General features: G+C 61.1%; 48 protein-coding genes, 3 tRNA genes and 3 pseudogenes. 28 read left to right on the top strand and 26 right to left on the bottom strand.

What is annotated here, in order from left to right; genetic code table 11:
• Positions 1-361: 361 nt before the first annotated feature.
• Entirely contained in the window at positions 362-2,110 is a 1,749-nt protein-coding gene (gene ilvD / locus AB0O97_RS12660) for a dihydroxy-acid dehydratase (protein WP_363883070.1), read from the bottom strand.
• A 430-nt stretch (positions 2,111-2,540) separates the two neighbouring features.
• Here ilvD and AB0O97_RS12655 point away from each other — a divergent pair.
• From AB0O97_RS12655 to bcp, 3 genes are all read left to right on the top strand, one after another.
• Positions 2,541-2,613 (top strand) — tRNA-Lys (locus tag AB0O97_RS12655).
• A gap of 68 nt (positions 2,614-2,681) precedes the next feature.
• Positions 2,682-2,754, top strand: a tRNA-Lys gene (locus tag AB0O97_RS12650).
• Positions 2,755-3,327: 573 nt separating this feature from the next.
• On the top strand, positions 3,328-3,804 hold the full coding sequence (gene bcp, locus AB0O97_RS12645; RefSeq protein ID WP_363838882.1) for a thioredoxin-dependent thiol peroxidase: 477 nt from the start codon (positions 3,328-3,330) through the stop codon (positions 3,802-3,804).
• Positions 3,805-3,906: 102 nt separating this feature from the next.
• On the opposite strand, the gene AB0O97_RS12640 is transcribed toward bcp, so the two are convergent.
• A tRNA-Leu gene (locus tag AB0O97_RS12640) sits at positions 3,907-3,988 on the bottom strand.
• A 154-nt stretch (positions 3,989-4,142) separates the two neighbouring features.
• On the opposite strand from AB0O97_RS12640, the gene AB0O97_RS12635 reads away from it, so the two are divergent.
• From AB0O97_RS12635 to AB0O97_RS12625, 3 genes are all read left to right on the top strand, one after another.
• A complete protein-coding gene (locus AB0O97_RS12635; protein WP_363883068.1) occupies positions 4,143-5,831 on the top strand; it encodes an ABC transporter substrate-binding protein in 1,689 nt (562 codons plus the stop codon).
• Between the two features lie 83 nt (positions 5,832-5,914).
• The gene (locus tag AB0O97_RS12630; RefSeq protein ID WP_363883065.1) at positions 5,915-7,402 is read left to right on the top strand and encodes a malate:quinone oxidoreductase; all 1,488 of its coding nucleotides are present in this window, start codon (positions 5,915-5,917) and stop codon (positions 7,400-7,402) included.
• A gap of 96 nt (positions 7,403-7,498) precedes the next feature.
• Positions 7,499-10,804, top strand: a complete 3,306-nt coding sequence (locus tag AB0O97_RS12625) for an efflux RND transporter permease subunit (RefSeq protein ID WP_363883064.1) — start codon at positions 7,499-7,501, stop codon at positions 10,802-10,804.
• A gap of 133 nt (positions 10,805-10,937) precedes the next feature.
• On the opposite strand, the gene AB0O97_RS12620 is transcribed toward AB0O97_RS12625, so the two are convergent.
• Positions 10,938-11,846, bottom strand: a complete 909-nt coding sequence (locus tag AB0O97_RS12620; protein WP_363883061.1) for a hypothetical protein — start codon at positions 11,844-11,846, stop codon at positions 10,938-10,940.
• Between the two features lie 326 nt (positions 11,847-12,172).
• Positions 12,173-13,627, bottom strand: a complete 1,455-nt coding sequence (locus tag AB0O97_RS12615; RefSeq protein WP_363883134.1) for an MFS transporter — start codon at positions 13,625-13,627, stop codon at positions 12,173-12,175.
• Between the two features lie 180 nt (positions 13,628-13,807).
• On the opposite strand from AB0O97_RS12615, the gene AB0O97_RS12610 reads away from it, so the two are divergent.
• Both AB0O97_RS12610 and AB0O97_RS12605 read left to right on the top strand, forming a co-directional pair.
• Positions 13,808-14,929 (top strand): CE1758 family FMN-dependent luciferase-like monooxygenase, encoded by a 1,122-nt coding sequence (locus AB0O97_RS12610; RefSeq protein WP_363883058.1) that lies wholly within the window; start codon positions 13,808-13,810, stop codon positions 14,927-14,929.
• A gap of 1 nt (position 14,930) precedes the next feature.
• Positions 14,931-15,389: a MarR family transcriptional regulator gene (locus tag AB0O97_RS12605; protein WP_363883055.1), complete on the top strand. Its 459-nt coding sequence runs from the start codon at positions 14,931-14,933 to the stop codon at positions 15,387-15,389.
• A 47-nt stretch (positions 15,390-15,436) separates the two neighbouring features.
• On the opposite strand, the gene AB0O97_RS12600 is transcribed toward AB0O97_RS12605, so the two are convergent.
• On the bottom strand, positions 15,437-16,120 hold the full coding sequence (locus AB0O97_RS12600) for a DUF222 domain-containing protein (RefSeq protein WP_363838863.1): 684 nt from the start codon (positions 16,118-16,120) through the stop codon (positions 15,437-15,439).
• A gap of 531 nt (positions 16,121-16,651) precedes the next feature.
• Between AB0O97_RS12600 and AB0O97_RS12595 the strand changes: the two genes are divergently transcribed.
• Positions 16,652-17,743, top strand: coding sequence for an IS110 family transposase (locus AB0O97_RS12595; RefSeq protein WP_363883052.1), 1,092 nt, complete (start codon positions 16,652-16,654; stop codon positions 17,741-17,743).
• A 237-nt stretch (positions 17,744-17,980) separates the two neighbouring features.
• Here the strand turns inward: AB0O97_RS12595 and AB0O97_RS12590 are convergent, their stop codons facing one another.
• Positions 17,981-18,373, bottom strand: coding sequence for a MerR family transcriptional regulator (locus tag AB0O97_RS12590; protein ID WP_218713694.1), 393 nt, complete (start codon positions 18,371-18,373; stop codon positions 17,981-17,983).
• A 190-nt stretch (positions 18,374-18,563) separates the two neighbouring features.
• On the opposite strand from AB0O97_RS12590, the gene AB0O97_RS12585 reads away from it, so the two are divergent.
• Together AB0O97_RS12585 and nhaA are read left to right on the top strand one after the other, a co-directional pair.
• Entirely contained in the window at positions 18,564-20,087 is a 1,524-nt protein-coding gene (locus AB0O97_RS12585) for a SulP family inorganic anion transporter (RefSeq protein ID WP_363883049.1), read from the top strand.
• A gap of 85 nt (positions 20,088-20,172) precedes the next feature.
• Positions 20,173-21,504 (top strand): Na+/H+ antiporter NhaA, encoded by a 1,332-nt coding sequence (gene nhaA / locus AB0O97_RS12580; protein WP_363883046.1) that lies wholly within the window; start codon positions 20,173-20,175, stop codon positions 21,502-21,504.
• Between the two features lie 392 nt (positions 21,505-21,896).
• Here nhaA and AB0O97_RS12575 read toward each other — a convergent pair whose 3' ends face one another.
• Both AB0O97_RS12575 and AB0O97_RS12570 read right to left on the bottom strand, forming a co-directional pair.
• A complete protein-coding gene (locus AB0O97_RS12575) occupies positions 21,897-23,231 on the bottom strand; it encodes a hypothetical protein (RefSeq protein WP_363883043.1) in 1,335 nt (444 codons plus the stop codon).
• Positions 23,232-23,584: 353 nt separating this feature from the next.
• The gene (locus AB0O97_RS12570; protein ID WP_363883145.1) at positions 23,585-23,719 is read right to left on the bottom strand and encodes a hypothetical protein; all 135 of its coding nucleotides are present in this window, start codon (positions 23,717-23,719) and stop codon (positions 23,585-23,587) included.
• Between the two features lie 49 nt (positions 23,720-23,768).
• Between AB0O97_RS12570 and AB0O97_RS12565 the strand changes: the two are divergent.
• Positions 23,769-24,233: pseudogene (locus tag AB0O97_RS12565) on the top strand (DUF6318 family protein); the annotation flags it as partial.
• Positions 24,234-24,277: 44 nt separating this feature from the next.
• Entirely contained in the window at positions 24,278-25,144 is an 867-nt protein-coding gene (locus tag AB0O97_RS12560) for a hypothetical protein (protein WP_363883040.1), read from the top strand.
• On the opposite strand, the gene AB0O97_RS12555 is transcribed toward AB0O97_RS12560, so the two are convergent.
• Positions 25,141-26,640 (bottom strand): M20/M25/M40 family metallo-hydrolase, encoded by a 1,500-nt coding sequence (locus AB0O97_RS12555; RefSeq protein ID WP_363883037.1) that lies wholly within the window; start codon positions 26,638-26,640, stop codon positions 25,141-25,143. The two genes, AB0O97_RS12560 and AB0O97_RS12555, sit on opposite strands and share 4 nt — an antisense overlap.
• 192 nt (positions 26,641-26,832) lie before the next feature.
• Between AB0O97_RS12555 and AB0O97_RS12550 the strand changes: the two genes are divergently transcribed.
• The 9 genes from AB0O97_RS12550 to AB0O97_RS12510 all read left to right on the top strand — a co-directional run bounded on the left by AB0O97_RS12550 (position 26,833) and on the right by AB0O97_RS12510 (position 34,585).
• A complete protein-coding gene (locus AB0O97_RS12550; RefSeq protein WP_363883034.1) occupies positions 26,833-27,597 on the top strand; it encodes a hydrolase in 765 nt (254 codons plus the stop codon).
• Positions 27,594-28,619 carry a phosphate/phosphite/phosphonate ABC transporter substrate-binding protein gene (phnD, locus tag AB0O97_RS12545; protein ID WP_363883031.1) on the top strand — a complete coding sequence of 342 codons (1,026 nt, stop codon included), beginning with the start codon at positions 27,594-27,596 and terminating at the stop codon, positions 28,617-28,619. Before AB0O97_RS12550 ends, phnD begins: the two co-directional genes overlap by 4 nt.
• 111 nt (positions 28,620-28,730) lie before the next feature.
• On the top strand, positions 28,731-29,540 hold the full coding sequence (gene phnC, locus AB0O97_RS12540; RefSeq protein WP_363883028.1) for a phosphonate ABC transporter ATP-binding protein: 810 nt from the start codon (positions 28,731-28,733) through the stop codon (positions 29,538-29,540).
• Positions 29,537-30,355, top strand: a complete 819-nt coding sequence (gene phnE, locus AB0O97_RS12535; RefSeq protein WP_363883025.1) for a phosphonate ABC transporter, permease protein PhnE — start codon at positions 29,537-29,539, stop codon at positions 30,353-30,355. Before phnC ends, phnE (AB0O97_RS12535) begins: the two co-directional genes overlap by 4 nt.
• 79 nt (positions 30,356-30,434) lie before the next feature.
• Positions 30,435-31,211, top strand: a complete 777-nt coding sequence (gene phnE / locus AB0O97_RS12530; protein WP_363883132.1) for a phosphonate ABC transporter, permease protein PhnE — start codon at positions 30,435-30,437, stop codon at positions 31,209-31,211.
• Positions 31,208-32,218, top strand: a complete 1,011-nt coding sequence (locus AB0O97_RS12525; protein ID WP_363883023.1) for a metallophosphoesterase — start codon at positions 31,208-31,210, stop codon at positions 32,216-32,218. The genes phnE (AB0O97_RS12530) and AB0O97_RS12525 overlap by 4 nt, the downstream gene beginning before the upstream one ends.
• 3 nt (positions 32,219-32,221) lie before the next feature.
• Positions 32,222-33,076: a MurR/RpiR family transcriptional regulator gene (locus tag AB0O97_RS12520; protein WP_363883020.1), complete on the top strand. Its 855-nt coding sequence runs from the start codon at positions 32,222-32,224 to the stop codon at positions 33,074-33,076.
• 64 nt (positions 33,077-33,140) lie between these two features.
• Positions 33,141-33,974 (top strand): fumarylacetoacetate hydrolase family protein, encoded by an 834-nt coding sequence (locus AB0O97_RS12515; RefSeq protein WP_363883018.1) that lies wholly within the window; start codon positions 33,141-33,143, stop codon positions 33,972-33,974.
• Positions 33,975-34,069: 95 nt separating this feature from the next.
• Complete coding sequence (locus tag AB0O97_RS12510) at positions 34,070-34,585, top strand: GtrA family protein (RefSeq protein WP_363883016.1); 516 nt, start codon at positions 34,070-34,072, stop codon at positions 34,583-34,585.
• A 42-nt stretch (positions 34,586-34,627) separates the two neighbouring features.
• On the opposite strand, the pseudogene AB0O97_RS12505 reads toward AB0O97_RS12510, so the two are convergent.
• Positions 34,628-34,747: pseudogene (locus tag AB0O97_RS12505) on the bottom strand (DUF1540 domain-containing protein); the annotation flags it as partial.
• 106 nt (positions 34,748-34,853) lie between these two features.
• On the opposite strand from AB0O97_RS12505, the pseudogene AB0O97_RS12500 reads away from it, so the two are divergent.
• Positions 34,854-35,198 (top strand): annotated as a pseudogene (locus tag AB0O97_RS12500) (winged helix-turn-helix domain-containing protein); the annotation flags it as partial.
• 119 nt (positions 35,199-35,317) lie between these two features.
• Here AB0O97_RS12500 and AB0O97_RS12495 read toward each other — a convergent pair.
• The 5 genes from AB0O97_RS12495 to AB0O97_RS12475 all read right to left on the bottom strand — a co-directional run bounded on the left by AB0O97_RS12495 (position 35,318) and on the right by AB0O97_RS12475 (position 41,499).
• Positions 35,318-36,556, bottom strand: a complete 1,239-nt coding sequence (locus tag AB0O97_RS12495) for a cysteine desulfurase family protein (RefSeq protein ID WP_363883013.1) — start codon at positions 36,554-36,556, stop codon at positions 35,318-35,320.
• Entirely contained in the window at positions 36,553-37,452 is a 900-nt protein-coding gene (nadC, locus tag AB0O97_RS12490; protein WP_363883129.1) for a carboxylating nicotinate-nucleotide diphosphorylase, read from the bottom strand. Before nadC ends, AB0O97_RS12495 begins: the two co-directional genes overlap by 4 nt.
• A gap of 71 nt (positions 37,453-37,523) precedes the next feature.
• On the bottom strand, positions 37,524-39,287 hold the full coding sequence (gene nadB, locus AB0O97_RS12485; protein WP_363883011.1) for an L-aspartate oxidase: 1,764 nt from the start codon (positions 39,285-39,287) through the stop codon (positions 37,524-37,526).
• Positions 39,284-40,666 (bottom strand): quinolinate synthase NadA, encoded by a 1,383-nt coding sequence (gene nadA, locus AB0O97_RS12480; protein WP_363883008.1) that lies wholly within the window; start codon positions 40,664-40,666, stop codon positions 39,284-39,286. The genes nadB and nadA overlap by 4 nt, the downstream gene beginning before the upstream one ends.
• An 80-nt stretch (positions 40,667-40,746) precedes the next feature.
• The gene (locus tag AB0O97_RS12475) at positions 40,747-41,499 is read right to left on the bottom strand and encodes an NUDIX domain-containing protein (protein WP_363838791.1); all 753 of its coding nucleotides are present in this window, start codon (positions 41,497-41,499) and stop codon (positions 40,747-40,749) included.
• Positions 41,500-41,827: 328 nt separating this feature from the next.
• Between AB0O97_RS12475 and AB0O97_RS12470 the strand changes: the two genes are divergently transcribed.
• On the top strand, positions 41,828-43,225 hold the full coding sequence (locus AB0O97_RS12470) for an amino acid permease (RefSeq protein WP_363883005.1): 1,398 nt from the start codon (positions 41,828-41,830) through the stop codon (positions 43,223-43,225).
• Between the two features lie 99 nt (positions 43,226-43,324).
• Positions 43,325-44,143, top strand: coding sequence for an alpha/beta fold hydrolase (locus AB0O97_RS12465; RefSeq protein WP_363838786.1), 819 nt, complete (start codon positions 43,325-43,327; stop codon positions 44,141-44,143).
• Between the two features lie 33 nt (positions 44,144-44,176).
• Here AB0O97_RS12465 and AB0O97_RS12460 read toward each other — a convergent pair whose 3' ends face one another.
• From AB0O97_RS12460 to AB0O97_RS12450, 3 genes are all read right to left on the bottom strand, one after another.
• The gene (locus AB0O97_RS12460; protein WP_363883002.1) at positions 44,177-45,487 is read right to left on the bottom strand and encodes an MFS transporter; all 1,311 of its coding nucleotides are present in this window, start codon (positions 45,485-45,487) and stop codon (positions 44,177-44,179) included.
• Between the two features lie 75 nt (positions 45,488-45,562).
• On the bottom strand, positions 45,563-48,685 hold the full coding sequence (locus tag AB0O97_RS12455) for an SMC family ATPase (RefSeq protein WP_363883000.1): 3,123 nt from the start codon (positions 48,683-48,685) through the stop codon (positions 45,563-45,565).
• A complete protein-coding gene (locus tag AB0O97_RS12450) occupies positions 48,682-49,848 on the bottom strand; it encodes an exonuclease SbcCD subunit D C-terminal domain-containing protein (protein WP_363882997.1) in 1,167 nt (388 codons plus the stop codon). The genes AB0O97_RS12455 and AB0O97_RS12450 overlap by 4 nt, the downstream gene beginning before the upstream one ends.
• Between AB0O97_RS12450 and AB0O97_RS12445 the strand changes: the two genes are divergently transcribed.
• Positions 49,847-50,200, top strand: coding sequence for a hypothetical protein (locus tag AB0O97_RS12445; RefSeq protein ID WP_363882994.1), 354 nt, complete (start codon positions 49,847-49,849; stop codon positions 50,198-50,200). The genes AB0O97_RS12450 and AB0O97_RS12445 overlap by 2 nt on opposite strands.
• Positions 50,201-50,240: 40 nt before the next feature.
• On the opposite strand, the gene AB0O97_RS12440 is transcribed toward AB0O97_RS12445, so the two are convergent.
• A complete protein-coding gene (locus AB0O97_RS12440) occupies positions 50,241-50,981 on the bottom strand; it encodes an SDR family oxidoreductase (protein ID WP_363882991.1) in 741 nt (246 codons plus the stop codon).
• 101 nt (positions 50,982-51,082) lie between these two features.
• Here AB0O97_RS12440 and AB0O97_RS12435 point away from each other — a divergent pair, with 101 nt between their 5' ends.
• A complete protein-coding gene (locus tag AB0O97_RS12435; protein WP_363882989.1) occupies positions 51,083-51,556 on the top strand; it encodes a MarR family transcriptional regulator in 474 nt (157 codons plus the stop codon).
• Positions 51,557-51,749: 193 nt separating this feature from the next.
• On the opposite strand, the gene AB0O97_RS12430 is transcribed toward AB0O97_RS12435, so the two are convergent.
• From AB0O97_RS12430 to AB0O97_RS12415, 4 genes are all read right to left on the bottom strand, one after another.
• Positions 51,750-52,112: an SdpI family protein gene (locus AB0O97_RS12430; protein WP_363882986.1), complete on the bottom strand. Its 363-nt coding sequence runs from the start codon at positions 52,110-52,112 to the stop codon at positions 51,750-51,752.
• A 56-nt stretch (positions 52,113-52,168) separates the two neighbouring features.
• A complete protein-coding gene (locus AB0O97_RS12425; protein ID WP_363838772.1) occupies positions 52,169-53,095 on the bottom strand; it encodes an aquaporin in 927 nt (308 codons plus the stop codon).
• A 130-nt stretch (positions 53,096-53,225) separates the two neighbouring features.
• Positions 53,226-53,618: a DUF202 domain-containing protein gene (locus tag AB0O97_RS12420; protein ID WP_363838769.1), complete on the bottom strand. Its 393-nt coding sequence runs from the start codon at positions 53,616-53,618 to the stop codon at positions 53,226-53,228.
• 1 nt (position 53,619) lies between these two features.
• A complete protein-coding gene (locus tag AB0O97_RS12415; protein WP_363838766.1) occupies positions 53,620-53,976 on the bottom strand; it encodes a DUF202 domain-containing protein in 357 nt (118 codons plus the stop codon).
• Between the two features lie 203 nt (positions 53,977-54,179).
• Here AB0O97_RS12415 and AB0O97_RS12410 point away from each other — a divergent pair, with 203 nt between their 5' ends.
• Complete coding sequence (locus tag AB0O97_RS12410; RefSeq protein ID WP_363882984.1) at positions 54,180-55,289, top strand: ADP-ribosylglycohydrolase family protein; 1,110 nt, start codon at positions 54,180-54,182, stop codon at positions 55,287-55,289.
• Between the two features lie 15 nt (positions 55,290-55,304).
• Here AB0O97_RS12410 and AB0O97_RS12405 read toward each other — a convergent pair whose 3' ends face one another.
• The 3 genes from AB0O97_RS12405 to AB0O97_RS12395 all read right to left on the bottom strand — a co-directional run.
• Positions 55,305-55,877 carry a DUF4395 domain-containing protein gene (locus tag AB0O97_RS12405; RefSeq protein WP_363882981.1) on the bottom strand — a complete coding sequence of 191 codons (573 nt, stop codon included), beginning with the start codon at positions 55,875-55,877 and terminating at the stop codon, positions 55,305-55,307.
• A gap of 141 nt (positions 55,878-56,018) precedes the next feature.
• Positions 56,019-56,426 (bottom strand): MmcQ/YjbR family DNA-binding protein, encoded by a 408-nt coding sequence (locus tag AB0O97_RS12400; RefSeq protein WP_363838756.1) that lies wholly within the window; start codon positions 56,424-56,426, stop codon positions 56,019-56,021.
• 34 nt (positions 56,427-56,460) lie between these two features.
• Positions 56,461-57,300 (bottom strand): exonuclease domain-containing protein (locus AB0O97_RS12395; protein ID WP_363882979.1); only part of this gene is annotated, 840 nt, incomplete at its 5' end.

Genomic DNA, 57,300 nt, shown 5'->3' with positions numbered 1-57,300 from the left:
CTGCGTTTGGTGCAGGGTGGATCACGCAGTATTACAAGTTGCCGCTGGTGGTGGAAACAAAAAAACCCCTCTTGCCCATAAGGCGTTCATCGAGGGGTTTGCACGTGTTGTGGCGTTCTTTCATCTAAAGAAAGCCACAAGCCAATAACCATGGGTGTGGTCATTGCGCGTCACGTGCTAGCTAATGACGGCTAGGAGCTCTCGTTGCATGTGTTTAGTCTCCCGTTTATGGCTCTTGAGTGTCAAACGCGCCACACCGGCATCTCACTATTTGGACATGGTGTCCACTCTGTGGTCATGGCGCCGCTCATCCCTGAGATTCCGGGGCTGAAGAGACGATTCTGGGGCTGCAGAGGCAGGGCTAGCTGCAGTAGGCGCCGGTTGAGGCACTGTTGACGAGCTTTGCGTACTTGGCCAGGACACCCGTAGTGAACTTGGCCGGCAGCGGTTCCCAGCCCACCCTGCGCGCTTCGAGTTCCGATTCCTCCACCAGCAGATCAAAGGTACGCGCAGCAATATCCACGCGAATCTTGTCTCCGTCGCGCACAAAGGCGATGGGCCCGCCGTCGACCGCTTCAGGGGCAACGTGGCCAATACATAGCCCGGTAGTACCTCCGGAGAAACGCCCATCGGTCAACAGCAGCACGTCCTTGCCGAGTCCGGCACCCTTGATGGCGCCGGTGATGGCGAGCATCTCGCGCATGCCCGGGCCACCCTTGGGACCCTCATAACGGATCACCACCACGTCTCCTGCGTGGATCTCCCCGCGGTCAAGGGCTTCCAGTGCCCCCTGCTCGCGTTCAAACACTCGCGCAGAACCCTCAAAAACGTCCAGGTCGAAGCCCGCACTCTTCACCACTGCGCCGTCGGGGGCCATGGAGCCGTGCAAGATGGTGATGCCACCGGTCTTGTGGATGGGGTTGTTCATGGCGCGCAGAACCTTGCCGTCAGGATCCGGCGGGTTGATCGCGGCCAAGTTCTCGGCCACTGTTTTGCCGGTGACGGTGAGGCAATCGCCGTGGATGAGTCCGGCGTCGAGCAGTGCTTTCATGATGACGGGGACTCCTCCGATCTTGTCGACGTCGAACATCACGTAGCGGCCAAAGGGCTTCAGATCCCCCAAGTGCGGGACCTTGTCGCCGATGCGGTTGAAGTCGGCCAGAGTCAGATCCACCTGAGCTTCGCGCGCGATTGCCAACAGGTGCAGGACCGCATTGGTGGAACCACCGAACGCCATGGTGACGGCGATGGCGTTCTCAAAGGCCTTCTTCGTCATGATGTCGCGAGCGCGGATGCCTTGCTCCAGCAGATGGACCACAGCTTCGCCTGACTTGCGCGCGTACATGTCACGACGGCGGTCGGCGCTGGGCGGGGCGGCCGAGCCGGGGAGGGACATACCCAGCGCTTCACCAATGCAGGCCATGGTGTTGGCTGTGTACATGCCGCCGCAGGCACCCTCACCCGGACAGATGGCGCGCTCAATGGCGTCCAGATCTTTCATGCTCATCTTGCCAGCGGCACAAGCACCCACAGCTTCGAAGGCGTCGATCAGGGTGACTTCTTTTTCCGTGCCGTCCTCCAATTTGGCGAAGCCGGGCATGATGGAGCCGGCGTAGAGGAACACACTGGCGAGGTTCAGCCGTGCCGCGGCCATGAGCATGCCGGGCAGGGACTTATCGCAACCAGCCAGCAGGACCGAGCCATCGAGCCGCTCAGCCATCATGACCGTTTCCACCGAATCGGCAATGACTTCACGGGAAACCAGGGAGAAGTGCATTCCCTCGTGGCCCATGGAAATGCCGTCAGATACTGAGATGGTGCCGAACTGCATGGGGAACCCGTCGGCCGCGAAGACACCTTCCTTCGCGCCCTGAGCCAAGCGGTTCAGCGAGAGGTTACAAGGAGTGATCTCGTTCCACGAGCTGGCCACACCAATTTGCGGCTTCCTGAAATCGTCATCGCCCATGCCGACTGCGCGGAACATGCCGCGAGCTGGGGCGGCGTGAATGCCGTCCGTAACAACTCGGCTGCGCGGCTTGATGTCCGGCTTGCCATCGGGGGTGCGTACAACAGTGTCTTCCGGTTCAACCGGATTAGTCTCGACGCTCATGAGCGCCAGTCTAGGTCCGAAAAGTGAAGTAAGCCACAGTATCGTCACGCAAGTCGGGCCACTGTTGCTGTTGTGACTGCTCTTACTGCGCGGACCGTGCCGCTGCCGACCCTTACACCTAGCGTGTCCACTGCGTGCCTCTAGCGCGGCGCCTAGCGCGGCGCTAGCGTGCCGCCCAGCGCGTCGCCCAGCCAGAGACTCCCCTTGAAAGCTCACCGCGAGCTCCTGGCTGAACAATTTCCAAATCAAACGTGGGCCGAGATTCCGCGCAATGACGCGCTTTCTGCGGCCCCAAAGTGTGATCCCTGACGCAAAGTGGCCGAAAAGCTATTTCTCGATTTCACACCCGCCCAAAAAAGCCGTATAGTTTCATGTCGTTGCAAAGAACACGACGGAAACAATCTCTCGCGCTTCACCGCAACGAAAAGATGCACCTCTAGCTCAATTGGCAGAGCAATTGACTCTTAATCAATGGGTTTCCGGTTCAAGTCCGGAGGGGTGCACAAAGTAGGGCTGTTCCAACACTGGTAACAACCGGTGTTGGAACAGCTTTTTACTGCAGTAAAAAGATGCACCTCTAGCTCAATTGGCAGAGCAATTGACTCTTAATCAATGGGTTTCCGGTTCAAGTCCGGAGGGGTGCACAAGGGTAAAACCGCTCCAACACTGGCTAGCGCCGGAGTTGGGGCGGTTTTTTGTTGCCCCTTAACCTCTCTAGTTGCCCCTTTGCCCCATTACTCGGGTTAGCGGCCAAAATGTGTGTACAGCCCGGGCGTGTCAGTGGCTTCCACGATCACCATCTTCGAGTCGCCATATCTGGCCCCGAAAATGCGATTAAAAGGGCCATATCTTGGGACTCAGGGTTAGCGGTAAAACGGGGTTAGGGGTTAGCGGCCAAAATGTGTGTACAGCCCGGGCGCGTCAGTGGGTTCTGCTTCGAAACAGCAGATGATGCGCTGAACCAGTTCGAGACTGCAGAATACGCGACAAATCCGCGGTTTTCATCGCATCATCTGCGTTTTCAAATCCGGCCCGTAACCACATGGAGGCCGCCCCGTCCAGCGCAGCCACCGTCCAGCGCAGCCACCAAGCGAGTGCCGCCAATCCCGGGTACCAATTTAGCCCCTGCCGGCAACTCGCCTAGGCTGAATTCAGAGTCCACACCACTTCCCCGACCACGCCTTTGGCGCAGTGACGGGACGAACAAGGAGATCCCCATGACCGAGCGCCTGACCGCCGGAGATCCAGCCCCCACCTTTAGCCTGCCCAACGCTGATGGTGGCACCACCTCATTGGCCGACTTTGCTGGCCGCAAGCTCATTGTTTTCTTCTACCCTGCCGCCATGACACCTGGTTGCACCAAGCAGGCCTGCGATTTCCGCGACAGCCTGGCCTCTTTGCAAGCTGCAGGCTACGAAGTAGTGGGCATTTCACCTGACTCAGTGGCCAAGCTGGAAAAATTCGTGGCCCGCGACGCGCTCAGCTACCCGCTGCTCAGCGACGAAGACCACGCTGTGGCCGAGGCCTATGCTGCCTGGGGCGAGAAGAAAAACTACGGCAAAACCTATGAGGGCCTGATCCGGTCCACCATTGTCATTGACGAAGCTGGCGCAGTGGCCTTGGCCCAGTACAACGTGCGCGCTACCGGTCATGTGGCCAAGCTGCGACGCGATTTGCAGCTCGACGCCGCTTAGCCAGTCACCCCAAAGCGGGGTTAGCGGTTAGGCCCCGGGCTAGCGGCCCAAGAAAAAGCAAACGCCCCGCCGATCTTTTGATCAGCGGGGCCTTTGCAACTGTGCGCAAGAGGGGACTTGAACCCCTACGCCCGAAGGCACAGGTACCTAAAACCTGCGTGTCTACCAATTCCACCACTCGCGCAGGTGCATTGAAGCATGAACCATACTACAGCGTGTGAAGCGTACTTTTAACCACACTTCACACCGCGGACACAGCAATCCACCGGCCGCCCCCAGAATGTCCCACTATGATGAGTGGCTGATGGACAGTCCGTGCTGCAAGGAGAACCCCGAACGTGCCTAGCCCTGCCAGCCCACTGCGCATGGTGATCCAGCGAGCGTTGGCTCTGTCCGCCGTCGTTCTTCTGGGCGTCACGGCCTGCACCGCGGCACCTCCCGTTCTCCCAAGTACGACGCCGGCACCCACCCAGGCGCCTACCCCCACCCTTTTCACGTTCGGTACCGGAACGGACCCGCTGGGTTTTGATCCGGCGCTGGTTTCTGACACGGAGTCGTACCGGGTGACGCGGCAAGTCATGGAGGGTCTGCTGACGGTCAATGCCGTCACGGGCGATCCCGCACCGAGCCTGGCCACGGAATGGACCGAGGGCGATGACGGGCTGAAATACACCTTTACCCTGCGTCCGGGTGTGCTCTTCCACGACGGCACCGCGTTCGACGCCGCTGCAGTGTGTGCCAACTTTGAACGTTGGTACACCATGCCGGTTTCCACGCGCGGCGATGGTTCCTCCTCCATGTTCAAGCAGGTTTTCCGGGCCTTCAGCGATGACTCGGAGAACTCACTGTATGACGGCTGCACCGTTGGCTCTGCACTGCAGGTGACACTCGGCCTGAAAACTCGACTCACCGGGTTCCTTCCCTCCCTGACGTTGCCAGCGTTCGCGATCTCCTCCCCCACCGCGTTGAAGGCCAACACCGCTAATGTGTTGGATCAAACTTTTGCGAGCAACAAGGTCTCCCGTTACGGGCTGCATCCGGTAGGCACCGGGCCATTCACCTTTGCCGAAGCCTCCGCCGGCTCTGTCACGATGAACGCCAATAAGGATTACTGGGGGGAAAAAGGGCAGATCACCACCCTGAAATTCAAGACGTTCGAACAACCGGCAACCCGCCTGGCTGCTTTGGAAGAGGGATCCATTGACGGCTACGACCCCGTCACCCCCGATAACTTGGACAAACTCATCAAGAGCGGCAAACAGGTCCTGCAACGCGATCCCTTCTCCGTCATGTATGTAGGCATCAACCAAAAGATCCCGGTACTCCAAGATGTGAAGGTGCGCGAAGCGATCGCTGCCGCCATTGACAAGTCGTTATTGGCCAGTAACTTCTTCATCGGCGGAACAGCCACTACGGCCCAGTTCATCCCACCCAAGCTCAGCGGTTTCAACAATGCTGTGGAGGGAATTGCTTACGATCCGCAGAAGGCAAAAACCCTCCTCGCCGCCTCCAGCTACAACGGTGAAGAGCTCCCCTTCTACTACCCCACCAATGCCGCACGTACCTATCTACCCACACCGGAAAAGGTCTACGTCCAGATAGCCGTTGAACTCACCAAGGCCGGTTTCAACATCAAGCCCGTGCCCATACCCTGGAATGAGGGCTATCTAACCGCTGTTACCCGCGATGGCAACCACGCCCTGAGCCTCATGGGATGGAATGGCAGCTACGCAGATCCGGATAACTTTGTGGGCCCCCTTTTCGGCTCCCCTGGTGCTGAACTGGGCATGGACGATCCCCAATTGACGTCCAAAATCACCCGTGCCCGCAGCATGCCCAACGGTCCGGACCGCGTTGCCGCCTATGAGTCCATTAGCAAACAAATCGCCACCACGGTGCCGGCCATCCCCATAGTCTTTCCGATCTCCGCCATCGCCTTATCGGACCGGGTGCAAAGCTACCCGCTAAGCCCCGTACTGAACGAAGTCTTCAATCAAGTGAAGCTGGTGACGCCTACCACAGACTAAGGGGAGGCAAGCGCTGATTTATGCATCCGGCGTGTGCCGCGATACGCTTCTAGCGCTAGGAAGAGCCTCTACCGGAGTTGACTGTGACCTTCATTTCGAACACCAAAGACGCTGACGTCGTCCTCATCGGAGGCGGCATCATGAGCGCCACGCTGGGCACCATGCTCAAGCAACTCGAACCAAACTGGAAGATTGTGCTGTTTGAACAGCTCGATACGCCAGGATTGGAATCCTCCAGCCCGTGGAATAACGCCGGTACCGGCCACTCCGCGCTCTGCGAGCTTAACTACTCACCGGCTGCCAAAGACGGCTCCGTAAACCCGGCCAAGGCCATTCACATCAACGAGCAGTTCCAGCTATCGCGCCAGTTCTGGTCGCACCTGGTGGACGAATCGCTGATTGGATCCCCCAAGGGCTTCATCAACACCGTCCCGCACATGAGCTTTGTCATTGGCGAAGCGCACCGCAAATTCCTCAAGTCCCGGCATGAAGCACTGAAGCCGAACCCGGTCTTCGCCTCCATGGAGTACTCCGAAGACCCGGCGACCATTGCCAAGTGGGCTCCGCTGGTTATGAAGGGACGCGACCCCCAGCAATTGGTCTCGGCCACTCGCTCCGCCGAGGGAACCGACGTCGACTTTGGTGCCCTGACCCGGGAACTGATCGGGTACATGGGCAGGAGCGGTGTCGAGATCAACTACGGCACCACCGTCACAGATGTTGCTCGCACCTCCGACGGCGGATGGGACGTTGCGCTCAAGCACCCCAAGTCCGGTGAGTACGGCAAGATCAAGGCCAAGTTTGTCTTCATCGGTTCCGGTGGCGGCGCCCTGCACCTGCTGCAGAAGTCCGGCATCCCCGAGGGCAAGGGCTTTGGCGGGTTCCCCGTCTCAGGCCAGTTCTTCCGTTGCACCGATGAAAAGGTCGCTGCCAAGCACAGCGCCAAGGTTTACGGTCAGGCATCAGTGGGCGCCCCGCCCATGTCTGTGCCTCACTTGGACACCCGCTACGTTGGCGGCAAGCGCTCGTTGTTGTTCGGCCCGTACGGCGGATTCTCCACCAAGTACCTCAAGACCGGCAGCTACATGGACCTGCCCGGTTCCATCCGTCCCAACAACATCATCCCGATGCTGGCAGTGGGCAAGGACAACCTGGATCTGGTCAAGTACTTGGTCTCGGAAGTCACCAAGTCCCGCGCCGGCAAGGTGGATGCGCTCCATGAGTACTTCCCCGAAGCCGATGGCAAGCAGTGGGAACTGATTACCGCTGGCCAGCGTGTGCAGATCATCAAGAAGGATGCCAAGAAGGGCGGCGTGCTGCAGTTCGGCACCGAGGTCATCACGGCAGCTGACGGTTCACTCTCTGCACTGTTGGGCGCCTCACCGGGTGCCTCCACGGCCGTGCCGATCATGCTTGAACTGCTGCAGCGTTGCTTCCCGCGCAAATTCAAGCTGGAATGGCAGGATTCATTGCGCACCATGATGCCCACCTACGGCACCAAGCTCAATGACAATGCCGAGCTCTTTGAGAAGAGCCTGGCTGCCACGGCAGCCTCGTTGCAGCTGAAGTAAGAGTAGTAAAAACTGAAGTAGAGACGGCCTGAATTTCGTTTGAACTGGCCCGGGTTCAACCGGCCTGAAGCAGCATGAAGCAGTGGGAGTGGTTTGATGTTCAATTTGGCCAAAATGTCATTGGGGAACCGGGCCCTGATTGCTCTGATCACCATTTTTGCGATGGTGTTCGGGGTGATCACCCTCGGTTCCCTCAAGCAGGAACTCATTCCCAGCATTGAGTTCCCGCAGATCACCGTGGTCTCGGCTATGCCCGGGGCCTCCCCCGCGGTGGTCGACAAACAGGTCAGCGAACCACTTGAGGCCGCCTTGAACGCGGTGGAGGGGCTGGAATCCAGCACCTCCACCTCCCGCAGCGGGGTCTCCACCATCAACCTCGCCTTCACCTACGGCACCAACTTGGACCGGGCCCGGAACCAAATTGACCGAGCCATCTCGAACGTCAGCCAACGACTGCCTGATGGTGTGCAGCCGCAACCTATTGCCGGCAGCATTTCCGATTTTCCCATCGTTTTCTTGGCCGTCTCCTCGGATCAGGACCTCGCTGCTCTGAACACGGATCTGGCGCGCATTGCCGTCCCCAAGCTCTTGAAGATCGACGGCGTCCGCAGCGCCGACGTGACCGGAGCAAACTCCCAACACATCCAGATCCTTCCGGACCCCGCCAAGATGGCTGCCGCCGGTGTGAATCCCGGCGATATCGCCCAAGCGCTGAAAAACAACGGCACCTTGGTCCCTGTCGGTTCCTTGAATACCGATGGCACCACGCTCTCCATCCAGGCCGGTAGCCCCGTCGATTCCCTCGACGCCGTCAAGGCCTTGCCGCTCGGTGGCTCTAGTGCAACCATCCCCACGATCGCCTCGGTGGCAACCGTGACGGTGGCCGATGACCCCACCACCTCCATCACCCGCACCAACGGCAACGCCACGCTGGCCTTGTCCATCACCAAGAAGCCCGAGGCCGACACGGTTTCGCTCTCTGCGCAGGTCAACGAGATGCTGCCCGAGATCGCGGCATCCATGGGCAATAACACCACGTTCACTACGGTCCTGGACCAGGCCCCCTTCATTGAAAAGTCCATCCACGATCTCACCGTAGAAGGCCTGCTGGGGCTCGGCTTCGCAGTGGCAGTCATCTTGATATTCTTGATGTCTGTGCGCTCCACCCTGGTCACCGCCATCTCCATCCCGCTGTCCTTGCTGGTGACGTTCATCGGGCTCTGGGCCACCGGCTACTCGCTGAACATCCTGACCCTGGGCGCGCTCACCATTGCCATTGGCCGGGTGGTGGATGACTCCATTGTGGTCATTGAAAACATCAAGCGGCACCTCAGCTACGGCGAGGACAAGAAGACCGCCATCCTGGCCGCCATTCGCGAGGTTGCCGCGGCCATCACTGCCTCCACGCTGACCACTGTGGCCGTGTTCTTGCCCATCGCCTTTGTGGGCAGCCTGGCCGGCGAGCTCTTCCGCCCGTTCGCGCTCACCGTGACCTTCGCGCTGCTCGCCTCACTCCTAGTCTCCCTGACCATTGTTCCGGTGCTGGCCTATTGGTTCCTGAAATCCACTCCCGTTGTTTCCTCCAGCCCTACTGCAGCGAACGACGCCGGAACCCCCTTGCGTGGGCAGGCTCTGCTGAGCGCTGTGGAAGAGAAAGAGCGCTCCTCTTGGCTGCAGCGCGGCTACCTGCCGATCCTCGCCAAGACCCAAAAACACCCCGTCGTAACGCTGATTGCTGGTGGCATCATCTTGGCCGCCACGCTTGCCATGACCCCGCTGCTGCCCACCAACTTGCTGGGCGATACCGGCCAGAACAGCATGAGCATCCAGCAGGACATGCCTGCTGGAACTAGCCTCGAGGTCACCAACACGGCTGCGGAAAAAGTTGAGGAAGTCTTGACCGGCATCGAGGGCATCACCGACGTTCAGGTGACAGTGGGCAATGCCTCAGGCGGTTTCTCCGCGCTGCTCTCATCAGGTGCCTCCAGCGCAGCGTTCCAGGTCATCACCGATCCTGACGCAGATCAGGTCGCCCTGCAAGACACGGTACGGACTGCCATTGCGGGCATCAAGGACGCCGGCACCATCAGCCTCGGCTCTCAAGGTGGTGGCTTTGGCATGTCCTCCACCGTGGATATCACCGTCAAGGCAACCACTGGCGAAGAACTGCAACAAGCCAGTGACGCCCTGGTCAAGGCCATGACTGGGATCCCCGGTGCCCAGTCGGTGGAGAGCAACCTCAGCGGCACACAGCCCGTTGTGCAGGTGAGCGTCGACCGCGCCAAGGCTGTTGCGGCAGGTCTGGATGAACAACAAATTACCGGCCTGCTGGCCGCCACAGTCAGCCCCATTCCGGGTGGCACTGTCCGGATCGACACTACCGATTACAAGGTCCAGATTGGTTTGGGCACCCAGTTTGATTCGGTGGCCGCACTGGCCGCAGCTCAGATTCCTACTGCGGCCGGTCCCGTGCCGCTTTCGCAGGTGGCCACTGTTGCGGAAGTTCAGACACCACTCACCGTGACCTCCTCCAATGGCCAGCGTACGGCGACCGTCTCTGTAGCACCGGAAGGTAATGCCCTGGGTTCGCTCAGTGCAGAGGTGCAGAAGACGCTGGATTCCACCGAGCTGCCTGCCGGCACCATTGCCACTATTGGTGGTGCGGCAACTCAGCAGGCCGAATCATTCCAGCAGTTGGGCCTGGCCATGCTGGCCGCCATCGCCATTGTCTACGTGATCATGGTGGCGACGTTCAAGTCGCTCATCCAGCCCTTGATTTTGCTGGTGTCCATCCCGTTTGCAGCCACCGGCGCCATCGGCCTGTTGCTCATCACGGGCATCCCGCTGGGCTTGCCGTCTTTGATCGGCATGTTGATGCTGGTAGGCATTGTGGTCACCAACGCCATTGTGCTGATTGACCTGATCAACCAGTACCGGCAACCAGCCGGCGACCGGCCGGCCATGAACGTTGCCGACGCCATTGAGCATGGCGCCCGTCAGCGTTTGCGTCCCATCCTCATGACGGCACTGGCTACCATCTTTGCGTTGACCCCCATGGCTCTTGGTCTCACAGGTGGCGGCGGTTTCATCTCGCAGCCGTTGGCCATTGTGGTGGTGGGCGGACTGGTTTCCTCCACGGCGCTGACGCTGATCCTGGTGCCGGTGCTGTACCGGTTGGTGGAAGGGCGCAAGGAACGCCATGACCTGATCAAGGCGCTCAAGGTGGTGCACGCCCCGGCCAATGCCGCCACAACAAGCAAGGACGCAACCGCTACGGACACAGCCGGCAAGGACACAAGCGCTAAGAGCGCCGCTCCCCAAGAGGCAAAGCCTGTAGCTGAGTTCCAAGACTGGACCACCGGCGCCATCCCGAAGGTGCGGGGCCGACGGGCCGCCGACTGACGGCGCCACAGCCCGATCAAGTCTCTAGTAGTACGACAAGCATTACGACGGCGGGGCTGTCAGCCACCTTGGCTGACAGCCCCGCTTTTGTTTCAGTTATCACGCTTTACCGTGCTTGTTATTTGCTTGTTGTCTATTGCTTCCACTTGTTGATGCGGTAGGAGTTGGCCAACTTTTCGAACGTGCCGGGATTGGCATCCCAGTAGCTCTTGTGGCCGCTGACGCCGACCCGCTGCGGCGTTCCCCACGGTGTGACGGAGAAGAGATTGACTGCTTGGATGTCCTCTCCGGCCGCGGTTTTACAGGTGAATCCCACCACCACAGCCAGTCCGCGCCGGAACTCTCGGGTCTCCGGGGTGCTGTGTTGGAACCCGGAAGCACATTTGTGTCCGACCAATTGCTGCATCAGCTCAGCAGCTGTTGCAGCTGACAATTTGTCCTCGACAGCTTGGATGGCTGCTTTTACCTTCGCCGGGTCAGAACCGAACTTGCCTTCGTCGGTTTCGGCAAAGAAGGCAAAGGCTGTGGAGATGCCATCAGCATCCAAATCTTTGGTGCCTTGGGCAACCTGCTGCATCTCCTTGCCGGTCTCGGGATCGGTGGTCTTACCGAAGGTGCCGTCGTAGTCCCACGATTTCAGGTACTGGAATGAGGACTCGCCGGTGACGAATTTCGAGAACAACGACTCTCCATCCGCTGGAATGTTGCTGGGTCCGTTCAGCGCATCCCAGCCGGCTGGCAGTGCCGTTGCACCAGCGGGCAACCCGTCTGCGGCATCGGTCTCAGCATTGCCATCTGTATCTGTTGGGGCGTCGCTCGGGGCTGATTCCGTTGCGGTCTCGGTCGCCGACTCGGAGGTTGACGCGCTCGACGCCGGCTGGCTCGCGGAGCTCGTAGCTACGGAATCGCCTTCATTTGTTCCCTTGGTCAATGCAGGGATGACCCATACAAATAGGGCGATAAGAGCAAAGAACAGTACAACGGCAACTGAACCGAGAATGATAAAGAGGGTCTTGCGATTGCCTGGCTGAGGCGCAGGCATGGGTACCCCTTGATTCGGAAAGTGACTCGGTGGCGGCGGCGCCCCGTTGTAATTGCTCATGAATGTGCCTTTCCAGGTTTCTTGTGCGCCACCAGGGCTTGAGTTGTTTCAAGCTGTACGAGTTTCAAAGCTCTACTGGTTTCAAAGCTCGACTAGCTTCAAGCCATGGCCCAGCGCGGACTGGCGGTCGTGTTCGCCTTCAACAGGGTATCGGAGCACTTCTTCGCGCCAAGCGGTGGCCAGCGTGTCGTCACCGGAACTATCCGTCCGGACAATCTATCGGCACAACCTGTCGGCACAATCTGTCGGCATGCTCGGTGGAACCCTCAATCCACCGGCAGGGTGGGCCCGAACGCCAGTTTCGGGACAAAGTACAACGCCACCGCCGCCACCAAAGCCGTGACACCGCAAATGGTCCAGACCAGCATGTACCCCTCCAACGGGGCAGCCGTCGAACCAGTGTCTGATGTCAATGAACCTAACGCCTGACCGGCCAGTGCAATGCCGAAGACACAAGAAGCAAAAGCTCCGCCAACAGTCTTCGTGGCATTGGTCAACCCGGTCGCCATGCCCGTCTGAGTCAACGGTGCAGCGGCCGCGGCAGCCGAGGGCAGCGCCGCCACCAGAGCACCGCTGCCAAGACCGGCAATCGCCATGTTGACCAAAACCTGTGTCATCGAGTCATGGAACGGAAGGAACAGCAGGTAACCAACAGCAACGAGGAAAGCCGCCGCCATCAAGGTGATTCTCGGCGTCGTCCATCTGGTGACGAGTGGGTAGAGCAGGGCGCCGATCAGCAGGCCCAGGACATAGACGCCGATCAGGACCGAGACCAGGGACGCGCTGGCACCCAGGCCATAACCTACTTCGGCGGGGTCGGTACGGGCGAAGGTGGACAGCGGTGCCTGCGCGCCTAGGACCGAGACGCCGAACAGGAACGCTGTCAGCTGCACCGGCCACATGCTGGGTTGGCGGAGCAAGCGGATGTCGATCAGCGGATCCTTGTGGCCCAATTCGTAGCGCGTGAACGGCACCAGTGCCAGAATTCCAAGCACGACCGCGGCCCACGCCCACCAAGTGCCAGGGCCGTTGATCCGCATGAATGTCAGGCCGGCGGTGATGAGCAGCAGTCCCGTAGACAGTAGGGTCAGGCCCATGAGATCGAGTTTTCCACCGGTGCGGTTCTCGGATTCGGGCACGCCGAACAGAATCACGAAGAAGCACAGTGTTACGGCGATGGCCGGGATCATCAGGGTCAGCCAGAGCTTGTCCGGCAGCGCCCCGCCAATAAATCCGCCGGCCAGGGCGCCGACAATGACGCCGAATTCGAGGCCTGCAACGAGGATGCCCGCGGACTTTCGGGTTAGCGCAGCACCGTCTGGGCGTTGGTGGGAGCGGCTGTAAATCAGTGCGATTTCCAGCGGCAGCCAGACTACGTAGAAGCCTTGGAGCGCCCACGCCGCTAGGAAAAACCAGAAGTTGGGGGCGAACGCCACACCCCAGGAGGCTGCGGCCGTCAGAGCTGTGGAGATCAGCAAGACTTTTCGGTGGCCGATCATATCGCCCAGTTTTGCCAGCACCGGCACCACCAGTGCGCTGACCATAAGTTGCGCGGCTTCGAACCAGTTGACGTCGGCGTCGTGGATGCCCAAATGTCTGGCGATGTCGGTCAGCAGGGGAGTGTAGTAGCCCTGGAGAATACCGCTGGTCAGTTCAACCAAGACCAGAAAACCCACAATGGCCGTGGCCGTGGGTGCGAGCCTAAGACCGGCGCCAGCCATGCCACGCTGCAGTGCTGCCACGATCAACCTCCACGAAAGTTGTGACTTGGATTACTTGGCCCTGTGAGCATCCTAACGGCAGGCCCTCACTGGGAACATATTGGCGCACCCGCGAGTTGGCCCATATAATAGATACAAACGCATATACCTTCCGGGGAGCCGGTTGCTAAGGAGCAGATCATGCAGTTCGGAATTTTCAGCGTCGGAGACATCACCATGGATCCGACCACAGGGCGTACCCCCACCGAACACGAGCGTCTGAAGGCGATCACCACCATCGCCAAGCACGCCGAAGACATCGGCATGGACGTCTTCGCCACCGGCGAGCACCACAACCCGCCGTTCTACCCCAGCTCTCCCTCGACCATCTTGGCCTACATCGCGGCGCAAACGGAGAAGATCATCCTCTCCACGAGCACCACCCTCATCACCACCAACGATCCGGTTAAAATCGCTGAAGACTTCGCCACCCTGCAGCACCTGGCCGACGGCCGTTCTGACATTGTTCTGGGCCGCGGCAACATGGGCGCCGTCTACCCCTGGTTCGGTAAAAACAACCAGGATTCCGTGGAACTGACAGTGGAGAACTACGCGCTGCTGCGCCGCCTCTGGGATGAAGAAGTAGTGAACTGGGAAGGCAAGTTCCGTACCCCGCTGCGCGGCTTCACCTCCACACCCCGCCCGCTCGACGGCGTTGCCCCGTTTGTCTGGCATGGTGCCATCCGCACGCCCCAGGTTGCCGAGATCGCCGCCTACTACGGTGACGGCTTCTTCGCCAACAACATCTTCTGGCCCAAGGAACACTACATCCAGCTGATCAACCTCTACCGTGAGCGCTATGCACACTACGGTCATGGAACCCCGGAACAGGCCATTGTTGGTTTGGGCGGTCAGTTCTTCATCCGTAAGAACTCGCAGGACGCCGTCAATGAATTCCGCCCCTACTTCGACAACGCTCCCGTCTACGGCCACGGCCCGTCCATGGAGGACTTCACCTCACAGACGCCACTGACCGTTGGTAGCCCGGCGGAAATGATCGAGAAGACGCTGGCGTTCCGTGACTACTTCGGCGACTACCAGCGCCAGCTGTTCCTGGTGGACCACGCAGGTCTGCCGCTCAAGACGGTCCTTGAGCAGCTGGATCTCTTCGGTTCCGATGTTCTGCCCACACTCCGCGAGGAGTTCGCCAAGAACCGTCCCGCGTCCGTCCCCGAAGGCCCCACCTTCGAGGCTCGCCGCGCCGCTGCCCAGGCAGCTGCCGCCGTCGAAAGTTCCGCTGCTTCCACAACAGGGGTGAAGTGACATGACTGCGGCAACACCAAGTCACCGCAGGCTGGCCACAGATTCCTGGGAGTCGCTGCTGACATCGCAGGTGGCCATGATGCGTGAGTTGCAGAAGGAGCCCTTGTTCAAGGAGCTGGGCAGCCGTGAGTACGACATTTTGTATCAGCTCTCGCGCTGCTCCAGCGGCTGGCTGCGACTCAACGAACTCAACGAGCATGTGCTGCTGACCCAGCCGAGTATTTCGCGGATGGTGGACAGGTTGGAGTCGCGTGGCCTGATTCAGCGCAAGTCGGCCGAGGACGACAAGCGCGGTGTTTTGATCGGGCTCACCGAGCAGGGCGTCGCCAAGCAAAAGACCGTGGGGCGTGCGCATGTGCAGCGGATCATGGAGCTGATGGAAGTGGCTCTGACGGACGATGAAATGCGCACCTTGCAGGATCTCACGAGCAAACTGCGGACATCAGTGGCAGGGCATTAGTGTCTCCGCGATGAACGCCCCGGCTAACTGCGAATAGCCGGGGCGTTTTATTTTTTGCGAGACTTCTTGATGAGGAGTCCGTGGTGATAGGTGTTGCGGCGAGGCGTTTGGCTGGGGTCGACCAGATAAGGAGCGATGAAATGAGGCGTTCCGTCGATCATTTTCATGGTCCAGTCGCTGTGATGAATCTTGGTGTGGTGATGACTACAGACGAGAGCAGCGTTCGCGATACTGGTTTCACCGCCCTCTTGCCAAGGGATCACGTGGTGAGCTTCGGTCCACGGTGCCGGGCGCATGCAGTCGGGGAACGAACATCCTAGATCCCGGGCCAAAAGGATCTTGCGTTGTGGAGCCGTGAAAAGACGCTGGGTCCTGCCGAGGTTGAGGATCTCTTGCCCTTCACCCATCGATAGATAGGTGATCTCAGGATCGCAGAGGGACTCCGCGAACAATGCCAGCGGCACGGGACCCGTAAAGGTCGTAAACGCCGTACCGGTCCCATCTCGCCGGTCCAAGTCTGTCTGGGTGGTAGTAATCATCAACTGGGTCTTCAGACCACCGTTGAGGGGCAACTTGTCAGTGCGAGCCGCCAGCTTCACACAGTCCAGGAGACCGTCGAGAAGCTTTTGCCCGTGAGTACGTGTGTCCTTGGAGACTGGATCGACGCTGTCAGGGTCTCGAGAATCCAAGCCCTCGAGAGAATCGTCCTGTCCCGGAAGTGGAATCCTCACTCCATCAATGGTCCTGGACTCGGTGGCACCAGGGCCTTCCGCTTCTGGGCTGATGAGCGGGCCGCTGTTGTTGAACAGACCACCGCCAAACACTCCACTATTGTGTGCTCTGGCGTCATTTTGACCGGAGTCCCAACCCTGAGTAGCGGTGTTGGCTTGATTGAACCAGAACCATTTCTCACCTTCATATACCGGGGCGACGGCGTCCGGCGGGGCGTGCTCTGGTCGAGGCGGAATCTCCCATGGTTTGTAAGTATTTTGTTGGTTGCTCTGTGAGTGACTGGCAGTCTGGTGTTGTGGCTTGGTTCGGGTGTGACTCACCCATGGAATTGCCTCCGCCGGTTGGTGTGAGTGCGCTGTCTTGGATATGTCCGCTCGGGCCGGGTTCAGCACCGGTTCTGTCTACTGCCCTGGCTTGATTAGAAGCATGCCCGCCAAAAAACACTGGTGTGGCTCATTACAGACCTGCCAAGCGGTAACCCCTATCGATGCGCCACATGACTGGCAGCAACCGTCGACATTGGAGGAAACATGAGCATCGTTGCCGAAAAATTCAGTTTCGTCGTAGGAATTGATACTCACGCGAAAACGCATACATTCGCGATCATCAACACCACTACTGGTGAGGAAATTGCTAACGAAACCTTCCCCGTCACCGTTCCAGGAGGAAAGCGCGCTCTTTCCTGGATACAGCGACGTTCTCAAGGAACCAAGGAAAACATCCTGCTGACGATGGAAGGTACAGGATCCTATGGCGCAAAATTCCGTCACCAGGCCACGGAGGCAGGGTTTCAGGTCACTGAAGCCCCCTTCCCTCACCGCAGATTGGGGAGACTGAGGGGGAAATCGGATGCCATCGATGCGGCGCGAGCAGCACGGGCCACGATGGGGATTCCTCTTGAGAAAGTCAGAGTTCCGCGAGCTGGAGAGGTTCAGCTGGCCTTGCGGGTGTTGACGACAGCCAGGGAATCTATGTCACGGGAGCGCACGGCAGCGATCAATTCTTTGACTGCTTTGTTGCGAGCAGTAGAGCTGGGATTTGATGCACGCAAAGCTCTCTCAGTTACCCAGATCAATGCTGTGGCAGCGTGGCGGGAACGAGAGGAGAATTTCAGCGTGCAGATCAGCCGCCGTGAAGCAGTACGACTGGCTGGCCGGATCGTTACGTTGACAGACCAATTGAAACAAAACCATTCCGAACTCCAACGCCTGGTAAAGGCGGAACATCCCGAATTGTTGGACGTTTTTGGTGTTGGTCCTGTCATTGCGGCGATCATTCTTACTGCTTGGTCGCATCCAGGGAGAGTGAGGTCAGAGGCGGCGTTCGCGGCCCTGGCAGGCACTTGCCCGGTTCCGGCCTCTTCTGGGAGCACAACCAGGTTCAGGCTTAATCACGGTGGGGATCGTCAGCTCAATAAAGCGCTCTACACCATCGCCTTGATTAGGATGCACTGGGACCAAGCAACCAAGGACTACGTCGCAAAACGAACAAGCCAAGGACGCACGAAGAAAGAGATCATCCGCAGCCTCAAACGCTACATAACCCGACAGCTCTTTCGAACACTCAAAACAGCAGTTTCACAGCCTGCGCTCGTTCCTATTCGGGCCGCCTCTACAGCCTAGAACCATGGCGGGGAAGTGTGAGGGTTTGAGGGTCCGCATCCGTGCGTCAACGGGCGTCGTCGCCCCACCTCACAATATGTCGCTGAATTTCATCGGGTGCAGGTGTCCCATCCGGGGGCTTTCCACTTCCTCGGAACTGGAACACTGCCAAGAAGTAGTCCAGCGTTGAAAATCCGGGCTGCCTTGGTGATCAAAAGACCGTCAAGGAAATCTGCTGCACTAAGGCCGTAGCGTGGCCTATTTGCTGCTGAGGTCCTGAATGAAGGCGTCGGCGCGTTTGAGATTGAGAGCAAGCTTGTCTCGTTTGTCGTTTGCGCGGTGGACATATTGGGCAAGAAGTTCCCGGGCGTCGTTGTTATCTGGATCGGCAGTCAGGACGTCTACGGTATCCAGGAGTTCTCCCATTTCTTCGAGTGTGAAGCCCAGTGGTTTCATGGACCGGATGACCAGCATGCGTTGTAAGTCTGATCCGGTATAGATCCGAAAGCCTCCGTCGCTGCGGGTTGTTGCAGGAAGAAGCCCCACTTCGTCGTAGTGGCGGATAGTGCGTTGGGAGAGTCCTGTGGCGTCGGCCAAGTCCCCGATGTGCATAGTCTGCTCGGTGGCAGCGGGTGGTGGCATATCGATCATAAACTTCTCCCTAAGTCCCTAAAGTTCCAACTCTACCCTTACGTTAGGTTAGAGTTGTAATTGTTCGGTGTATCGCCCGGCCATTCCTAGCCGAGGTAGTTCATTGCCCAGTGCAAGGACGCGCCGACCCCCACGATTCTACGTAACTGAGCGCTTGAGCGCTCTCATTCTTTTTTGAACGGAGCCATCAATGGCCACGAAAACAACTGCAGAACACCCTGTTCTGACTCCTGAGGAACGGCAATCCGTTCTTCGCACTCTCAAATCTCCCCGCCTGCTCAAGACCGAGGTCCTGGCCGGTTTGGTGGTGGCACTTGCCCTGATTCCTGAGGCCATTGCTTTTTCCATCATTGCCGGTGTTGATCCGCGCATTGGGCTATTTGCCTCTTTCACGATGGCCGTATCCATTGCATTCCTGGGCGGACGTCCCGCGATGATTTCCGCAGCGACGGGCGCCATTGCCCTGGTTATTGCTCCTTTGGTCAAGAGCCACGGGGTGGATTATTTTATTGCCGCGGTCATCCTGGCCGGTGTTTTCCAGATTCTTCTAGCCCTACTTGGTGTGGCTAAGCTGATGCGGTTCATTCCGCGCCAGGTCATGGTTGGCTTCGTCAACGCGCTGGCAATCCTGATTTTCATGTCCCAGGTTCCGGAACTGCTCGGTGTACCGTGGCTGGTGTATCCGTTGACGGCCCTTGGTCTGTTGATTGTGTTTGGTCTGCCGAAGATCACCACGATTGTTCCGGCCCCGTTGGTGGCTATCGTGGTCCTTACCTTGATCGCTGTCGTGGCGTCTTTGGCCGTCCCCACTGTGGGGGACAAGGGAGAGATGCCCGAGAGCCTTCCCTCGTTGTTCGTGCCGAATGTGCCACTGAACTTTGAAACTCTGCAGGTTATCTTTCCTTACGCGTTGGCCATGGCTTTCGTTGGGTTGCTCGAATCGTTGATGACAGCCAAACTCGTCGATGACGTCACCGACACCCATTCCCACAAGACACGCGAGTCCTGGGGCCAAGGAGTCGCGAACATCATCACGGGCTTCTTTGGCGGTATGGGAGGATGCGCGATGATCGGCCAGACCATGATCAACGTCAAGGCCTCCGGCGCCCGCACCCGCCTCTCCACGTTCCTGGCAGGAGTGTTCCTGCTGATCCTCGTCGTTGCTTTGGGGGACATTGTGGCGCTGATACCCATGGCCGCGCTGGTCGCTGTGATGATCTTCGTATCCGTCGCAACTTTTGATTGGCACAGCATCAAACCCGCCACGTTGCGCATGATGCCCAAGAGCGAAACGACCGTCATGGTTGCCACCGTGATCTTCACCGTTTGGACCCATAATTTGGCCATTGGTGTTGGTGTCGGGGTGCTGACAGCCATGGTCCTCTTCGCGAACCGCGTTGCTCGCCTGGTTACGGTGGAACGTCGAATCGAGGAACACTTTGGGGAGACAATTGCCAAGTACGAGGTCAACGGAGAACTTTTCTTCGCCTCATCTAACGACCTCTATACCCAATTCGAGTATGCCGAAGACCCCGAAAGGATCGTTATTGACCTCTACAACTCCCACCTGTGGGATGCCTCGACTATCGCCGCGGTGGATGCGATAACCGCTAAATACGCCAAATATGGCAAGACCGTCGAGATAGAGGGATTGAATGCGGCAAGCCTCAAAATGCGCGAACGCATGGGCGGAAAACTTGGAGCCGGACACTAGCTATATGCCATAGGGTTGAAGACAGGTGCGCCGGGAAGTCTGGTCGGCAATGTAAAAGTCGACCCTGATTAAAGGACTGTGCCATATGAACACTCAAGAACTTCCCAGACGTCCCCTCTTAGGGCGCGGCAGCTATGTGGAAGCCCTGCGGATCGGTGAGATCCTGCGCAAGGAAACCATCGGTGGCATCCTGCTGGTCATTGCCGCAGTCGTCGCCCTGATCTGGGCCAACTCTCCGGTTTCCGAGAGCTACTTCGCACTCCGCGACTTCAAAATTGGTTATGAACCCTGGCATCTTGAATTGAGCTTGGGGGCGTGGGCGGCTGATGGGCTATTGGCCGTGTTCTTCTTCCTTGTAGGTCTGGAGCTGAAGAGGGAAATGGTTGCCGGGGACCTGCGCCAGATCAGTAAAGCTATCGTTCCTGTGGCGGCTGCTGTGGGTGGGGTTGTTGTCCCGGCGTTGATCTACGCTGCGATCAACTGGGGAAACCCTGAAACTATCTCAGGTTGGGCGATTCCCACCGCTACTGACATTGCCTTCGCCGTCGCGGTCCTTGCCGTCATTGGCTCACACCTGCCCACCCCACTGCGCATATTTCTGCTCACCCTCGCGGTGGTCGATGACCTCATGGCGATCACCATTATCGCGCTGTTTTACACCAGCGAAATCAACACCACAGCTCTGCTGTTGACCCTGATTCCGCTAGGACTCTATGCGTTTCTTGCGCAAAAGTACCGGCGCTTCTTTGGGTTGAACCCTTCCGCAGCGTGGTTCATTTTGCTGCCTCTTGGCTTCGCCGCTTGGGCCCTGCTTCACGCATCAGGTATCCACGCGACTGTCGCCGGGGTAGCTCTCGCCTTCACCATCCCCGTCTTACACAGCAAGAAACACGGAAAACACAGCGAAGTACCAGGGCTGGCCGAAACCTTCGAGCACCGCTTCCGCCCCATCTCAGCGGGCTTTGCTGTACCCGTTTTCGCGTTCTTCTCCGCTGGTGTCTTCGTGGGCGGTATTGAGGGACTGCGTTCAGCTCTGACCGACCCCGTCGCCATTGGCATCATTGTCGCCTTGGTTCTTGGAAAACCAATCGGCATCCTGGCAGCAACCTTCCTCACCTCCAAATTCACCAAGGCGACCCTGGACCCGGAGCTCAAATGGGTGGACCTGCTAGGTGTAAGTCTCTTAGCGGGCATCGGTTTCACCGTTTCGCTGCTCGTTGGTGAACTCAGCTTCGGACTCGGTAGCCCCGCCAACGATCACGCGAAGGTCGCCATTTTGACCGCTTCCATCCTTGCCGCAGTTTTGGCGTCTATTTTGCTCGGCAGTAGGAACAGGAAATACCGAAAAATCCATGCGCAAGAGAGTATTGATGACGATCATGACGGAATCCCCGATATCTACCAGCAGAAGCAGTAACAAAGACATTGACGGATCCCATTTGTAAACGAGAACATCACACGGATTATCCCCATAGAAGTGGGATGTAGTGAAATGAAATCGCCATTTGGTCCACGCGCACCTGCTGCGGACCAAACGCATGGCGCGTAGGAAGTTGCTCGGGATGTTGATAGAGATATTTTCATGGGGAGCATCGGGCAGGGTGACTTGGTCGTGTCAGGCGGGCAGGGAACCGTGTGCTGGGGTTGCCTGGTTGTGGCCGGGGAGTGAAGCACTGAGCCAATTGTCAGGGTGTGCTTGTAGCGTCTAAACCGAAGTGGCCAACCGTCCCCAAGAGGTTGGCCACTTCGCCATTTAACAGCCTTAAGTAGTAGCCGGCTATCGGGCAAGTTCCCCGTGGCATGACATGGTCAACCCTTGACAGTTATAGAAGCATCCAAGGTCCGCTGCCATTGCATGCCTAACTTTTCTTTTGTTCCCTGCCATTCCGGTCCCGGCTGTGCTGTTGGATCGTGCCCATTCGGTCCTTGAACTTGCTGTTCTGAAGGTTCGGCAGACTCCACCGGCGGTACCGGCTCCGCAGCGTTGAAGACGCCAATAATTCCGTTCAACTGCTCAAACAAGGTTCCCTGTGCCTCACAACCCGGGACTGAGTCTCCCTCGCCGCCGTCGCTTGCCTTCCCTTCTTGGTTCGATTGGTTCGATTGGCCCGATTGACTTGTCTGGTTCGCCTGATTCGATTGGGCGTGGTCATCGCCGAATGGCTCTGAATCTGCAGAGGAGTGCTGAGCATCAGCGCCTTGATCGTTGTTGATGCCGTTGATGCCGTTGATGTCTTTGTGCTTGTTGGGATTCGTGGCGGTGCCGATAGCGACCATGAGAGTCTCATACTGCTCAATGGTCATGTGCCCATCGAAGTGAATCAATCCACGGCGGGGCTTACGGAAAAACACACCCTGCTTCGCCAGCAGGTCACCGGGAGTCGGCTTGTGGCCATCAGGATCCGGCAACGACATAATTCGGTTTCCTGCATGTCTCAGAAAATCAGGGCCTTGCTCTTGCCCTGTCTCCACCAACGATTCCTCTACCTCATTACAAGTTTCTGCACTGATTCGATCCGCTTTGGATAGTCCACTGGCTTCCGCCACAAATTTGCCGATCATAGACGCTTGCTCAACCGATAGTTGACCCGTGAAGAATGCCTCACCCAGTACCGGTTGAGTCGCATCAGGTGCGATCTCGCCAGTGATCAGATCACGAGTGGGCAATAAAGTCTGGGATAACGCAATCCTGCGTCTGGCATCGGCGGCACTTATTCGCACGGACTGAATGAGGAGGTCCACAGTACCGTGTACGCCCATGGCCGCATATCGGCCAGCATCAACGCGTTGGGCAATTTTACCAGTAGCTTGCACTAACATGGCTTGCTGGAAACGACCCAGTTGCTCGAGGTCCTGTGACCAACGCACACACTCAGCGTCCGTAAGCGACCCCATATCTAAACCGAAGGGCGTCTGACCAGGGATCGAGACATCGCTGGCACCAGCGGATGAAGATGCAGAGCGGCCGGCGCTAAGATCCTCTACCACCACAGTCTCTGCGACCTGACGATCATCCGTAGGAGCGACGGTAGCTGCTCGAACAAGGGCCGCAGCAAGATTGAGGAGTTGGTGAATATGATCGCCAACCCTTAGATCTCCTGAATCGGATACCGGTTGTACCGGCATCCTTGCCGCTGTGTCCATATATATATTCTAGAAGAAGGTACTGACATTTCCGCTGAGATAGTGCTGCATGTGAATCCACCGGTCGCAGAACCAAGTGTGGAGGAATGGATGACCTAGCCGTGCTCCAAACACTGCATCGGAGGGCCCGCCGGCCCCGGATTATGCATAGTTGTGGATAACTTCTGGCAGGTAAGCTTTCCCGCGTGTACCTTGGTAGGAAGCCACAGAGCAGCCACCTCAATGACGAGGGCGCTGTCCACTCAGCACCACGGGTAGGGGCCGGGCATGCAAGATAGTCACAGCAAAGATCGGCATCGGGACGCCGCGACGATGACAGCTAACTGCCATCGTCACCGTTCACAATTGCACACTTATGCCGTAGCCATCTGCCTTGCCATGATGATGTCTCTCGTTGGCTGCACGTCGACACCCACGGACCCAAGCACCAGCGCATCAGCTCCGGAAACCAGCAGACCTGCAACCAGCACAGCCACGTCGACGTCCACGGCTGAACAGCCAACTCCGCCGCCGACTACTGCTGCCGTCTACAAACCTGCTACTGCGGAGGGCCCGGCTCAAAACGTCCCGGTCCCAGTTCTGCCTGAAAAGGCAAAGGAATTCAGCAAAGACGGCCTCCTTGCTTTCGCTGAACATTGGTACAGCACCCTCGGCTATGTCTTCGAAACAGGCGACCCGGGGCCCATGATGGAAATCAGTGATCCTAGCTGTAAAACTTGCCTCTTCATCAAGGAACCAGTCGAGAATTGGTACAAAGAGGGCGGATGGGCAGTTGGCGGTCAGATGAACATTCTTCAAACGACTAGTCCCTTCAGTGAAACCACAGACGGGTCCTATCAGGCAATGTTGCTGGTGCGCCAAACCAAAGTTAGCTACTACTCCGCTGATGGGACACTCACAAAAGACCACTCTCAAGCCATTGCCCGAACCAATCTCGTCGAAGCCGTTTATACCAATGACGGCTGGATCGCCAAGACGGCAGAGATTCTAAAAAAGAGTTAGCTATGTCGGTGTATCGTCTACTTCTTTCAGCATCCTGCACGGCAGTGCTAATTGCCACATTCTTAGTTCCGGCGCGGGCCTTGGCCGCTGTCGATACGCCCGATTGGGATGGCACCGGAATTATCGTGGATAGCCGTGATCAGACGGATGCAGGAAACTTCGAGCCGCTGGCGCCGTCTACCGAACCTGGAGAAACAACCCAGTACGAGTATCGGTTCGCTTGTACAGACGGTGACAGCCTTGTGTTTAGCGCTTGTACCGAACTAATGCTGGAATGCTCATCCGGTGCAAGTAGCCCTGAGGGTAAGCCTGGAACAGCCATCTACTGGTACTACGCCGACACAGCCTTTGATCCACTCATCTGGACATTTCATTCAGGCCCAGTCTGCATCTACGACGAGCAACCCAGGGACCTTCTCGCTGAGATCGCCGGGCAAATAGCTACCGAGTTCCAGCGCACCCCAGTAGTAGCGGCCGAATTCGGCAGCCAACCAGGACCACACACCCTCCGCGGCAAAGAAACCAACGTCTGGGCCACAGCCAGTACACAAACCTTCAACCTCACCATGCTCGGCCAAAACGTCACCATCACCGCCACCCCAGTCGCCTACACCTGGAACTATGGCGACGGCACCATCTGGGGACCAACACCCATTCACGGCGCACCCCTGCACCAAGACCGGATCGGCGAACAAACCCAAACCAGCCACATCTACACCGAAACCGGACGCCTCACTATCAGCGTCACCACCCACTTCGACGGCACCTACACCGTCAACGGCGGCCCCGAACTATCCATCCCCGGCCAAGGCAACATCCCCTCACCAGCCCAACCACTCACCGTCTGGCGCGCCGAAACCCACCTCTACGCTGACGACTGCATCGTCAACCCCAACGGCATCGGCTGCTAACCCAGTCCCTGCAGCAGTTCGCGGTAAAACACCACGCCGGCCCCTAGGGAACTGATCCGTACTCGTTCGTTTACGGCATGCAGAGAGCCACGGTCCGATACGTCCATCAGCAACGGTGAAAATCTATAGACGGCTGAAGATATGGCGGTGAAGTATCGTGAATCGGTGGCCCCGGTCTGAATATAAGGCGTCACCACCGCATCGGGATAGGACACCGAAACCGCTCGGCTCAACAGTGCAAATTGTTCGTTGGAGAATGAGGAAATCGGCGAGGGATCGTGGCCAGAAATTACGGTCAGCTCCACCTCTGGATCGTCAATGATGGCCTGAACCCGTTCAACCACCGATTCAACGCTCTCCCCGACAGCAATACGGATATTGGCATTCGCACGAGCGGTAGATGCGAGGACATTGGACGCCTTGCTCCCTTCAAGCATGGTCACGGCCACAGTGGTTCGGGTCAGGGCCCGGGTTTCATCGCCCACAACGCCAAAGGCTTGAGTGAGCAGTCCTTTGAAGGCCCACAGGTTTTCCGTCACCAAGCGCAGAACAAATCCGCTATTCGATCCAATGCGTCTCATCATGTCAGCAATGGGATCCGGCATAGAAGCAGGAAAAGGCGACTCTTCCAAAGCCACAATGGCCTGCGCCAAGCGCGCGGTAGCACCCATCCGAGGCGGTGTTGATGCATGCCCGCCGGCACCCCTAGTCAGGAGTTGCAAATCCAGGATGCCCTTTTCAGCCACACCGATAACGGCCGCCGGAGCCTTCAACCCCGGAAACGCGTCAACCGCTACAGCACCACCTTCATCCAGCACCAACCACGGCTTGATCCCCCGAGCGGCCAACAGTTCAACGGCTGCTTGGGCGCTGTCACCAGCAGTCTCTTCATTGTTACCGAAAGACAGATAAACATCGTGCGCGGGCGAAAATCCCTCCGCCAGCAGAGACTCAATCGCATTCATAATCACGACCAGGGCGCCCTTGTCATCAAGGGCGCCTCGACCCCAGACACACCCGTCCTGCTGGTGTCCTGAGAAGCCCGGGTACGTCCAGTTGTCGCGGCTGTCCACGGGAACCACATCGTAGTGGGCCATCAACACGGTGGGCTGTGCCACCGCATTCGGACCGTTTCCCGCCCACCTGAACAACAGCGCATGGCCGTTGACAAATTCTCGGCTCAAGCGGGCATGAACCATCGGGTACAGCCGGGCCAAAGCATCGATGAAGCTGGTGAACTGCTCCAGTTCGATCTGGTCTCTCGCGCTGGAGAAAACCGTGCGGTAGGTGATCAGTTCACTGAGCTGATCCGCTGCGGACTGCGCGTACTCCACACCAATTTCGGCTGAGTTCAAGGTGGCACCAAAGTCGCCAGTAGGAGTACCAACCCCAGCCCGGAAAGCACGGGCACCCATTACGGTCACGGCCCCAGCCAACCCCACGGACACGGCTGCTGTAACGGCACGACTGAGCAATTTCCCGGTTCCTTTAGGCATGCACGGATTCTATGCCATAAGTCTGCGTTGCTACCCGGGCACGCAGAATCTGTTCCGTTACCGCGACGGCGAGCGCCCAAAACCATCTGATCTACACCGAAAAGAAACCCTTGTGTAAACACTGCGTGAACAGTTGTTCCATAGAACCCATTCTCATGGACACGGTGTTCATGGTCACGTACGCTAATTTTTGTGATCCTAACGACGCCAGCCCAACAGGCTGCAGAACAACCTCTTCCGCTACTGATTCTTGATTTCGACGGCACCGTCTGTCTAGGCGATGGCCCGGTTCTTGCATATGCAGACGCCGTCGCTGAACAGATTCCAGAAGCATCCCGCCCTGCACTTCGGGAAGGACTGGATGCCTTTCTCGCCGAAGACCCCAACGCCCCCGCCTACAAGGACGGGTACGCAGCGGTGGCTGCCCTCGCTGCCGAAATGATCGATTCGGACGGGCTCCACCGGGCGTACGCCGAAAGCCGAGAACGGCTGGCAGCAGGGACTGTGGAGATCACCGCACCAGAAGGGTTGGCCGAGTTTTTGGACAGCCTGGCTGGTGTTGCCTTCCGGGTTCTGCTGACCAACGCTCCACTGATTGGCGTAGCAGAATCACTGGCCACCCTGGGCCTGACTGACTCCATTGACTTGATCATGCCCGACGCCGGCAAACCAGCCGGGTTCTCTGGCCTTCTTCCCGTCCTGCTTGCAAACAAGGCCCCATACGAGTTGCTCAGTGTTGGCGATGTCTGGAGCAATGACATTGATCTGCCATCGCGCCATGGCTGCGTAACTGCCTTCATTGACCGCTTCAACCACCGCACGGGCACGGCCTCGGTCAGCGCCCCGCGGATTGAACTGCTGTATGACGCAATCTCCGCCTGGGCCCACGATCCAGCCGGTTTCAGCTCCACTCATCAAGGCATTTCCACCCCCTCTTCAGAAAAGGCACCTCTGTGATCAAGAATCGTTCAAAACTCGCAGCACTGGGAACATTGGCTCTGGCCAGCATCCTTGCTCTTTCGGCCTGCGGCGTCAGCCAAGACAGCGCTGACTCGGCGGCAAACGGCACAAACGGGGCAACAAGTTGTGTCGGCACCAGCGACGCTTCCGCCATCGCCCCTAAAGAATTGACACTTGCGCTGGTTCCCTCCGGTGACGCCAAGAAGCTCGTTGACACAGTCAAGCCGCTGGAGGAAGCACTAAGCAGCCGCTTGGGAATCCCCGTCAAGGGTGTCATCACCGCCGATTACCAGGCAGCCGTAGAAGCCATCGGCTCCAATCAAGCACAGATCGGCATGCTCCCGTCCCTGCAGATGAGTCAGGCCTGCGACAAGTATGGCGCCGTTCCCGCCCTGCAGACGGTCCGCAAGGATAAGTCCAGCTACGCTGCGCAGATGTTCACTAACAATCCTGAGAAGTACTGCACCGACGCCCCCGCTGCAGGACCCAACGGCATGCTTTACTGCAACGGAACTGCATCAGGCAACGGCCCCGCCGGGCTCGATTCAGTCGCCAAGGTCAAGGGCGCTACCGTGTCCATGCTCTCCCCCGCCTCGCCTGCCGGCTACATCTTCCCCGTTGCCGCCATGAAGAACGCCGGGATTGCCATCGAGGATGTCTCCCCCATCAAGGTCACTGCCAACGATGCCTCCGTGCTTGCCGTGTACAAGGGCGATGCTGAGGTTGGCTTCAGCTACTGGGATGCCCGTGAAGTGGTGGCCAAGGACAACCCCGATGTTGGCGAAAAGGTAGTGGTCTTCGCCCTAACGGATGAAGTCCCTAACGACGGCATGTCCATCTCCAGCAAGCTCAGCTCCGACTGGCAGACCAAGATCGATGAGGCCATGCTCGATTTCGCTGGTACCCCTGAGGGCGTCAAAGCACTGACGGCGATTTACCAGATCACCGGCATGGCGAAGGCTGATCCGGAGAGCCTGCGCAAGACTCAGGAAGCAGCACGCTCCATCGGTCTGGGCTGACAACCCGGCCTACCGGCGCTAACCAGCTCAACTCCACACCGAGTCACCAATGTCCCGCCCTCACCTCGAGGTGCGGGACATTGGGCGGCACAGCAATAGAAAGCAGATCCCATGGAGCACACCGCGGCGGATATCCGTTTCAGCGATGTATCGGTGACCTACCCCAATGGCTACACCGGCCTGAAGAACATCAACTTGAACATTCCAGCCGGTGAAATGGTAGGAATCGTGGGCCTCTCCGGCGCCGGCAAGTCAACGCTGATCCGCACCATCAACGGTCTGGTCCCCATCACCAGCGGCAGCATCAACGTCGGCGCCCATCAGCTCAACGGCCGCGGCGGCACCCAGCTTCGGGGCAAGGATCTGCGAGAATTGCGCTCCAACGTGGGCATGGTCTTCCAGAGCTTCAACCTGGCCAAGCGCACCACCGTGCTCAACAATGTGCTCATGGGCAGGCTCTACCACTCCCCTGCGTGGCGCACCCTTTTGGGCGCTTGGAAGAACGACGACGTCGAACTCGCCATGTCTGCCTTGGAACGAGTCGAGATTGTGCCCAAGGCTTACGAAAAGGCCTCAAGCCTCTCCGGCGGCCAGCAACAGAGAGTGGCCATTGCCCGAACCTTGGCGCAGCGGCCCCAGGTGATCTTGGCTGATGAGCCTGTGGCATCCCTTGACCCGCCCACCTCCCACGTGGTGATGCGCGATCTCCAACGCATCAACGCCGAGCTGGGCATCACCGTTGTGGTGAACCTGCATTTCTTGGACCTTGCCCGTCGCTACAGCGACCGCTTGATCGGCTTGCGCTCCGGGGAGCTGGTCTTCGATGGCGCCGGAGCCGACGCCGATGAGTCCGTCTTTGAAAACATCTACGGCCGCTCCCTGACTGCTGAAGACGTCCTAGGCACCAAGGCTGAACTTTGAGCGCCTCCGTCTCACCCGCCCCGCAGCCCCGGCCGCAGACCCAGCGCCCCACCAAGCCGCGCCACGGCGCAAGGACGGTAGCCGCCGTCGTACTTCTGGTGGCAATCACCATCTGGGCCGGGATCGGTGTGCAGGTAGATCTGCCAGCCATCGCGGCCAACTGGCGCAACGCCACCACCAACATTATTCAACTGCTCCAGCCCGATTACGGGTTCTTTCCCAAGACCATTCCGGCTCTGCTGGAGACCCTGCAGATGGCCGTGATCGCTACGGTGATCGGCTCGGCGCTGTCGCTGCCGCTGGCATTTTTGGCATCGCGGGCCACAAATCCTCGGCCCAAACTGCTCGCGGGCGTGCGGTTCGTGATGAACATGATTCGCAGCGTGCCGGACATCTTGTTTGCCTCGATCCTGGTGGCCGTGGTGGGTGTTGGCGCGCTTTCGGGCATCATGGCGCTGGTGTTGTTCAATATTGGCATCATCGTGAAACTGGTCTCGGAATCGCTCGATGGCGAGGACGCTGGAGCGCAAGAGGCTGCGCTGGCGGCCGGTGCCAGCTGGCCCAAGGCCAACCGGGCGGCCATGTTGCCTCAGATTCTGCCCAGCTTCGCATCTCAGGTTTTGTACACCTTTGAGCTGAATATCCGCGCCTCAACGGTCATTGGTCTGGTGGGTGCGGGCGGCTTGGGCATCCTGATTGACAACGTCCGCAGTTTCTTCAGGTACCACGAACTGTCACTGATCATTGTGGAAATCCTGGTGCTGGTCTTGGTGCTGGAATCACTGTCCGCCTGGCTACGAAAGAAGTTGGTGTAGCGTGGCGACACTCATCACCCAGCAGCAACCCCAGCCCAAACCCCAAAGCACAGCACGGCCCGTCAAACCAACCTCTAGACTGCGCACCACGCTGTGGCTGCTGGTTAGCATGGTCGTGGTTGCCGCGTTTTGGTCGGTGGATATCAAGTGGTCGGCCTTGGCCGACTTCCCCACCCAGCTGATCAAATATGTGGGCCTGATGTTGTTCCCGCCGGACTGGAGCAAGTTTGGCGAGGCCTTCATGGCCACCATTCTGTCCGTCCAAATGGCGTGGATCGGCACCGTTTTAGGCATCATTATTTCCTTCCCGCTGAGCTTCTTGGCGTCCAGGGGCCTGGCTCCGCGCGCCGTCAACGCGCCCCTGCGTTTCATCTTCGCCGTGATCCGCGCCGTGCCTGAAGTGGTCATCGCCATTTTGATTCTCTCGGTCACCGGGCTGACACCATTCACCGGCGCCCTAGCCCTGGCTGTCGGATCTATCGGCACCTTGGGCAAATGGGGTTACGAGGCTTTCGAAGGCGTGGACCCGGGCCCCAAGGAAGCCGTCCGCTCCACCGGCGGCGGCACCTTATCCCTGATCCGTTGGGGCGTGTGGCCCTCCGCCGCCCCGGAAGTCCTCTCCTTCTGGCTCTACCGCTTTGAAATCAACGTGCGCGCCTCGGCCATTTTGGGACTCATCGGCGCCGGCGGTATCGGCAAGATGCTCCAAGACAACGTGCAGTTCCGCAATTGGGACGCCGTGGGCATGCTGCTCATCGTGGTAGTAGTCGTCACCATGGTGATCGACCAAATCTCCGGCGCCGTCCGCAACAAACTCATCCACGGCACGTGGCGCGCCCCTAAGCTGGCGTCATGACCACCCTGCGCATCCTCCATCTCAGCGACACCCACCTCATGGACGCAGGCGTGCTCCACCAGGGCACTGTGGATACCGTAGCCGCTTACAGTTTTACCCTTGAGTCCTTTGCGAACGCCGGTCCCCTGGACTTGGTAGTGCTTTCCGGAGACGTGTCCGACGACGGGTCCCCGGCTTCCTACCGCACCTTGCGTTCGCTGACCGGAGACTTTGCAGCCCGGCACGGTGCCGTGGCCATCTATGCCATGGGAAACCACGATCAGCGCGCCGGCTTCCGTGAAGTTCTCGGTAATGGACACCCCGACTCCGGCAGCGGCTCAAGCAACAGCGGCTCAAGCAACAGTGGCGCCTTGTCCGGCGTCGAACTTGCCGCACAAGCACCCATCGTGGGCATCAGCCATGTGGCCGGGTACCGGATCATTACCGTAGATAGTTCGGTACCTGGCCGCACCCACGGCTATGTTGACGATGAGCAGTTGGCATGGCTGCGCACGGAGATGGCCACAAGCTATGGGCACGGCACCGTGGTGGTCATCCACCATCCTCCCGTGGAGCCGGTGACCGCCCTGCATCATGGGATCGAGCTGATGAATGCTGGCCAGCTGGCCGAGGCGCTGGCCGGGACAGACACGGTTGCCATTCTCAGTGGTCACTACCATCACCACCTCAGCGATGTGCTGGCGGCAGGGTCTTCACGTATTCCGGTGGTGGTGACGTCGGGGATCGTCAATTCCAATGACGTCATGGCCGCCCCGGGCCACGAGCGGGCGGTTGCCGGCAGCGGCGGTACCATTATAACCATTAGCGCGTTCCCCGGAACAGCAGCTGAACGCCAGAGTCAAGTAGCCCCTGCGGGTTCGCTGGCCCGAGTGCGAACGTTGCCGCTACGTTTCGTGTTGCCTGTGAGCATTAGACCGGAGGTAGTTTTTGATCTGGATGGCTCAGAAGTTGAGCGTATTTCGCAGCTGATTTCCGCTACTCGCGCCGAGCGCTCACAGAAAGGCTAGCTAGTGATTGAGCATGCTCCCGGTCAGGTTGTGGCCCATATCCGTTCTGCCCGTCCTTCGCTATTGCCAGCCGAGCAGGCCGTGGCTGCCGTGTTCTTGGCGCACACCCAGAAAATCGTGGAGCTCTCCTCCCAACAGGTAGCCGATTTGGCTGGAGCGTCCCGGGCCACCGTGGTCCGTACCTGCCAGAGTTTGGGCTTTTCTGGGTACCAACAACTGCGTGTGCTGTTGGCCCGCGACGCCGGGTATGCCAGTACCGATCAGCGGCCCAAGGTAGTTGGTGCGCCGGGCATGGTGGCTGACACGTTTGTCCAGGTGGGCCAGGCCGTGGCCACCATGGCTGCGCTGCTTGACCCCGACGCCGTGACTGGCTCCGTGAAAGCTATGGCTCAAGCCGGACGAATGCTGGTGGTGGGCAATGGACTTTCCGCCCCGCTGGCTGCCGACATGGCTTCGCGTTTGAGTGCCATTGGCCGGCCCGCGGAATCCTCATTGGATGTGATTGGTCAGCAGATCTCGGCGCGGCTCCTTGCGCCGTCGGACCTCTTGCTCATCATCAGCGGAAGCGGCGCCAATAGCTCCAGCCTGCGGGTAGCCCAGGCAGCCAAGGACGCCGGGGCTACCCTGGTGGCCATCACTGCTTTTGCGCGCTCGCCCTTGGCCGCCATGGCGGACTTCTCGCTCGTGGTGGGCATGGGGGATCTAAGTTTTCGTGAAGAAGTGACGGTGACCAGCAGAATCCCGCAGACGATTCTGATGGAGGGTCTCATCGCAGCCCTATCGGAAGAGTTGGGCGAGAAAGCTAAGGCGGCCAAAGCCTTGGCGTTGGAAGTCATCAGCGGAAACCTGGATGAATGAGTCCGAACAGGGCTGAACAGCACGTCAAAGTCAACACTCCCCCAGCAAGAGGTAGGATGTCCTCATGACTACTGCGCCGTACCGCCTTGCCCGTGTCCGTCCATTCGATGCCGTGGAGGCTCCCCTGGCCGAGCAGTTCTTTGTCCGCAACGACGCCGCCGAATTCGACAGCCCCGAAGGCCGCATCTGGCACGTTGTGGAAACACCGTTCCCCGCCTCCCCCGCCAACCAAAACAGCGTCTTCCGCGACGGCTGGACCCTAGGCGCCACTGTCTCCGAAGACCAGTTCACCTTCCTGGCCCCGTGCGCCCCCGTCAATGTCTTCGGGATGGCCCACAACACCGGCGCACCCGGCCGAGCCCTGCCCCCGCAGGCTTTTCACAAGGCCGCCAGCTCCGTGGTGGGCCCGGGCGATGCCATCGAGCTGGGCCCCGGCGCTGGCTACGTTGACCCCGAGGCTGAGCTGACGATCGTGGTGGGCCGCCTCGCCAAGAACCTGACACTCGAGACCGCCCGCCGCGCCATTCTTGGCTTCACCATTGGCAACGACGTCTCCGACCGAGACGCCCAAAAGTCGGACGAGCTCTGGCTCAGCGCCAAGAGCCCGGACACCTTCACCCCGCTCGGGCCGTGGATTGTTGTGGGACTGAAGGACGACGGCGTGGCCATCAGCATTGTTCACAACGGCACCGAGCTGACCCCCGCCACCAGCAACGACCTGGGCTGGGGCGTGGATGAGATCCTGGTCTACCTGAGCAGCTTCCTGACGCTGCAGCCCGGCGATGTCATCATGACCGGCTTCCCCGCCGAATGCCGCCAAATCACCCCCGGCGACGAGGTTATCGCCCGCATCGCCGGCATTGGCGAGCTGCGTAACCCCGTGGTGGCCGGGCTGTAGTCTCGGTGATTCCGCCGATCCGAAAACAACTCACAGGCAACACACTCGGTGCTAGCTGGGTGTTCCCACATGCAGCTGGCAAGATTTAGTTAACCATGGCAACAACAGCACCTCCGGATCCACACCCCGTCGAGCCCCTCACCACGGGCCGCGGGGTTTTCGGTGCGCTCAAAAACTGGTGGCACACCAACCCGGTGCTGGCCGGACAGTTGCGCGGATTCGCCGTGGTTGCCGTGATCTGCACCGTCATCTCCATGACTATTTTTGCCAACCTGCGCCCCTACACCGGCACCCAGTGGGCCAACGTCATCTCCCTTGTGCTGTGTTCAATCCTCAACACCGAGCTGAACCGGCGCATCAGCTTCGGCGTCAATGGCCGCCACCTGTGGTGGCGGGACCAGCGTCGCGGGCTGTGGGTCATGTTGCTGGCGCTTGCCATGACCGGCGGCAGTCTGTGGGTGCTCCACCAGGTTTCCCCGAACGCTTCAATTTGGGTAGAGCTGGTGGTGATTGTGCTCGGCAACGTGGCCTCGGCCGTGACCCGCTTCCTGCTGCTGCGCTACTGGATTTTCCGCCGGGTCCGCCACGGCAGCGCCGCCAGCGCGAAGTAGCCTCCCGGCCCCTGTTCGCAACCCGGGCTTTGCCCCTGTAAGTCAGCCCCGGTGTTCGTAGGTCAGGCAGTCGGCGTTGTCTGCGCCCGGACCCACCCTGACCGAATCGGCGGAACACATCAGGTGATCGTGGTGGGCGCATTCGCCCGCCGCCCGTGGACATGTTTGGATGAGAGAACTCTCAACCGGGCCTCATCCACCCCTCACCTTCATACGAAATGATTGAACCGTGCACATCCGGCGGGCCCAAGTGGACGCCGTGTCCAAGGACCTCAGCGCCCGCGAATTTGCCCTGGCCGAGGCCCTGTTCCGGCACTGGAACCAAGTGCTCTCCCGCGAACAGCTACTCTCCCAGGTGTGCGGCTTCGACTTTGACCCGGGATCCAACGTTGTGGACGTCTACATCCGCTACCTGCGCAAGAAGTTCGGCCCCGAACGGATCGAGACTGTCCGGGGCATGGGCATCCGCCACCTGAGCATGAGCAAGTACTGTGTGGGCATCGCCCTGCTGCATCCGCACCTGCCGGCCAACCGTTGGAACCGGGTGCTGCGCAACCACTTCGACTGGGACAGGGCGCCCTCCGTGGCTGGCGGCGTAGAGCTGGCGGCTTAGCATCGCGCCCCGCTGACCAGCCTCGGGAAATGCGCCCGTTCCCCACAAATGCGCCCGGTATACGGGGCGCATTTGTGGGGAGCGGGCGCATTTTTTATGTGCCTGCCCTGCACGCCCGTTTAGCCCAGGCGCAGCATCCGCGCGACGGCGGCCGCCAGTTCGGTGGCCGCCGTTTCCAATGCCTCGGCCGTGACGTCCGGGCCAAAGCTGAACCGCAGCGCAGTCTGCGCCACGGTGCGCTCGATGCCCATGGCGCTCAGTACGGCCGACGGCTCATCGGAACCCGCCGCACACGCCGAGCCGGAGGAGCACACGATGTTCCGTCTCTCCAGCTCCAGCAGCACCGATTCACCGCTGGTGCCCGGGAAGCAAAATGAGGCCACATTCGGCAGCCGGCGCGTGCGGTGCCCGGTCAGCTGCGCGGCGGGGATGTCCGCCAGGATGCGCCGGATGAAGTTTTCCCGCAATTCCGTGACCCGTTCCACGGCGGAGGGCCGCACCGCTTCGGCCGTCACCAACGCCGTGGCCAGGGCCACGGCAAACGCCACATTCTCGGTGCCCGAGCGGTTGCCGCGCTCCTGCCCGCCGCCGTGGATCAACGGTTCATAGAGGGAACCACCCTTGACATAGAGCAGGCCCACGCCCTTGGGCGCGCCGATCTTGTGCCCGGAAAGGCTCAGCGCCGTGACGCCCAGCGCCCGGACATCCAGGGGCAGCCAGCCGGCAGCCTGGACGGCATCGCTGTGCAGCGGCACGCCCGCGCCTGCTGCCGCGGCGGACAGCGCAGTCAGGTCCTGAACCGTGCCCACCTCGTTGTTGGCGTACATGATGGAAGCCACCGCAACATCACTGCCAGCCACGTTACCGCCCGCAACGTCACCACCAGCAACATCACCGTCAGCCCCGTCGCTGGACGCAGTGCCGGAGCCCGAGGGGCCTGCCAGCATCGCGGCAAACACGTCAGGATCGACCAGCCCGTCGCCGTCCACCGGAACCAGTTCCACCTCAAAGCCGTGGACGCGACGCAGATAGTCGGCAGATTCCGCCACTGCCGGGTGTTCCACAGCGCTGATGAGCACCCGGTTCAGCCGAGGATCCCCGGCGCGGCGGGCCAGGGCAAGGCCCTTGACGGCCAGGTTGTCGGCCTCGGTGCCCCCGGAGGTGAAGGTGAGCTCGTCCGCATGGGCGCCCAACGCCGTCGCACATTGTTCCCGGGCCCGAGTCAGGGCAGCTGCGGCAATTTCTCCCAGCTCGTGATGGCTGGAAGGGTTGCCGAACTGGTTGGTCAAAAAGGGGAACATGGCCTCGATGACCTCCCGGCGGACTGGTGTGGTGGCGGCGGCGTCGAGAAAAATCACGGCAGATCCACTGAGCCTTGCTGCACAGGTCCGGCCAGGTCCACCGCGATGTCCAGGCCCAGATCCAGAGCCCGGACACTGTGGGTCAAGGCGCCAACGGAAATGATGTCCACTCCGGTGCGCGCGATCCCGGCGATGGTGGACAGATTCACGTTGCCGCTCGCCTCCACCAGCGCCCGGCCGTTGACCAGCGCCACGCCTTGGACGAGTTCGTCGTTGCTGAAATTGTCCAGCATGATGGTGTCCACGCCGGCCGCCAGCACGGGTTCAATCTGCGCGATCGAGTCCACCTCAACCTCAAAGTGCACGGCGTGCGGGAGCTGGGCACGCACGCCGGCGAGCGCCGCGGTCAGCTTGCCAAGATCCCCGCCGGTCAGCACAGCCAGGTGATTGTCCTTGGCCAGCACGGCGTCAGAGAGCGAGAATCGGTGATTGTGCCCGCCCCCGCAGCGCACGGCATAGCGTTCGAGGATACGCAGGCCGGGGGTGGTCTTGCGCGTATCGGTGACCCGAGCCTTGGTGCCAGCGATCAGGGCCGCATATTCGGCGGTCTGGGTGGCGATGGCACTCATCCGCTGCGTCAGGTTCAGCGCGATCCGTTCCCCCGTCAGCACGGCCCGGGCCAGCCCGGTGACGGACATGAGTCGGTCCCCCGCCTCAAAGCGGGCACCGTCGGCCACCAACTGCTCAACCCGGGCGTCCGGATCCTGCATGGTCATAGCGGCACGGAAAACGTCCCCACCGGAGAAGATGCCGCGCTCCCGAGCCACGAGCCAGGCGGTGGCTTGCGCATCAGCTGGCAGCAGCGTCGCGGAGGTGATGTCCCCGTACGGCGCATCCTCAGCAAAGGCCCGCCGCAGAATCTCGGCCACCGCGGTGTGTGGCAGCTGTGGCAGGGCTGGGATGGCGGTTTCGTTCACGGCAGTTTCGTTGAGGACAGTTTCTTTCAAGACAGGCACGACGGCGTTCATACTGTTTCGCTTTCACGCTGGGGTTCGATGGTGGTCAAGCGGGCGTCGGGGTTCACCCAATGGTTGGAGTCCCGGGTAGCTGAGCCCAGAGGAACATCTGGTCCCTGCGGGAAATCCGCGCGGTAATGCGCACCGACAGAGTTCTCCCGGGCCAAGGATGCACGCACCAGGAGTGCTGCCACGAGTTGCAAGTTCTGGTCCTCAAGCTCTTGGCGCAGGGAGCGCGTTTCGGACCCAGAGTGCCCAACACTGTGCAGTGCAGCTTCCTTGTGCAGTGCAGTTTCTACCAGCTGCAACCCCTTGGTGTCGCGCACCACCGCGGCGTGCTGCCCCATCACGTGCCGCAGCGTTTCCCGGCCCAACCCAGCAGGGTGGTTCCGGATCCTCTCAAGGGCTGTGGCGGCGTCGTGCGTGGCGGCGTTGAACTTCATGGACCAGGCATGCTGGTCCGTGGAAGCTTGTTGGTCCGGCGAGGTGAAGGCAGCGACGGCGCGGCGGCTGAAGACGAGGCCTTCGAGCAATGAGTTGGAGGCGAGGCGGTTAGCGCCGTGGACACCGGTGCAGGCCACTTCCCCGGCGGCGTAAAGACCCGGGACGGTGGTTCGTCCGTACAGATCAGTGGTCACTCCGCCCATCCAGTAGTGAGCTGCGGGAGCCACGGGCAACCAGTCGCGGCGCCAGTCGAAGCCGAGCTTGGCTGTTGCTGCGTCGATCGTGGGGAAACGTCGGGCCAGATATCCGGCGCCGTTGGCTTCCTCGATTCCGCTGGCATCAAGGAAGACATGGGCAGGGCCTTCCGGCTCACCTGCGATCCGAGCGTTCTCCGCAAGGGTTCCAAGATGAGCGGCAATGCTGCGGGAGACCACATCACGCGGGGCAAGATCGCCTTCCGGGTGGTAGCGGGCCATGAACGCCTCACCCTTAGAGTCACGCAGCACGGCCCCGGCCCCGCGCACGGCCTCGGAAATGAGGAAGTTCTGCCCCACCGCGAGCGCCGTTGGGTGGAACTGGAAGTATTCAAGATCGGCCAGCACTGCGCCCGCGCGCCAGGCGAGAGCTACGCCGTCGCCCGTGGCAACGTGCGGGTTGGTGGTGAATTCAAAAAGCTGCCCGGCACCCCCGGTAGCCAGCAGCACCGCGTCGGCGGCCAAGGTCTGGCGTTCGTCTGCTGAGTCTAGGTAGGCGATGCCGGCGATTGGCGCACGGGGAAAGGTACCGCCGTCGTCCGCTTCAGAGTTAGCCGCTTCAGGGTTAGCGGCCAGAAGCTCCGTGGCGAAGCTATTCTCCAGGAGCGTGATCAGGCCCAGCGCCGCCTGCTCGCGGATCGCGGCGATCAATCCATTGGCGATGGCGGCTCCCGTGGCATCCCCACCGGCATGCAGGATCCGAGCGGCCGAATGAGCACCCTCCAATCCCAAGGAACGGCGCCCGCTAGCGTCACGGTCAAAGCGCACACCGAAACGCTCGAGAGCTGCGATATCGGCGGCTGCCTCGGTGCACAGGATGCGCACGGCCTCTGGATCGCACTGACCTGCGCCGGCCTTGAGGGTGTCGGCGATGTGCGCCTCCACGGAATCGCCCGGGGCAGCTTCCCCCTCGGCGAGCACGGCGCAGATTCCACCTTGGGCGTGATGGGTGTTGCTTTGGGCCAAGGTGCCCTTGGTCAACAGTGTCACCCGCGACCCTGCCTCGGCGGCCAGCAACGCACCGTAGAGTCCGGCAATTCCGCTACCCACAACTACCAGATGCGAGTTAGTCATGCGCGTACGGATTTCTTGGGCTGCACCGTCTTGGGCTGGGGTTTGGCGGCGAGCATCCGTTCCAGCGCAATGCGGGCATTGACGGCGGTGGTCTCCGGAACCGTGATCTGGTTGCGGACCTCGCCGGCCACGAGCCCTTCGAGGACCCAGGCCAGGTAGCCGGGGTGGATGCGGTACATGGTGGAGCACGGGCAGATGACCGGATCAAGGCAGAAGATGGTGTGCTGCGGGTACTGCGCCGCGAGCCGGTTGACCATGTTGATCTCGGTGCCGATGGCGAAGGTGGTTCCGTCAGGTGCGGCCTGGATGGCCTTGAGAATGTAGTCGGTAGAACCAGCTTCATCGGCCGCGTCCACCACCTCCATGGGGCATTCCGGGTGGACGATCACACGAACGCCCGGGAAGTCCACGCGGGCCTGCTCGATCTGCCCCACCGTGAAGCGCTTGTGCACTGAGCAGAAACCTTGCCACAGCACCACCTTGGCGTTGTCCATGACCTCGGCGCTGTTCCCACCCAGCGGCAGGCGCGGATTCCACAATGGCATTTCCACCAGCGGCACACCCATGGCCTTGGCCGTGTTGCGCCCCAGGTGCTGATCCGGGAAGAACAGTACCCGCTGGCCGCGCTCGAAGGCCCACTCCAGCACGGTCGACGCATTCGAGGACGTGCAGACAATGCCACCGCGCTCTCCACAGAACGCCTTCAGCGCGGCTGAGGAGTTCATGTAGGTCACCGGGATCACGGGTACACGGCCATCGGCGTCGGGCTCGGTGCCGTAGAGCTCTTCCAGTTCCGCCCAGCAGGCCTCAACCGAGGGCAGATCAGCCATATCGGCCATGGAGCAGCCGGCGGCCAGGTTCGGCAGGATCACGCTCTGCTGCGGACCGGAGAGCATGTCAGCGGTCTCGGCCATGAAGTGCACGCCGCAGAAGACGATGGCTTCGGCTTCCGTACGTGTTTTGGCTGCGTTGGCGAGCTGGAAGGAGTCGCCCACGAAGTCGGCAAATTGCACCACCTCGTCGCGCTGATAAAAATGCCCAAGCACGACGACGCGTTCCCCAAGTTCCGCTTTGGCGGCAAGAATCCGGGACTCAAGTTCGGCATCGGAGGCGTCCTTGTACTCCTGCGGCAGCTGACCCTGCACCGGGGTGGCAGCTGGAGCTTTGTCCTCGTTGGAGGCTCCGGGGCCGTAGCCGGGAGTGCCGGCGAGCGCCTCGGCCAGATCGAATTCCCAGGGGCCCTCGGCCAGATCGTCATCGCAGCTTTCCTGCGCGCGGCCCGGCATTCCTGGCTGCGGAGCTGGATTTTGAGCGTTGCGTTGGGTCGCTTCGGCTTGTTCGCGGGTAATGAGCTGGATGGTGGTGTTCACGGATGTCATGGCTTGCTCCAAGAGTGTGAGGCAAAAAAAGAATGGGGGTTTTTGGTGGGCTGGGGCGGTTACAGGTGAGGGGAGGTTTGCTAGCCGGGCGATGAGAGACGAGACGGAGGATGTCCTGAAGGGCCGGCGTCGTTAGTGCCACTATCCATTCCGGTGTACCGGTAGAGGCGCGGCGGTCGGTGCTTGCCGCCCTGTTGAAATTCATCGGTGGGTTCGATGAGAGCAGTCTGCTTGAGCTGACGGCGGAAGTTGGCGGGGTCCATGGTGCGGTTCAGGACGGCTTCGTAGACCTCGCGGACCTGGGCCAGGGTGAATTTTTCGCCGAGCAGGTGGTAGGCGATGGAACCGTATTCCATCTTGTTCCGCAGCCGCCACAGGGCGTAATCAACGATCTCGTTGTGGTCGAAGGCCAGCTCCTGCAGTCCGTCGGCGCGGAACCAACCCACGTTTTCGGACTCCTGAGCTAGCTCGGCCTCGGTGGGCTGCACCAGCGCCCAGTACACGATGGAGACCACGCGCTGGCTGGGGGAACGGTGCAGACCCCCGAAGGCGTAGAGCTGTTCAAGGTAGCTCGGCGCCAATCCCGTGGTGTCCTGCAGGTCGCGAGCGGCGGCATCCTGGAGGGAATCAGCCTGAGTCAGGGGCCCTCCCGGAAGCGCCCACAGGCCCTTGAACGGTTCTCGAATACGACGAACCAGTGGAAGCCACAAGGTGGGCCGGCCACTCTTTTCACTGGGACGCAGGGCAAAAATAACCGTGGATATTGCTAGAGCAGGCGGCTGAGCCAAGCGTTCACTGACGTTTGCAGCTGCCACAAATGGGGTCCGCTCCATGCCCTGCACCCCACTTTCTATTGATCAACATTAGTTAGAGTCATTATGACTAAAACTGATTCTACGACGCTTTGCCACCTTGAAACAAATTTCCGCAGCGCAGCGACGACGCAGCGCAGAGACGATCTAGGCGGATTGCACTGCACAATACAGATTCCTTCCAGACCTACCACTACTTCCCCACTACTTCCGACTTTGGCCAGCTGCTCACATGGTGGATAATGCTTGACGGGATCACACTTTCCCCCGCACTCTTTCGAACGCGCAGCGCGCATTTCCAACGCACGGCACACAGCCGCCGGTTCCACTAACGAAGGCCAACCCTTTCATGACCCAACAATCCGCCCCCACCGAGGCCACAGTGGCCAAGTCCGGCCTGGGCACCTCGCTCAAGCAGCGCCAGCTCACCATGATGGGCTTGGGCTCGGCCATTGGTGCTGGACTGTTCCTGGGCTCGGGCGAAGGGATCATGCTGGCCGGCCCGGCCGTGCTGGTTTCCTACCTGGTTGCCGGCACGCTGATCATCCTTGTCATGTGGGCGCTGGGCGAAATGGCCGCCGCCAATCCGAACTCGGGCGCCTTCTCCGTATACGCCGAAAAGGCCATGGGCAAAGTTGCCGGGGCCACCGTTGGCTGGCTCTGGTGGCTGCAATTGGTGGTAGTGATTGCGGCAGAGGCCTTAGGTGCTGCACAACTGCTCGTCACCGTGTGGCCGGTGATTCCTGCATGGGCCCTGACACTGATCTTTATGGTGGTCTTCACCGCAATCAACCTGAGCAGTGTAAAAAATTACGGAGAATTTGAATTCTGGTTCTCCCTGCTAAAGGTCGCAGCCATCGTGCTATTCCTGGCGTTTGGCGCGGCCCTGCTGCTCGGCTTCATTCCCGGCGCAAGCTCTCCTGGACTGGGCAATCTGGTCAACAACGGCGGCTTCGCCCCCACCGGCATGGCAGGCATCGCCTCAGCCCTGTTCATTGTGGCCTTCGCCTTTGGCGGCACCGAAATCGTCGCCGTTGCCGCCGCCGAAACCACCAATCCCTCCCGCAGCGTTGCTGTCGCCGTCCGCACAGTGGTTTGGCGAATCCTCGTGTTCTACGTAGGCTCCATTTTCATCATCGCCACCGTTCTGCCGTGGACAAGCGAGGCCCTGAATTCACCGTTCGCCGGTGTCCTGAACTACGCCGGACTGCCTTGGGCTGGCACCGCCATCACACTGGTTGCAGTAGCCGCACTGCTCTCAGCACTGAATGCGAACCTTTACGGCGCCTCGCGCATGATCTACTCGCTGGCCGATCGCGGCGAGGCACCTCGCGTGTTCAGCGGTACCAACAAACACTCCGTACCGGTCGCCGCCGTGGTGATCTCCGTAGCATTCGGCTTCGTCACCGTCGTGTGGGAATTCTTCTACCCCGACACCGTCCTGCGCATCCTGCTCAACCTGGTGGGCTCCACGTGCCTCGTGGTCTGGGGTTCAGCACTGCTGTCACAGTTCATCCTGCGCCGCCGAGCCGACAAGGACGGCACGCCCCTTCCGCTGCGCATGCGCGGATTCCCCGTCCTGACCCTGGCCGGGCTGGTGTTGCTGCTGGCCATCTTCGTAGTGGGCTTCAGCGATGCTGTCAGCCGTAACCAGCTGCTCAGCACCTTCGGTTTGGTGGCCGTGATTGCCCTCCTGAGCTGGCTCGCTCCCCTCTACCGGAAGCAGCGGGACGCAGCGCGCCAGTAACACTGCCGCTGCAGGCCAGTTTGGCACGGCAGTGCACCTTTGTTTTCGCTATGGTTGACGTACGACGGCGGCACAGCCCGCCGCGGGAAAGGTTCCCCCATGTCTTCCCTAGGTAAGCACACTGCTACGGTGTCCCCGCACAGCATTGAAGGCTCCCAAGCCGGGCTCAACGTGGTGGTTTTCGACGCCGAAAACCTTGTTCCATTGCCCCCCGTCTTCTTGATTCACGGCTTTGCCTCCTCCGTGGCACTGAATTGGGTCAAGACCGGCTGGATCAAGGCACTGACTGGGGCTGGGCGAAAAGTCATCAGCGTTGATTTACCCGGCCACGGCCAAAGTTCAGCACCCTACGATCTTGACTCCTACACACCCGGGAAGATCCGTGCCGACCTCCTGCAGATTCTCATTGATACGGGCATCCGCCCGCTCAAGGAGGGCGACCCCAGCAGTGGTGTGGACCTGATCGGCTATTCACTCGGGGCCCGTCTGGCCTGGGAATTTGGCGCAACCCAGCCCGAGCTGGTGCGAAAAATGGTGCTGGGCGGACCCAACCCGGAAGATCCGCTGGCAGATTTTGATCTGAATGCCGCCCAAGACTTCCTCAACGATGGAACCCCCATTGCTGACCCCTCCACGGCATGGCTGCTAAACATGGCCCAGGTCATCCCCTCCAACGACATCTTCGCCCTGCTGGCACTGATTCAGGCCGTGAAAATGGAGCCCTTCGACCCAACGGATGCTGTTCCTCGGATGCCGCTGCTGCTCGTTGCTGGCAGCTTGGATGAACGAGCCCGCACCATGAATCAGCTCGCAGAGCTCAGCGGCAACGCACAGCAAATGGTCATCGAAGGCCGCACCCACAACAACACGGTGACCTCACGTGAGTTCAAGGATGCAGCACTCAGCTTCCTGGCGTAGCCACCGCCAGCAATGTGGCAGCCCGCAGGCCGGTTACGACTTGCGGGGGCGCAGCACCACTACTGAGACCATGCCCAGCACAAACAGGGCTGTCGCGGCGGCAATGGGGACCACGAACGCTGCCGAGTAGCCGATGCTCTGTGCGAGCGAGCCGGACACTGCCGAGCCGAGCGCGGTTCCTGCCACAATGCCGCTGGACAGCGCGGTCATGACGGTGCCCATCCACTGCTGGGGGGCCACCACGCTGCCCACGCTGAAAATCGAAACCATCACGGGGCCCACCGGCAGGCCCATCAACAGCAACACCCACGCCATCTGTCCCAATGATGTCGGAACCAAGAACATGACCGTCGCTGCGGCCATCAGCCCCGCAATCGCCACCCAGCGCCACGGGTAGCTGAATTTCTTGGGCCAGTAGGCCACGGACAATGCAGTGAATGCGGAGCTCAACCCCATGATTGCGTACATCAGCCCGGCCTGGTCCACTGAACCGTGAACACCGGTGAAGGCAGTCAGCGCCGTTTGGGAAGACCCAAAGAAGGTGCCCATGGCCAGCATGCCGGCCACGGGGACGGCAACTAGGAACCAATTGGGCTTCTCCTTGGCCACATAGCCGGCGTTGCCCACCATGCTGCTGGCCGCGACCCTGGGGCCCACCACCTCAACGGTGCGGTGCACCGCAAATAGGCTCACCAGGACGGCCGTCATGACGGCGGCAATGGCCAGCGGCAGCCACGGTGCCACGAGCGAGGCCAGCAGCCCCACCAGCGCGGGGCCCAGGACAAACGTCACCTCGTCGGCTGTGCCTTCGAGGGAGAGTGCCGTGTCCACGGCCGGGCCCTGCTCCTTGGCGGGCAGGCGCTTGCTCAATGCCATCCACCGCACCCGGGACAAAGGCCCCACCTGCGGGGAGGTGGCCCCCACCAAAAGGGCGGCGACCATCACGGCCAGGGTACCGCCGTCGCCCATTCCGGCGCCATTGGTGGACAGGACCGTGTAGCTGAGCAACACCACGGCCGCAAGCAGCAACGCATTGACCACGGCCAGCACCAGCAGCACCCGCTTCTGGCCCAGACGGTCTGCGAGGAAGCCGATGACCGGCGCCCCGATTGCGGCGCCCACGCCCACAGCGCCCGCGGCGAAGCCGCCGACGGCGTAGGACGTGCTGACGGCGGTGACCATGGTGAGTACACCGATTGTCTGCATCGCCAGCGGCACCCGGGCAAAGAGGCCCAAGGGGATGTAGCCGGCACCGGCGAGCCGGGGCAGCACTGAATAGCGCCCACCCTTGACGGCGGGGGCTGTGGGGGTATTTGTGGAGGGTGTGATGACTACTGCTTTCACATGTGTCGCGGGCCGTTGCCTGTGCCGGTCCCAATCACCGGTTTCGTCAAGCAACGACCCGGCAAGTCTACCTGCTCACGGCGAGGCGGCCCCCGCCATTCTCAGCTCCACGGTTGATCCGTTGCGGCCCTTGTGTACGTGCAGGTGCAGGGGTATGCGCTGTTTCATCTCAGCAACGTGGCTGACCAGGCCAACCATCCGGCCGCCGTCGCGCAATCCCTCCAGCGCATCCATGACCTGTTCCAGCGACTGCTCATCGAGACTGCCAAAGCCTTCGTCGACAAACAAGGTTTCAATGTTCAATCCACCGGATTCGTGCTGCACCACATCAGAGAGTCCCAAGGCCAGCGACAGTGAGGCCATAAACGATTCCCCGCCCGAGAGCGTGGCCGTGTCGCGGCTGATCCCCGTCCACTCATCGACCACTTCAAGGCCCAGCCCTGCCTTCTGGTTCCCCTTCTTCGCATCGCTGTGGCGCAGGGTATAGCGGGCATCGCTCATCGTGGCCAGGCGCAGCGAGGCGGCCAACGCCACCTGCTCCAGCCGCGCGGCGAGAACGTAGCTGCTCAGTGTCATCTTGTACCGGTTGTCTCCACCGCCGCGCACGGCATCGGCGAGTCCCGCCAGCAACTGGGCCCGCTCCCGCAACGGCGCAACCTCGTCCTCCAACGTGATGAACTGCACCTCGGTGCCCTGCAGCTGCGTGGCGGCGCGGCGTGCCATGCCCCAGTCCAGCGATGCGGCTTCAGCCTCGGCCTGTGCCGCAGCTGCGTCGTGAACCAACTGTTCAACCATGGCACCATCGGGGGCGGTGATGCCCTCCGCCGCTTCCGCCGCGGCCTGCACCACCTCGGGGGCTTCCAACCGGTCCGCATTGACGGCAGTTGCCTTGGCATGGTCCTTGAGCTGCCGGTCCACGGCTGCAGCATCGGCCGGGGATAGCAACGCCGCGCGCACCTCCTCCGCATTGGCGAAGGCCGATTCCGCCAGCGCCTGCTCCATAGCGTCTGCGGCTTCCTTGGCCGCCTCCGCTGCGGTCGCCTTCCGCCGCAGGGCAAGAAGCAGCGCGGCGCCTGGCTCCTGCGCCTGAAGGAGTGCCTCGCGCCGCTGTTTCAGTGAGCCGTAGCCGTTGCGGGCCTGGGTCAGGTGTTCGGTGAGTACGGCAATTTCCTGTGCCAGGGCGGTCCTGCCCGCCGTCAGTGATGCGGCTTGTTCCGCTGCTGCGGCACCATCCGTCCGGGCCTGTTCCATGCGCGTATTCAGCGTTGCTGCTTCCGTGTCCAGCGCAGCCAGCTCGGCCACGGACTCCGTGGCAATCTTGAGTTCTTGTTTTTTGAGCTCGACGGCGTCCCGCGCCTTCTCGAGATCCCCGGCACCTCCGCGTTCGGCCAGCACGGCGAGGGTGTTCCGCGCCTCCGAGAGGCTGGTGCGGGCCTCGTTCACTGCCGCATCAGCTGAGTCGGAAGCCTTCTTGGCGGACTTTTCCGCCTTCACCAGGTCCGCACCGGTGCCGGCCAGTGGCGACGGATCCGGGTGGATGGTGCTGCCGCAGACCATGCAGGGCTGCCCATCTTCCAGCGTTTCCGCCAGTTGTCCGGCCGCCTGGCTGAGGCGTTGATCCATGGCTGCCAACCATTTTTCCTTGGCCGTCACTGCGTACTCGCGGGCGCTGGTCTCGGCCAGGGACAGCCGCTCCACCACGCCGCTGTGCAAAAGGTATTCCTCAATGGTTGCGACAAGCGCGGCGGCGTCTTTGGCTGACTGGGCGCTTTGGTCAACATTGTGTCCGCCGTCCCGCAACTCGTCTTGGCGTGCCAGCACCTCACCCAGCCTGACTTTGGCCGCTTCCACGGCGGTTGTCTGTTGCTCCTGCTGCTCGCGGGCCAGCGCCAGGGCCTTCTCATTCCGGGCCAGCTGCGCGGTCTTTTCCCGGTGGCGTTCCTCGTCAGGAACTGCCGCTTCAACCGTGGTCAGCTGCTTGGTCAGTTCGCGGTCGAGAGTTTCAAGGTCCGCTGTGGTGGCCGTTGCTGCGTCTTGTCCGAGCAGTTCCGAGGCCACTGGATTCGCATCGACGCCAACTGCAGCAGCGTCGGCTGTGGAACGGGCATGGGTGTTCTCGGCGGCAGTCTTGGCTGCCGCACCCACCACGCCGGACAGCACTTGGGCCTGGTGGTGCCGGTCCTGCCGTTCCCGCCACCGGGACTCCTCTTGTGCGAGTCCCAGCAACCTTGCTCGTTCGGCGACGGCTGCGGCCAGCGCCTGGTGCCGGCGGCTCCGTTCCTTTGCCGCACTGACGGTTTCCGCCAACGCCACTGCGCGCAACCGGGTCACTTCGGCGTGGGATTCCGTGCGTGCCACCGCTTGTGCGAGTCGCTGCTTCAGGGCAGCAAAGAGCTCGCGCCCCTGCAGTTCGCTGAGGGACAGCTCTGCGTCGCCGGGCTCCGCTTGGTCCGCCTGGTCCGCCTGGTCCACTTGATCTAGGGTCACTGTTTCACTGGCCAAATGTTCGGCTTCGCGAGCCAACACGGGCGAACTGTTGCTGCGGGCCACCTGTTCTGTGGTTTCCAGTGCGCCCAGTCCCGCGGTGACAGCGGCGTTGGCTTCCCTGGCGTCCACAGCCAGACGGGCTTCCACACCCTGGTAAATATCGGTCCCGAATAGCTTTTGCAGCAACGCTTGCCGTTCAGTGGCAGTGGCGCGCAGGAACGCGGCAAAGTCGCCCTGTGCCAGCAGGACCACCTTGGTGAACTGCGCCATGGACATGCCCAGCAACTGGTGGATCTCGCTGGCTGCCTCGTCATTGCGGGTCGACTTCACTTCCCAGCCGTCAGCAGTTTTCTCCCGCAGCTGGGTGCTGGCCTGCTCGCGCGTTGTCCCTGTCCCGCGCTTGACCGGACGCATCCACTCGGGTCTGCGCACCACTTCAAGGCACCGGCCGCCCGCAGTGAATTCGCACAGCACCTCCGGGGCCACGCCTTCTGCTGCGTGGTGACTGCGCAGCGCGCTGGTGCTGCCGGAGCGAGATCCGGGCACTTGCCCGTACAGGGCGTAGGCAATGGCATCGAGGATGCTGGTTTTCCCGGCACCGGTGGAGCCGTTGAGCAGGAAAAGCCCCTGCGCACCCAACTGGTCAAAGTCAATGATCTCCCGGCCCGCAAACGGACCAAAAGCCTGGATTTCCAAACGGTGGATTCTCATTGCGCTGCCTCCCCTTCCCGCACGGAAGCCAAGGCTGCGCGCAGGAGTTGCTGTTCGTCGTCGTTCGCGGCGCGGTGGCGCACATGGTCAAGGAATCCGCAGCACAGCTCCAGTTCATCCGTGGCCTGGGCAATACGGGATCCGTAGCTCTGTTTGTCGGCCTCACGGGCAACCTCGGGCGCAAACATGAGCACCAGGGTGTGCGGGAATCGTGTGCGCAGCCGCTCCATGGCCAGTTCCGGTCGGTCATTGTCCGTGAGGGTGATTTGGCAGAAGTGGTCCTCGGCGCCGGCCCATTTTTCTTCGACCAGCAAGTCCTCAAGCTTTCCTGTCAAGATGCTCAAAGCCCGTTCCGGGGCCCATTCAACCTTGGTGACTGCGCCCAGCCCCGCTTCAGTGATCTCCAGCAGCCAGGCCCCCTTGTTGTGGGCCGCCTCGGAAAAGGAATATGGCAGCGGCGAGCCCGAATAACGCACCGTGTTGCTGAGCCGCTGCGGGCCGTGCAGGTGCCCCAGCGCCGTGTAGCTGAAGGGGTCAAACAGGTCCAGCGGGACCGCGCCCACTCCCCCGATGGACAGCTCCCGCTCGCTGGCCGAGGTGATGCCGCCACTGGCGAAAGTATGGGCAAGGACCACCGATGGGGTGCCAGGCGTGCGGGTGGCGAGGTCGGCAGCAATGAGCTTCAGCGCGGCTTCCGTGACGCTGAAATGCGTGCCGTTTTCCACACCCAGTTCCTCTGCAACCAGCCGGGGTTCCAGGTAGGGGATGCCGTAAATCGCCACCACGGGCCCATCGCTACTTTCGTTCAGTGGCAACAGGATGGGCGTGTCCAGATCAGCGATGCGGGTGCGCAGGTGGACGCCGGCGCTCTCGAGCAGCCGGCCGCCAAAGCCGAGTCGGGTGGCCGAATCGTGGTTGCCGCTGGTGACAATCACTTGCACCCCTGCCGCATTGAGCCGGGCCAGGATGTCGTCAAAGAGGTTCACGACGTCGACACTGGGCAGGGCGCGGTCGTAGACATCACCGGCGACCAGGACGACGTCGACCTTTTCCGCCGTGACTGTCTCCAGGAGCTGGTCGGCAAAGCGCCGTTGTGCCGCCAGGGTTCCAACGCCGTGGAACGACCTGCCCAAATGCCAATCTGAGGTGTGCAGAAGCTTCATGCTTCCAAGGTATCGGAGGGCACCGACATTCAAAGACCACGAACTGCCGGTCGCGGGGTCTGAGCGGTACGCATTGATTACGCCGTTGCTGCCCCAGTCATTGGCGAAGGGCGTTGGCGTGAGCAACCTGCGCGGGGAGGCCCAACTCGATCATCGCGGACTCCTGCTCATCGGCGGTGATCCGCCGATGGATGATGGTGCGGCCCAGGATCTCGGTGAGCTGGGAGGCGACGAGAACGCCGACGTGGCGGCGATACCTGGAGCGAGCGCCGAGAAATTCTGTAGGTACGCGTTCGCCCGCAGCAGCGTGTACGGAACCCCGGACACAGACAGGGCTTGCTCGATGCGGTAATGGTCGCGGCGGCGACCGACTCGGGCAGTAGTGACGAGGATCATCTCCTATCCTCCGTCGCGAGTCCTGCGAGGACCTTCTGGACCTCGTCCGGCCCGTGGAGGCCGATCGAGGCGCTCGGAGTGGTGCCGGCTGAGATCGCGACGGCCACCCTACCGACGTCGACTGCATCCACTGCGCCTTGTGCGCTCCGGGTGGTGACCGGCCCAAGGACCAGCGAGAACACCCGACGGGACTCCCCGCTCTCGGCAGCAGCGACGCGCTGCATCATCAGCAGCGCTGCCTGCTCCATGCTCACCAGACCGCTGCCGGGAACCGGCCACGTCGCAGAATCACCGACAACGACCACGTATGCGCCCTTGGCCTTCAGGTGCGGAAGCGCCGCACGCAGCACCGACATGTGCGTGGTCGCGAGCCCGGTGAACGCAGCGTTCCAGTCATCCTCGGTGATCTCCGCAAGAGTGCGTCCTTGCCACCAACCACCGATCGGCGCGACGACGGAGTCGAGTCCGCCGCGGGATTGCACGACCTCCCGAACGAGATCTTCGGCGCCGGCAAAGGTGCTGTAATCGTGCACGATCAGATGCAGGTGCTCATCCGCGACCGCTCCCAGAACGGCTCGAAATTCGGCCGACCGCTCTTTGGACCGGGTCGGGACGATCACCTCCGCGCCAGCAGCGAGGAACGCGCGCACGACCCCCTCCCCCACCGCACCGGTTCCGCCGGGCACCAGGACTCGGTGTCCGGTCAGATCGGACGTGGTCCATTGAGTTGCTGTCATCAGGTCTCCAAAGCTTGAATACTATTCGTTGCAATCACCAACGTTGGTAGTTGCATCCGTACGGCAAACTCGTTGGTCAATGCAACGGTTACGATGAACATATGACGGATATTGACGAGACAAGGCCGCCGGCCCGGCTGCGGGCGCCCGCCCGGCTGCGAGCACTGGTGAGCTGGCAGATAAATAAGTTAGACATCGTAGGCGCGAGACTGACCGGGTCGCGAATGCCTGCCGCGGGACGCTACGACTTCGCGGTCTTGGCCGCCCTGGAGGAATACGGTGCCCTCAGTCAGGCCGACCTCGGCCGCCGGCTCGGACTGGATCGCAACAGCATCAACGGCATCGCCACCCGCCTCGACGACAGGGGCCGCATTGTCCGGGCGACGGATCCCTCAGACCGTCGCCGGAACACCGTCGCGATCACACCGGCCGGGCAGCAGTATCTCGATGAGCTGCAAACCGCCACCGACGCCACCCAGGCAGAACTGACAGCGAACCTGTCCGCTTCGGAGAGGGAGCAACTGCGCACGCTCCTGGCCAAGGTCCTCGAAGCGCACCCCACGCCGCCCGGCTAAAGAAACACTCAGCGGAAGCCGGGTGCGTCAGCCAGCGCCCGCAGCCGCGTCAATCACGTCCGGGCCGATCGCGTGATCAGAGGGCTCGATGAGAATAATCGTGCAACTCAAGCGATCCCCTATGGTGCGCACAAGGTTCGTGCCGTACGGATGAGTACGGATGAGTACGGATCACCATCGAGTCCAGCCCGGATCAGCGGCGGGTTTTCTCCACTGTCAGGGCTTCGACGGCGGCGATGTTGGCCAGTTTGGCCCCGTAGACCACTGCCACGAACAGCAGCGCGCAGGCCAACAACGCCATGATCATCTGTGTGCCGGGCGCGTCCAGGAACAACAGCCCGGCCAAGGAAATGGCGGCCGCGGCAATTCCGCTGACCCACATGGGCTGGACAGCCGCGGCATGCCCCGCCTGCCAGGTTTCCTCGCTGACCATGGTCTTGGCGGTGCGGATTCCCACCAGCGGATTCTTCCTGATTTTTCCGGCGGCACACGCATGGTTGAGCGCGGGAACGCCCAGTGAGCAGGCGGCAAGAAAGAGCAGAGAGAAGATCAGCATGCTTCAACCTTAGCCGTACACAAAACGCTCCCCCACTGCGAGAGCGTTGGGTCAAGCTATTTCTTGGGGGCGTCGAAGAAGGCTTGGGCGTCGTCGACGGGCTTCGTCAACGTTACAGCCGGTGCCGGGGCGGCAACTGCTGCCTCAACATCACTGGCGGAAGCGTCCGTCACCGCAGCCGCGGAAGAAACAACGGCGGCGGAGTTGGCGGAGGGGGCACCGGCGTCGTCCATCAGGGGCGCGGCGGCCACCTGAGCGGGGGCGAAGGACCGGTAGATGGCGGCGGCCAGGGCGGCACCAAACAGCGGGGCGGCCCAGAACAGCCAGAGCTGGCCGGCAACCCAGGAATCGGCCAGGAACACCACGGACGTGGCGCGGGCCGGGTTCAGCGAGCCATTGCTCACGGGCATGGTGATGGCGACCGCGACGGCAAAGGCCAAGCCAATCGCAACCGGGCCCAGGGTGGTCTTGTTGCGGGCGGAGCTGGCACCCAGGAGGAGCCCGGTCAGCACGGCTACGGCAACGATCTCCACGATGAGGACGCCAACCATGGGCACCTGCGAGGGAGAGTGAGAGTCAAAGCCGTTGGCCAAGGCACCGAAGAGTTCAGGCGTGGCAGGGGTGGCACCGGCGGGCATGACGTTCATCAAGGCGAGCCACACGGCCGAGGCCAGGACAGCGGCGACGGTCTGCGCCACAATGTACAGTCCGGCTGCGGTGAATTTCAGCCGGCCGGCCACAGCCATGCCAAGGGTGAACGCCGGGTTGAAGTAGCCGTTGGTGACGTGCCCAAAGGAAATGATGGCAGCCACCATGGCCAAGCCGTACGCGAACCCCACCGTGGAGCCGGAACCGCCTGAGCTGAAAAGTGCCGTGCCGAGGCCGGCAAACACGATGAAAAAGCTGCCCAGCCCCTCAATGGCCACTCGGGTGCTGAGCGGGTAGGCGTGTACCGGGGCCGTGGCCGTTCCGGATGAAGTCATGGTGTGTAAATCCTTCGACTGGGAAACAAAACTGGCAAACAAAATGGGGCTGCTGCGCTGTGCTGCGGGGGTCCGGGACGTTGGGAAGCGGGGCCCTGGGACGCTGGGGCCGGCTGTCAGGCCAGCGGGCTTACATCCCAAGCGCCAGCGCACACACGGTGGCGGCAGCCAGAGCAACTATAGCGGCCAAAGCTGTGCGTAAGATAAGAGCCGGAACCGCTATGTGAGACTCCGTCTCCAGGGCGCCGACCCCGGCGTGGAGCAGACGGATCCGCATTACGGCGCAGAACACCAAAATGATGGTGGTCACGCAGGCGATGGCTGCGCAGATCCCTAAACCCACTACCTGAGCGGCGTGGCCATCGGCCAACGCACCGGCCCCGCTGCCGGTCAGTGCTTGAAGCCAGCCCCGCCAAATGAGGATGTCGGCCACCACTGCGCTCATGATGGTCCGGCGCCACGACAATGCAGTGCGTTCGGGCTGCAAGCCGGGGTCCCGGACAGGGGCAACGGAGGGAGTCATGCTACGGCTTGACCAGAATCAGCACGGCGAAAATGATGGCGGCGAGCGAGACAACAACTGTCATGCCCAGCATCAGCCACGAGTGCGGCAATTCCTGGTCGTTGCGCATGGCCTGTTCCTGGTGGGCCCAACGGCGGTAGCTGACAATAGCCAACACCGCACCAATCACCGCCAGCACCATGCACAAGATGATACGAATCATAGGCGGCGCAATTTCAGGGGCCAGCTGGTCGATCGCCACGGCACCTGCCAACAGTGCCAGCGCGGTGCGCACCCAGGCTAGAAACGTGCGTTCATTGGCCAATGAAAAGCGGTAGTCGGGTGTTTTTCCGGTCCGTCGCCAGGCGGGCTCGCGCATGGGTCTCCTTATTCTTGGGCGGGGCTGTGGTTCTGGGTGGCGCTGCGTGTGGTGTTCGCTGGGTGGCGACCCTTTGCAGAGCGGCCAAATGCTGGTGGGCGCTAGAACTCGCCGCACCCTAGAGTCTACTGGGCACCAACTCACCCAACGGCGCCCCACTCCCATGGCCCGCGGCTGCCCCGGAACAACGCTAAATTAGAGACATGACAACTCGCTTTCACACCCCTGTCCCCGCCGACTTTGCCAGCCGTATTCAGGGCACCCTCATGGGCGGCGCGCTGGGCGACGCGTTCGGCTACCTGGTGGAGTTTGATTCGCTCACCGAGATCCGGGCAAAGTTCGGCTCGGCCTTGCTGGTGGATTTGTCTCAGGCACCGGGAATTGCGCACTTCTCAGACGACACCCAGATGACCCTGTACACGCTCGACGGCCTCCTGGACGTACTGGAATGGGCCAACAACGGCATCAGCGCCGACATCAACGCCTGCCAGTGGCTCGCCTACCTGCGCTGGCTCAAGACCCAGGGCATCGAGGCCGCCGGTCATGCCCCCGAGCAGGCACCTCGTTGGATCGATTCCCAGAGTGTCCTCCACCATCAGCGCCACCCCGGCAACGCCTGTGTTACGGGTCTGGCCACCGGCGAGATGGGCACCGTTTTCCGCCCGGTCAACCCCGATTCCAAGGGCTGTGGGACCGTCATGCGCTCGGCCCCCTATGGCCTCTTACCCAATGTTGATGCGGAAACCATCTACAAGATCAGCTCCGACGCCGCATCCCTGACTCACGGCCACCCCTCCGCCCGCCAGTCCTCCGGGGCCTTCAGCTGGCTCATCCACCAGCTCGTCGTTGGTGGGCTCCCGTTGCGTGCGGCCGCCGAATCCACCCAGGCCCGCGCCATCTCGGAGCCTTCTGCGGATCCGGAGCTGCTGGCCCGGCTCGAGTCAGCCTTGAGCCTTTCCGGCGCTATGTCCACGACTCGTTCCACGCACGACGGCGGACTCTTGTCCGGCGATTCGCTCACCGATGCACTGGGGCTGGGTTGGGTAGCCGAAGAAGCTTTGGCTGTTGCGCTCTACTCCGTCTTGGCCACTGAGGCGACGGCAGGCTCCCCGGTAGATCATTTCTTGGCCGCCATCCGCCTCGCCACCAACCACAGTGGGGACAGCGACTCCACTGCCTCTATTGCCGGGAACATCCTCGGTGCGTACTACGGAGAAGCTGCGCTGCCGGCGTCGTGGTTGACGCTGTGCGAGGCCCCTGCGTTGATCCGCCGCCTCGGAGCGGACTTTATCAAGCTGACCACCGGGGAATAGAGCTGGCGTTCGTCCTCAACGGCTCCGATAGCTGACGTTGGCGCACTCGTCGCAGATCCCGGCCGGGATGAAGCCGCGGCGCACCAGCACACCAAAAATAATGCATCCTAGGCACAGGCCAATGAATGCTTCCAGCGACGCGGCCACCAGCAAGAGCGCCATGAGCGCCCAACCGAGTAGGGGCGCTCCGGTCAGCAAGAGGATGAACGCGGCGACGGACATGAAAACACCCATGCCTTGAGCGAAACGCTTGGGTGGGCCCGGCACCAACTTCGCGCGGCCGAAGCGCGGAGCCAGAATTTTCACTGACAATTGTGCTGCCGGGGAGATTCGCGGACCAAAGGCTAAGCGCAGGATGAACCCGGCGGCAATGACCCCCACCAACCATTCCCACTGGGACAAGATGGCTACCAAGGTCAACACCACCACGATGCCCGCCGTGCACCGCGCAGCATATTCATTGACCGGATTGGGAAAGGCAAAGACGCGCTTGAGCAGACCGGCCGGCGCCTGCGGCACGGAGTCCTGGACCGTGAATTCGGGTTGGATGAATTCTGTGGCGGCGGGAATGTCAGTGAGTCGGCTCATAGGCTCAGAGTAGAACCGCCCACCGCGCTTCCCCTACGTTTGTTGCGCCGCATGACGAACTGGCGACGCGGAACGCGCAGGCACGCACAGGTGCGTGGGCAGGCACGCACAGGTGCGTGGGCAGGCACGCACAGGCATCAGTCAAAGGTGCCGGTCCGCCGGGGAACCGTCCCGGTCCAGCAGTGCCAAACACCGGGCAGGGGCAATCCGCCGGTAGGAGCTATCGAGCAGTTCGGCAATTTCTTGCCAGTCAAGGCGCCCGATGCGCAGGTCCAGTCCCACCCAGCCGTACGGCCCAATATAGGAGGGGATGTAGAAGCGCTTATCCGCCAAGAGCGCCTCGCGTTCATCAGCCTCGGGCAGAATTTGGACTGAGGCTTCACGTGGCTGGCCCTTCTGTCCTTGGCCAAAGTAGGCAAAGATCTTCCCGCAGCGGAACGTGGGCCGGCCAAAGGTTTCCTTTTCCACGGCTTCCGGGAAAGCCAGACAGAGAGAGCGCAGGCGTATCAGGAGCGGGTCGGCATCGTCATACATGCGCAGGTGGGCCATGGCAGAAAGCCTAGTCCTGCGCAGCCCGGCGAAACTAGCCCACCATCTGCATGAACTCGCCCTCGGAGAGCACCTCGATGCCCTGCCCGCGGCGTTGTAAATCCAGCACCCGCTTGGCCTTGGACGTCAGCCGGCCGCTGCGTAGATCGGCGGAGGTAAAACCACTGCCCACCACCAGAACTGTCGTCTTCAAGGTCACGTTGCTGGCGCATTGAGCTCCATGGACGGCGGCTTTTAGCTTGGCCTCGGGCCGGCCCAGGCTCAGGTCACCGGTGAACACCACGGTTTGGCCAAACAGCGGATGGGCCACATCTGCGTGGATATTCGGCTCCGGGTTAGGGCCTTCGGTGGACCAGCTGGAGCGGCCGCCGCGGGCTGTGCCGTTGGCGATCCCGTCCTTCATTTCTGCGATGCGCTCCAAAGCTGAACGAGTGGCCTTGGAGACCTCGTCGGTGGCTGGGTTGTAGGCACCGGCGTGCGGCATGGACAACCTCATTGACTCAAACACACCGCGGACGGAGTCAACGCTGTGTTTGCCAGCAATGTCCACCATGATCCCGGCACTGGCACGGGCATCCTCCGTGGCGTCGTGGTGGTTGCGCAGCGGAACACCGGCAGCCTCGGCCACAAACGGCAGCGAGTACGACGGTAATGAATAGTTCTTACGCGAGAGCACCACGGTGCAGGCGTAATCGAACGCAGGTGCTCTCATGCCGGAGACCTCGGCGGCCGATCGGATCACGCCAAGATCGAAGGCCGCGTTGTGCGCCACCAGTGCATCGGCGCCAATGAACGCGTTGACCTCGCCAAAGACATCGGCAAAACGCGGGGCGCCGGCGACGTCGTCGGGGGTGATGCCGTGAATGGTGATGTT

The sequence above is a fragment of the Specibacter sp. NPDC078692 genome, from assembly GCF_040686835.1.
GTDB lineage: Bacteria > Actinomycetota > Actinomycetes > Actinomycetales > Micrococcaceae > Specibacter.
This window is presented reverse-complemented; position numbering and strand designations above follow the sequence as displayed.

What these genes read in the sequence shown, in the direction of transcription:
- ilvD (WP_363883070.1), bottom strand. Translation starts at nt 2,110, where the DNA reads ATGAGCGTCGAGACTAATCCGGTTGAACCGGAAGACACTGTTGTACGC.
- bcp (WP_363838882.1), top strand. Translation starts at nt 3,328, where the DNA reads ATGACCGAGCGCCTGACCGCCGGAGATCCAGCCCCCACCTTTAGCCTG.
- AB0O97_RS12625 (WP_363883064.1), top strand. Translation starts at nt 7,499, where the DNA reads ATGTTCAATTTGGCCAAAATGTCATTGGGGAACCGGGCCCTGATTGCT.
- AB0O97_RS12620 (WP_363883061.1), bottom strand. Translation starts at nt 11,846, where the DNA reads ATGCCTGCGCCTCAGCCAGGCAATCGCAAGACCCTCTTTATCATTCTC.
- AB0O97_RS12615 (WP_363883134.1), bottom strand. Translation starts at nt 13,627, where the DNA reads ATGGCTGGCGCCGGTCTTAGGCTCGCACCCACGGCCACGGCCATTGTG.
- AB0O97_RS12610 (WP_363883058.1), top strand. Translation starts at nt 13,808, where the DNA reads ATGCAGTTCGGAATTTTCAGCGTCGGAGACATCACCATGGATCCGACC.
- AB0O97_RS12605 (WP_363883055.1), top strand. Translation starts at nt 14,931, where the DNA reads ATGACTGCGGCAACACCAAGTCACCGCAGGCTGGCCACAGATTCCTGG.
- AB0O97_RS12595 (WP_363883052.1), top strand. Translation starts at nt 16,652, where the DNA reads ATGAGCATCGTTGCCGAAAAATTCAGTTTCGTCGTAGGAATTGATACT.
- AB0O97_RS12590 (WP_218713694.1), bottom strand. Translation starts at nt 18,373, where the DNA reads ATGATCGATATGCCACCACCCGCTGCCACCGAGCAGACTATGCACATC.
- AB0O97_RS12585 (WP_363883049.1), top strand. Translation starts at nt 18,564, where the DNA reads ATGGCCACGAAAACAACTGCAGAACACCCTGTTCTGACTCCTGAGGAA.
- nhaA (WP_363883046.1), top strand. Translation starts at nt 20,173, where the DNA reads ATGAACACTCAAGAACTTCCCAGACGTCCCCTCTTAGGGCGCGGCAGC.
- AB0O97_RS12575 (WP_363883043.1), bottom strand. Translation starts at nt 23,231, where the DNA reads ATGGACACAGCGGCAAGGATGCCGGTACAACCGGTATCCGATTCAGGA.
- AB0O97_RS12555 (WP_363883037.1), bottom strand. Translation starts at nt 26,640, where the DNA reads ATGCCTAAAGGAACCGGGAAATTGCTCAGTCGTGCCGTTACAGCAGCC.
- phnC (WP_363883028.1), top strand. Translation starts at nt 28,731, where the DNA reads ATGGAGCACACCGCGGCGGATATCCGTTTCAGCGATGTATCGGTGACC.
- AB0O97_RS12525 (WP_363883023.1), top strand. Translation starts at nt 31,208, where the DNA reads ATGACCACCCTGCGCATCCTCCATCTCAGCGACACCCACCTCATGGAC.
- AB0O97_RS12515 (WP_363883018.1), top strand. Translation starts at nt 33,141, where the DNA reads ATGACTACTGCGCCGTACCGCCTTGCCCGTGTCCGTCCATTCGATGCC.
- AB0O97_RS12510 (WP_363883016.1), top strand. Translation starts at nt 34,070, where the DNA reads ATGGCAACAACAGCACCTCCGGATCCACACCCCGTCGAGCCCCTCACC.
- nadB (WP_363883011.1), bottom strand. Translation starts at nt 39,287, where the DNA reads ATGACTAACTCGCATCTGGTAGTTGTGGGTAGCGGAATTGCCGGACTC.
- nadA (WP_363883008.1), bottom strand. Translation starts at nt 40,666, where the DNA reads ATGACATCCGTGAACACCACCATCCAGCTCATTACCCGCGAACAAGCC.
- AB0O97_RS12475 (WP_363838791.1), bottom strand. Translation starts at nt 41,499, where the DNA reads ATGGAGCGGACCCCATTTGTGGCAGCTGCAAACGTCAGTGAACGCTTG.
- AB0O97_RS12470 (WP_363883005.1), top strand. Translation starts at nt 41,828, where the DNA reads ATGACCCAACAATCCGCCCCCACCGAGGCCACAGTGGCCAAGTCCGGC.
- AB0O97_RS12465 (WP_363838786.1), top strand. Translation starts at nt 43,325, where the DNA reads ATGTCTTCCCTAGGTAAGCACACTGCTACGGTGTCCCCGCACAGCATT.
- AB0O97_RS12455 (WP_363883000.1), bottom strand. Translation starts at nt 48,685, where the DNA reads ATGAGAATCCACCGTTTGGAAATCCAGGCTTTTGGTCCGTTTGCGGGC.
- AB0O97_RS12445 (WP_363882994.1), top strand. Translation starts at nt 49,847, where the DNA reads ATGCTTCCAAGGTATCGGAGGGCACCGACATTCAAAGACCACGAACTG.
- AB0O97_RS12450 (WP_363882997.1), bottom strand. Translation starts at nt 49,848, where the DNA reads ATGAAGCTTCTGCACACCTCAGATTGGCATTTGGGCAGGTCGTTCCAC.
- AB0O97_RS12440 (WP_363882991.1), bottom strand. Translation starts at nt 50,981, where the DNA reads ATGACAGCAACTCAATGGACCACGTCCGATCTGACCGGACACCGAGTC.
- AB0O97_RS12435 (WP_363882989.1), top strand. Translation starts at nt 51,083, where the DNA reads ATGACGGATATTGACGAGACAAGGCCGCCGGCCCGGCTGCGGGCGCCC.
- AB0O97_RS12430 (WP_363882986.1), bottom strand. Translation starts at nt 52,112, where the DNA reads ATGCTGATCTTCTCTCTGCTCTTTCTTGCCGCCTGCTCACTGGGCGTT.
- AB0O97_RS12425 (WP_363838772.1), bottom strand. Translation starts at nt 53,095, where the DNA reads ATGACTTCATCCGGAACGGCCACGGCCCCGGTACACGCCTACCCGCTC.
- AB0O97_RS12420 (WP_363838769.1), bottom strand. Translation starts at nt 53,618, where the DNA reads ATGACTCCCTCCGTTGCCCCTGTCCGGGACCCCGGCTTGCAGCCCGAA.
- AB0O97_RS12415 (WP_363838766.1), bottom strand. Translation starts at nt 53,976, where the DNA reads ATGCGCGAGCCCGCCTGGCGACGGACCGGAAAAACACCCGACTACCGC.
- AB0O97_RS12410 (WP_363882984.1), top strand. Translation starts at nt 54,180, where the DNA reads ATGACAACTCGCTTTCACACCCCTGTCCCCGCCGACTTTGCCAGCCGT.
- AB0O97_RS12405 (WP_363882981.1), bottom strand. Translation starts at nt 55,877, where the DNA reads ATGAGCCGACTCACTGACATTCCCGCCGCCACAGAATTCATCCAACCC.
- AB0O97_RS12400 (WP_363838756.1), bottom strand. Translation starts at nt 56,426, where the DNA reads ATGGCCCACCTGCGCATGTATGACGATGCCGACCCGCTCCTGATACGC.